The sequence below is a fragment of the Bacillus nitratireducens genome (assembly GCF_036320425.1).
Taxonomy (GTDB): domain Bacteria; phylum Bacillota; class Bacilli; order Bacillales; family Bacillaceae_G; genus Bacillus_A; species Bacillus_A nitratireducens.
Map to the genome: position 1 here is coordinate 1 of NZ_JAUMJO010000009.1, position 54,750 is coordinate 54,750.

At 33.3% G+C, this 54,750-nt stretch carries 46 protein-coding genes and 9 pseudogenes; 14 read left to right on the plus strand and 41 right to left on the minus strand.

Going from position 1 to position 54,750, the window contains the following annotated elements; translation table 11 throughout:
* The 3 genes and pseudogenes from Q3V31_RS25440 to Q3V31_RS25450 form a co-directional block, all read left to right on the plus strand.
* Positions 1–118, plus strand: a pseudogene (locus tag Q3V31_RS25440) (IS6 family transposase); the annotation flags it as partial.
* Between the two features lie 696 nt (positions 119–814).
* Positions 815–1,165, plus strand: a complete 351-nt coding sequence (locus tag Q3V31_RS25445; protein WP_371399362.1) for a BlaI/MecI/CopY family transcriptional regulator — start codon at positions 815–817, stop codon at positions 1,163–1,165.
* A gap of 2 nt (positions 1,166–1,167) precedes the next feature.
* Positions 1,168–2,706, plus strand: a complete 1,539-nt coding sequence (locus Q3V31_RS25450) for a M56 family metallopeptidase (protein WP_329767433.1) — start codon at positions 1,168–1,170, stop codon at positions 2,704–2,706.
* Positions 2,707–4,108: 1,402 nt separating this feature from the next.
* Here Q3V31_RS25450 and Q3V31_RS25455 read toward each other — a convergent pair.
* A pseudogene (locus Q3V31_RS25455) lies at positions 4,109–4,674 on the minus strand (IS6 family transposase).
* A 318-nt stretch (positions 4,675–4,992) separates the two neighbouring features.
* Between Q3V31_RS25455 and Q3V31_RS25460 the strand changes: the two are divergent.
* Together Q3V31_RS25460 and Q3V31_RS25465 are read left to right on the plus strand one after the other, a co-directional pair.
* The gene (locus Q3V31_RS25460) at positions 4,993–5,877 is read left to right on the plus strand and encodes an Rpn family recombination-promoting nuclease/putative transposase (RefSeq protein ID WP_329767434.1); all 885 of its coding nucleotides are present in this window, start codon (positions 4,993–4,995) and stop codon (positions 5,875–5,877) included.
* A 258-nt stretch (positions 5,878–6,135) separates the two neighbouring features.
* A complete protein-coding gene (locus Q3V31_RS25465) occupies positions 6,136–6,303 on the plus strand; it encodes a hypothetical protein (protein ID WP_170959315.1) in 168 nt (55 codons plus the stop codon).
* A gap of 88 nt (positions 6,304–6,391) precedes the next feature.
* On the opposite strand, the gene Q3V31_RS25470 is transcribed toward Q3V31_RS25465, so the two are convergent.
* Positions 6,392–7,552, minus strand: coding sequence for a tyrosine-type recombinase/integrase (locus Q3V31_RS25470; RefSeq protein WP_329767435.1), 1,161 nt, complete (start codon positions 7,550–7,552; stop codon positions 6,392–6,394).
* A 359-nt stretch (positions 7,553–7,911) separates the two neighbouring features.
* On the opposite strand from Q3V31_RS25470, the gene Q3V31_RS25475 reads away from it, so the two are divergent.
* A complete protein-coding gene (locus tag Q3V31_RS25475; protein ID WP_329767436.1) occupies positions 7,912–8,895 on the plus strand; it encodes a DNA-binding protein in 984 nt (327 codons plus the stop codon).
* Positions 8,896–9,910: 1,015 nt separating this feature from the next.
* Here the strand turns inward: Q3V31_RS25475 and Q3V31_RS25480 are convergent.
* Positions 9,911–10,583: pseudogene (locus tag Q3V31_RS25480) on the minus strand (IS6 family transposase).
* Positions 10,584–10,777: 194 nt separating this feature from the next.
* Here Q3V31_RS25480 and Q3V31_RS25485 point away from each other — a divergent pair.
* Positions 10,778–10,924 carry an aspartyl-phosphate phosphatase Spo0E family protein gene (locus Q3V31_RS25485; protein ID WP_000424156.1) on the plus strand — a complete coding sequence of 49 codons (147 nt, stop codon included), beginning with the start codon at positions 10,778–10,780 and terminating at the stop codon, positions 10,922–10,924.
* Between the two features lie 228 nt (positions 10,925–11,152).
* Here Q3V31_RS25485 and Q3V31_RS25490 read toward each other — a convergent pair whose 3' ends face one another.
* From Q3V31_RS25490 to Q3V31_RS25515, 6 genes are all read right to left on the minus strand, one after another.
* Entirely contained in the window at positions 11,153–12,586 is a 1,434-nt protein-coding gene (locus Q3V31_RS25490; RefSeq protein ID WP_329767437.1) for an IS4 family transposase, read from the minus strand.
* 271 nt (positions 12,587–12,857) lie between these two features.
* Positions 12,858–13,496, minus strand: coding sequence for an ABC transporter ATP-binding protein (locus Q3V31_RS25495; RefSeq protein ID WP_329767438.1), 639 nt, complete (start codon positions 13,494–13,496; stop codon positions 12,858–12,860).
* A gap of 9 nt (positions 13,497–13,505) precedes the next feature.
* Positions 13,506–15,710 carry a bacteriocin-associated integral membrane family protein gene (locus Q3V31_RS25500; protein ID WP_329767439.1) on the minus strand — a complete coding sequence of 735 codons (2,205 nt, stop codon included), beginning with the start codon at positions 15,708–15,710 and terminating at the stop codon, positions 13,506–13,508.
* 389 nt (positions 15,711–16,099) lie between these two features.
* Positions 16,100–16,261, minus strand: coding sequence for a hypothetical protein (locus Q3V31_RS25505; RefSeq protein WP_000583969.1), 162 nt, complete (start codon positions 16,259–16,261; stop codon positions 16,100–16,102).
* Positions 16,262–16,854: 593 nt separating this feature from the next.
* Complete coding sequence (locus Q3V31_RS25510; protein ID WP_097808840.1) at positions 16,855–17,499, minus strand: hypothetical protein; 645 nt, start codon at positions 17,497–17,499, stop codon at positions 16,855–16,857.
* A 372-nt stretch (positions 17,500–17,871) separates the two neighbouring features.
* Entirely contained in the window at positions 17,872–18,180 is a 309-nt protein-coding gene (locus tag Q3V31_RS25515; RefSeq protein WP_002094998.1) for a cupin domain-containing protein, read from the minus strand.
* 90 nt (positions 18,181–18,270) lie between these two features.
* Between Q3V31_RS25515 and Q3V31_RS25520 the strand changes: the two genes are divergently transcribed.
* Complete coding sequence (locus Q3V31_RS25520) at positions 18,271–19,143, plus strand: LysR family transcriptional regulator (RefSeq protein ID WP_097808838.1); 873 nt, start codon at positions 18,271–18,273, stop codon at positions 19,141–19,143.
* An 862-nt stretch (positions 19,144–20,005) separates the two neighbouring features.
* Here the strand turns inward: Q3V31_RS25520 and Q3V31_RS25525 are convergent.
* From Q3V31_RS25525 to Q3V31_RS25535, 3 genes are read right to left on the minus strand one after another with little or no spacing between them, the layout of a single operon-like run.
* Positions 20,006–20,806 carry an ABC transporter permease gene (locus tag Q3V31_RS25525; protein WP_090814569.1) on the minus strand — a complete coding sequence of 267 codons (801 nt, stop codon included), beginning with the start codon at positions 20,804–20,806 and terminating at the stop codon, positions 20,006–20,008.
* Positions 20,807–20,811: 5 nt separating this feature from the next.
* The gene (locus Q3V31_RS25530; RefSeq protein ID WP_000761064.1) at positions 20,812–21,600 is read right to left on the minus strand and encodes an ABC transporter permease; all 789 of its coding nucleotides are present in this window, start codon (positions 21,598–21,600) and stop codon (positions 20,812–20,814) included.
* Positions 21,575–22,603, minus strand: coding sequence for an ABC transporter ATP-binding protein (locus Q3V31_RS25535; protein WP_329767440.1), 1,029 nt, complete (start codon positions 22,601–22,603; stop codon positions 21,575–21,577). The genes Q3V31_RS25530 and Q3V31_RS25535 overlap by 26 nt, the downstream gene beginning before the upstream one ends.
* An 841-nt stretch (positions 22,604–23,444) precedes the next feature.
* On the opposite strand from Q3V31_RS25535, the gene Q3V31_RS25540 reads away from it, so the two are divergent.
* The 3 genes and pseudogenes from Q3V31_RS25540 to Q3V31_RS25550 all read left to right on the plus strand — a co-directional run.
* Positions 23,445–24,011: a plasmid pRiA4b ORF-3 family protein gene (locus Q3V31_RS25540; RefSeq protein ID WP_000650501.1), complete on the plus strand. Its 567-nt coding sequence runs from the start codon at positions 23,445–23,447 to the stop codon at positions 24,009–24,011.
* Positions 24,012–24,045: 34 nt separating this feature from the next.
* Positions 24,046–24,632, plus strand: a pseudogene (locus Q3V31_RS25545) (IS4 family transposase); the annotation flags it as partial.
* Between the two features lie 325 nt (positions 24,633–24,957).
* Positions 24,958–25,050, plus strand: a pseudogene (locus tag Q3V31_RS25550) (IS3 family transposase); the annotation flags it as partial.
* Positions 25,051–25,108: 58 nt separating this feature from the next.
* Here Q3V31_RS25550 and cdiI read toward each other — a convergent pair.
* Together cdiI and Q3V31_RS25560 are read right to left on the minus strand one after the other, a co-directional pair.
* Positions 25,109–25,495, minus strand: coding sequence for a ribonuclease toxin immunity protein CdiI (gene cdiI / locus Q3V31_RS25555; protein ID WP_097808833.1), 387 nt, complete (start codon positions 25,493–25,495; stop codon positions 25,109–25,111).
* Between the two features lies 1 nt (position 25,496).
* Complete coding sequence (locus tag Q3V31_RS25560; RefSeq protein ID WP_329767441.1) at positions 25,497–25,907, minus strand: CdiA family toxin C-terminal domain-containing protein; 411 nt, start codon at positions 25,905–25,907, stop codon at positions 25,497–25,499.
* Here Q3V31_RS25560 and Q3V31_RS25565 point away from each other — a divergent pair.
* Both Q3V31_RS25565 and Q3V31_RS25570 read left to right on the plus strand, forming a co-directional pair.
* Positions 25,887–26,111: pseudogene (locus tag Q3V31_RS25565) on the plus strand (DDE-type integrase/transposase/recombinase); the annotation flags it as partial. The gene Q3V31_RS25560 and the pseudogene Q3V31_RS25565 overlap by 21 nt on opposite strands.
* A gap of 169 nt (positions 26,112–26,280) precedes the next feature.
* The gene (locus tag Q3V31_RS25570; protein WP_000071777.1) at positions 26,281–27,177 is read left to right on the plus strand and encodes an Rpn family recombination-promoting nuclease/putative transposase; all 897 of its coding nucleotides are present in this window, start codon (positions 26,281–26,283) and stop codon (positions 27,175–27,177) included.
* A 203-nt stretch (positions 27,178–27,380) separates the two neighbouring features.
* Here Q3V31_RS25570 and Q3V31_RS25575 read toward each other — a convergent pair.
* Positions 27,381–27,743: pseudogene (locus Q3V31_RS25575) on the minus strand (IS6 family transposase); the annotation flags it as partial.
* A gap of 295 nt (positions 27,744–28,038) precedes the next feature.
* Positions 28,039–29,469: pseudogene (locus Q3V31_RS25580) on the minus strand (IS4 family transposase).
* Between the two features lie 326 nt (positions 29,470–29,795).
* Here Q3V31_RS25580 and Q3V31_RS25585 point away from each other — a divergent pair.
* A complete protein-coding gene (locus Q3V31_RS25585; RefSeq protein WP_329767442.1) occupies positions 29,796–30,254 on the plus strand; it encodes a hypothetical protein in 459 nt (152 codons plus the stop codon).
* Positions 30,255–30,621: 367 nt separating this feature from the next.
* On the opposite strand, the gene Q3V31_RS25590 is transcribed toward Q3V31_RS25585, so the two are convergent.
* The 25 genes and pseudogenes from Q3V31_RS25590 to Q3V31_RS25715 form a co-directional block, all read right to left on the minus strand.
* Positions 30,622–30,804, minus strand: coding sequence for a hypothetical protein (locus Q3V31_RS25590; protein ID WP_178941398.1), 183 nt, complete (start codon positions 30,802–30,804; stop codon positions 30,622–30,624).
* A gap of 416 nt (positions 30,805–31,220) precedes the next feature.
* Positions 31,221–31,496, minus strand: a complete 276-nt coding sequence (locus Q3V31_RS25595; protein ID WP_329767443.1) for a barstar family protein — start codon at positions 31,494–31,496, stop codon at positions 31,221–31,223.
* A 1,021-nt stretch (positions 31,497–32,517) separates the two neighbouring features.
* Positions 32,518–32,982, minus strand: a complete 465-nt coding sequence (locus tag Q3V31_RS25605) for a hypothetical protein (protein ID WP_097872148.1) — start codon at positions 32,980–32,982, stop codon at positions 32,518–32,520.
* Between the two features lie 467 nt (positions 32,983–33,449).
* Positions 33,450–33,692 (minus strand): helix-turn-helix domain-containing protein, encoded by a 243-nt coding sequence (locus tag Q3V31_RS25610; RefSeq protein ID WP_000658310.1) that lies wholly within the window; start codon positions 33,690–33,692, stop codon positions 33,450–33,452.
* Positions 33,693–33,989: 297 nt separating this feature from the next.
* Positions 33,990–34,178 (minus strand): hypothetical protein, encoded by a 189-nt coding sequence (locus tag Q3V31_RS25615; protein ID WP_329767444.1) that lies wholly within the window; start codon positions 34,176–34,178, stop codon positions 33,990–33,992.
* Positions 34,179–34,717: 539 nt separating this feature from the next.
* Entirely contained in the window at positions 34,718–35,431 is a 714-nt protein-coding gene (locus tag Q3V31_RS25620) for an ABC transporter permease (RefSeq protein WP_329767445.1), read from the minus strand.
* 15 nt (positions 35,432–35,446) lie between these two features.
* Complete coding sequence (locus Q3V31_RS25625; protein WP_329767446.1) at positions 35,447–36,172, minus strand: ABC transporter permease; 726 nt, start codon at positions 36,170–36,172, stop codon at positions 35,447–35,449.
* A gap of 2 nt (positions 36,173–36,174) precedes the next feature.
* Positions 36,175–37,080 (minus strand): ABC transporter ATP-binding protein, encoded by a 906-nt coding sequence (locus tag Q3V31_RS25630; protein WP_329767447.1) that lies wholly within the window; start codon positions 37,078–37,080, stop codon positions 36,175–36,177.
* A gap of 388 nt (positions 37,081–37,468) precedes the next feature.
* A complete protein-coding gene (locus tag Q3V31_RS25635; RefSeq protein WP_000479685.1) occupies positions 37,469–37,672 on the minus strand; it encodes a hypothetical protein in 204 nt (67 codons plus the stop codon).
* A gap of 207 nt (positions 37,673–37,879) precedes the next feature.
* The gene (locus Q3V31_RS25640; RefSeq protein ID WP_329767448.1) at positions 37,880–38,542 is read right to left on the minus strand and encodes a restriction endonuclease; all 663 of its coding nucleotides are present in this window, start codon (positions 38,540–38,542) and stop codon (positions 37,880–37,882) included.
* A complete protein-coding gene (locus Q3V31_RS25645) occupies positions 38,535–39,512 on the minus strand; it encodes a DUF3991 and TOPRIM domain-containing protein (protein ID WP_329767449.1) in 978 nt (325 codons plus the stop codon). Before Q3V31_RS25645 ends, Q3V31_RS25640 begins: the two co-directional genes overlap by 8 nt.
* A gap of 85 nt (positions 39,513–39,597) precedes the next feature.
* Positions 39,598–42,255 carry a type IA DNA topoisomerase gene (locus Q3V31_RS25650; protein ID WP_329767450.1) on the minus strand — a complete coding sequence of 886 codons (2,658 nt, stop codon included), beginning with the start codon at positions 42,253–42,255 and terminating at the stop codon, positions 39,598–39,600.
* Positions 42,256–42,270: 15 nt separating this feature from the next.
* Positions 42,271–42,405 (minus strand): hypothetical protein, encoded by a 135-nt coding sequence (locus Q3V31_RS25655; protein ID WP_329767451.1) that lies wholly within the window; start codon positions 42,403–42,405, stop codon positions 42,271–42,273.
* A gap of 146 nt (positions 42,406–42,551) precedes the next feature.
* The gene (locus Q3V31_RS25660) at positions 42,552–45,557 is read right to left on the minus strand and encodes an LPD25 domain-containing protein (RefSeq protein WP_329767452.1); all 3,006 of its coding nucleotides are present in this window, start codon (positions 45,555–45,557) and stop codon (positions 42,552–42,554) included.
* On the minus strand, positions 45,550–45,825 hold the full coding sequence (locus tag Q3V31_RS25665) for a hypothetical protein (RefSeq protein ID WP_329767453.1): 276 nt from the start codon (positions 45,823–45,825) through the stop codon (positions 45,550–45,552). The genes Q3V31_RS25660 and Q3V31_RS25665 overlap by 8 nt, the downstream gene beginning before the upstream one ends.
* Positions 45,826–45,867: 42 nt before the next feature.
* Positions 45,868–46,305 carry a hypothetical protein gene (locus Q3V31_RS25670; RefSeq protein ID WP_098773254.1) on the minus strand — a complete coding sequence of 146 codons (438 nt, stop codon included), beginning with the start codon at positions 46,303–46,305 and terminating at the stop codon, positions 45,868–45,870.
* The gene (mobP2, locus tag Q3V31_RS25675) at positions 46,306–47,499 is read right to left on the minus strand and encodes a MobP2 family relaxase (RefSeq protein WP_329767454.1); all 1,194 of its coding nucleotides are present in this window, start codon (positions 47,497–47,499) and stop codon (positions 46,306–46,308) included.
* The gene (locus Q3V31_RS25680) at positions 47,492–47,752 is read right to left on the minus strand and encodes a hypothetical protein (RefSeq protein WP_098417584.1); all 261 of its coding nucleotides are present in this window, start codon (positions 47,750–47,752) and stop codon (positions 47,492–47,494) included. Before Q3V31_RS25680 ends, mobP2 begins: the two co-directional genes overlap by 8 nt.
* A 259-nt stretch (positions 47,753–48,011) precedes the next feature.
* Positions 48,012–48,908: a hypothetical protein gene (locus Q3V31_RS25685; protein ID WP_329767455.1), complete on the minus strand. Its 897-nt coding sequence runs from the start codon at positions 48,906–48,908 to the stop codon at positions 48,012–48,014.
* Positions 48,909–48,929: 21 nt separating this feature from the next.
* Entirely contained in the window at positions 48,930–49,508 is a 579-nt protein-coding gene (locus tag Q3V31_RS25690) for a MerR family transcriptional regulator (protein ID WP_329767456.1), read from the minus strand.
* A 27-nt stretch (positions 49,509–49,535) separates the two neighbouring features.
* Entirely contained in the window at positions 49,536–50,669 is a 1,134-nt protein-coding gene (locus Q3V31_RS25695) for a bifunctional lytic transglycosylase/C40 family peptidase (protein WP_329767457.1), read from the minus strand.
* A gap of 4 nt (positions 50,670–50,673) precedes the next feature.
* Positions 50,674–52,611, minus strand: coding sequence for a VirB4 family type IV secretion system protein (locus tag Q3V31_RS25700; RefSeq protein WP_329767458.1), 1,938 nt, complete (start codon positions 52,609–52,611; stop codon positions 50,674–50,676).
* A gap of 15 nt (positions 52,612–52,626) precedes the next feature.
* A complete protein-coding gene (locus Q3V31_RS25705; protein ID WP_329767459.1) occupies positions 52,627–53,439 on the minus strand; it encodes a hypothetical protein in 813 nt (270 codons plus the stop codon).
* Between the two features lie 14 nt (positions 53,440–53,453).
* Complete coding sequence (locus Q3V31_RS25710) at positions 53,454–53,741, minus strand: DUF5592 family protein (RefSeq protein WP_097904827.1); 288 nt, start codon at positions 53,739–53,741, stop codon at positions 53,454–53,456.
* A 47-nt stretch (positions 53,742–53,788) separates the two neighbouring features.
* Positions 53,789–54,750, minus strand: a pseudogene (locus Q3V31_RS25715) (pLS20_p028 family conjugation system transmembrane protein); the annotation flags it as partial.

Below are 54,750 nucleotides of genomic sequence, written 5' to 3' on the forward strand. Positions count from 1 at the left end.
CATTCTTTCTGGAGTAGAAGCCATGCATATGATTAAAAAAGAACAGATTGCTTTACGGAACCAGTCTGTCCAAAATCAAAAAGAATTCATCCATCAATTGTTTGGACTTGCAACATAAGATACGATTCCGTTAAGAATATATATGCTTTATTCTCTTTTGTTTTATTTTTGCACCAGAGCCAATTGTTTTATATGTAGGAGTGAACCAAAAGATATATATTTTTTAAAATTTAATAATTTAGCTTTTTAGAAAAAGAAGAACGCTTTTTTTAAACTAAATTCCCCTAATTTCGGTTTGATTGATAATAATAGAAATTTCTCATTAATATGGGGAAGAAATATTTGTTTTCTTGTATGAAAAGAACTTTGGATTGATATATATAACTGGCTTACTCCCATTTTTTGATTTAGGGCTATCTAAGTTTTATTAGCTTGATGGCGAACGGGTGTCGCCATATTTTTATCCAACTAGCTAGAACAGGTTACCTTGCAAAGAAAAAGGGAAGAATATACATAACTAATTAAAGTATAATGATTTACTTAAAACATATGGAGATGTTGTATTAGGGGGGATTAAATGAGATTGACAAATCGAGACTACAAATGTAATCTAAATATAAGATTACATTTGTAGTCTTATATTTATTTAATGATATCCCTATTTTAAGTTATTTATTCCAATATTAAAATAGGGGTTGCAAATTTAAGATTACAAATGTAGTATCGACTTTAGGATTACATTTGTAATCATAGGGAGGAGGAAATTGGAAACGTGAAAAAAATACCTAAGATATCTGAAGCTGAGTTAGAAGTAATGAAAGTCCTTTGGTCAAAATCTCCACAAACGGCAAATGAAGTAATTCAAGCTCTTGAAGGACAAATGGATTGGAATCCAAAAACAGTTAGAACATTAATCAATAGGTTAGTTCAAAAACAAGTTGTTTTTTCTCAGCAGAAAATAGGAAGAACGTACATGTATGGTCCTTTAATCTCACAAGATGAATATTTACAAGTAGAAACTAAATCTTTTATTAAGCGTTTTTACGGTGCTGCTTTGAAACCGTTGCTTGTTAATTTTTTACAAGATGAAAAGCTATCTTCAAAAGAGATCGATGAGCTCAAACGTATTCTAGATGATAAAAGTAATCAAAAAGAGGGATCATAATTATGATAAATGTGTTAATACAGACGTATCTCTCTACTTTTTTTGAGTGGCTGTTAGAAACTACTATTATGGCCAGTATATTGGTAGGTTTTATCTTATGTATCAAAGTTCTACTAAGGAATCAATTAACGGCAAGATGGCATTATGCACTGTGGTTAATTCTAATTGTAAGATTACTTTTACCCTGGTCACCGGATAGTTCTTATAGCCTATACTCCATACTTTCACATGGATATGAAACTTCTACTTCTCTAATTCAGAAGGAAGCGAATGTTTCTGGTTTAAAAGTGATGAATGGACCTGCGAAGTATACTGTTAATTCAAGTGATTACAATAAATCACCAGTTGAATCGGGTTCCAAAGAAAAAGAACAGGGTGCCAAACACATATCAATGTATGAAATCTGTTTATATGTATGGATGCTAGGTGTTTTTTGTTTAGGGGCTTTAACACTAATTGCAAATAGACGTTTATATTTATACATACAAAAGCAACTAATTATAACAGATGAAAGAATTTTAAATATTTTCGAAGGTTGTAAAGAAACGATGTCTATAAAAGAGGATATTCCTTTGCAATTAGCCGGCAAGATTGCTAGTCCGACACTCCTTGGATTTATAAAACCTAGAATATTATTATGTGAACAGCATATACAACGATTAAATGATAATCAGCTACGGTTTATTTTCTATCATGAATTAGCTCATTTTAAACGTAAAGATGTTGGGGTTAATTGGCTTATGCATCATTTGCTTATACTAAATTGGTTTAATCCAATCCTTTGGTATGCCTATTATTCAATGCGCGAAGATCAAGAAATTGCATGTGATGCATTGGCTCTTACCTTTATTGATTCGGAAGAAAAAATCGAATATGGGCATACAATTATTACATTACTAGAACACTATTCAAATTATTATCAAATGCCTAGTTTAGCAAATCTAAGTAAAAATAAAAAAGCATTAAAAAGGAGAATTGTTATGATTAAAAAATTCAATAAAAAATCGTATCGTTGGTCAGCTTTAGGATTGACAGCTGTATTAGGTATATCTACTTTTTCTTTAATGAATGCAAGTGCTGAGGAGCTTAAGAGTGAATCAAAGGCTACAAAAAATAAAATTGAACAAGCTGCTAAACCAGAAGAAATGAATAATCTTGAAAAAAGTAAGGCAGAAGAAGTCGCAAAACAATTAGAAATGGACAAGATTGAAAAGAGTAAGGCAGAAGAAGTCGCAAAACAATCAGAGATGGACAAGCTTGAGCAAAGTAAAAAGAACACAGATATTTCAGAAGCAGCAGTACTTAAACTTACCGAGAAACAAAAGCAATATCTTAAATCTAAAGGTCTTCCGTTGAAGCAAACTTCTAAAGAATCTGAAGTTACGGGGCTTATGTTAGTTTCTCTAGTGAAACCTATTGATAATGGAGATGGAACAGGATTTCAGCCAGAACATGTTGGAGAAGTTGATATAATTCACGCAGATGAATATAAAAACAAATATGGTAAAGAAGATTATGTAGCATTTGCTGCATGGGAATAAGTCTAGTTATATTACCAACAATCTAAGATGAATTTATGCTCATAATTAATAGAAAGCGTCATTCTTTTTATAGAAATCTATAGAAAGAATGGCTTTTTTATTTAAAAATGAGTTTCATTTGTTTGCTAAAAAATTTCGGTGAGATATATTTATCCAACAAGAATTATTTGGCAAGCATATCAAAATAATAATTCTGTAGGCAAAAGTTCATAGAACACCAAAACTTGGCTTGATGGGCGTAGTAAGGCAGGTTCTATTTTCATTTGTTAGATACCTCATAGAATTTTATACTAAAAGGATGTTTTTCTGTACCCTATTATGTTTATTAATAATTGGAAGTGAAATGTTGTCATACATGCTTTTACAGTTATAATCTGTGGTGATGAGCTTAGCCTTTAATTGTGTTGTAAGCAGTTATTAAAACTTAATCAAATATTATTTTCAATTGAATACTAAGTAATGAAATATTATGGAAATTGGTTAAAGAGTGGATTTCAAATGCCTTTTCTATTGTTCCTTTTTGTTTTTTTGATGAAAAGAAGCGAGCTTGATATAATCAATAAAATTAACCGAGTGTGCTTGTAAATAAGAAAAGCATGATAGCAATTGATAAAAACAGGTATATTATATAAATTGTCAGCAACATATATCATCCCTTTCTATTGATATATGTATCATACAAACATAATCTGTAGTATATATGGAGTTTATGGGTAGTTATTGTAATGATTATTATTACAGTCTTTTAGTTGTGAGAAAGAATAGGAGAATCAACCATTACTTATTGATTTTACAGCGTTATTTCTGGAAAACAGAATGTGTTTTACTGTCAGTTTTTCTATGCTATAAGGATCATTAAGATACAATAGTTACTGCTCGTTGGTCATAAGTAGTTATTTGAAATCAAGAAAGAACGCCTATGCTATAAGTAAATTATATATACAGAAAGGTGATATGATTATGTACTGATATGAAAGTAACGGGGAACGAGATCAAGAAAGGTGACATGAATCAATTACCAAAATGGAATGAAAATTTAGTTATAGTACTTTTATTTTTAGGGCAGTCAGCGGTTTATTAATTTTTATTTCGACTATTTTTATAAAATAAAAGCATTTTTATTTTATTATTTTATAATCCTAAAGATATGTAACATAAAATTTTTTCAAGTTCGCTGGATTCTTTGTTGCCTTTAATATAGCATACTTGGAGAGATTGTTCTTTTGATACATAAGGTAATTGAACTGCTTAAGCTGACTGAGAGATAAAGTAACCTTTCAAAAAATTAATTGGTGATAGCATATATTTTTACTGTAAATTGCTGATTTGCACCATTTGGATTTGCGGTTCTGTTGCAAAGTTTGAAAAAAGCATAAACAGGTTGGTAAATGAGGAACAAGGTTTAGGAAGTAGCTAGTAATTGTTGAAGTTCATTGTACGTTGAAAAGGCGGAGTCTCTTTGCAGACTTCGCCTTTGTTTATATAGGGCATGAATGGTCTCGATACCTTTTATAGTACGTGAAGCATGACGAAGATTTGGGAATCCAGAAGATTTGACAAAGCGCCGCTTTACATGTCGATGATCCTGTTCAATCAGGTTATTGAGATGCTTGATGGTACAATGTTTGGTACGCGCATAAAAGCCGTTCTTTTTCAGTTTTTTGAACGCACAAAGCAAGGCTGGAGCCTTGTCTGTAGTAAGGAACCGTTGGTTCTCCAAAAGCTTTGACAAGTCGCTTCATGAACATATAAGCTGCTTGATGATCACGTGTTTTTCTCTTTCCAGACTTGATAGATCAGACTTCCATATTCATGAACCCAACGCATGATTGTCGTAGGATGAACGGAAATTCCTCGTTCTTGTAGAATCTCAGATACATCGCGATAGCTTAAAGAAAAACGACAGTAATAGCCAACGGCTACCAAAATAATATCTTTCCTGAACTGTTTCCCTTTAAAATATCGCACTTGTGATTCTCCTCATTCCTTTTTTCTAGAGTGTAGCTTCATTTAGAAAACTTTGCAACAGAACCCTAACAATAATATGTGTACTTTTTCTGTACTTGGATCTCTGTATTTTTATACTTTGTAAAGATTGAATGTTCGTAGTTACTCTCATATTTTTGTGTATATTTTGACAGCATTCGAGGTTTGCACCAGAACCACCAATTTTTTATGGATTCAGGCAAGCTCTTATGTGCGGTAGCGTAAGAGCCTGTTTGCATGTTCTACCTTTTTTTATGTACAATAAGAATAATAGATGATATAGACAGGGAGAGGAAATCCATGTCCACTAAATTAGTAAATTTACGCATAGATTTTGCTTTTAAACAGTTATTTGGGACGAAAGGAAATGAGGAAATTCTAACGGGTTTCTTAAATGCAATTCTAGAAGAATCTTTAGATGCACCTATTACAACGCTACAACTAGAAGATCCACACCTCCATAAATCTTATGAGGATGATAAGTTATCGATTTTAGACCTATTAGCAACACTAGATAATGGGACGCAAGTAAATATCGAAATTCAGCTTCGGAATACACATGATATGGTGAAGCGATCTTTATATTATTGGAGTAAACTTTATACATCCCAAATGCAAGAAGGGATGCCATATCGTTCACTTCGGAAAACAATCGCCATTAACTTATTAGACTTTATTTTGTTTTCTCAGGATGACGCATTTCATACCATCGGACAATTATGGAATACAAAAATGCAGCAACTATTAAGTGACGACATTGAAATTCATTTTGTAGAGATACCAAAATTAGTAAAACAATGGCGTGAGGAAAAAGTAAACCCGTGGGAAAATTCATTTGTTCGTTGGATGTTATTATTACCAGCACATGAAGACGAACATTTAACTCAAACATTGGAGGAGATTGCGATGAATCAAGATCCAATTTTACAAAAGGCAATAAATAAATGGGAAAATCTGAGCCATGATTCTTCTTTCCGAACAGCATATGAGGCTCGAGAGAAATTACTTCTAGATGAACAAGCTAAGCTAGCTCATGCGGAACAAGAGGGTATGGAAAAAGGCATTGAGCAAGGTAAGATGCAAATGATTCGAGGGATGCATGAAATTGGCGTACCGCTTGAAACTATTGCAAAAGCAAGTAAGTTAAGTGTGGAGGAAATAGAACGTATCTTGAAATTAAAGTAAATAATAAAAACATACAGAAACTCTGTTAAATACAAATTTGTATTCTATTCATGAGCAAACGTATAGAAGAAAGTAAACGCCCATTATCGTAGTACGTCTAATCGAAAAGCACTGCTGAAGACTTCGGCAGTGCTTTTTCTAAATCAACTTTTTGTTATTTTTCATTCTGCTCACAATATCATTTTATATTTTTTGAGAATATATCCACACCTATCGGCATATATCTAAAACACAATAGACATATGAAAGGGTGAGAGTATGATTTCATCATATTCAGTTAGATACATTTTAATAACAGGTAATACTCTTATAAAAAAAGTGATTACTGTATATGCATCTTCAGCGTTCTTTGCTATTGAAAAAATCAAAAAAGAATTAGAACGCCGTTTTTCTAATCCTACAAAAATTGAAGTCTATGCAGTGTAAATATTTAAAGCAATTCAAACCGACAAGGTGAAACTGGATATTTGTTTCACCTTGTCCTATTTCGAATTTATTATATATTAATTACATATTAAAATTCATCATCACCAATTAATTTCCCTACATCATTATCCTTAGTAAGTCTTTGCTTCAAGTAATTTTCTTTTGTAGTTCTATCATTTTTATGGCCAACTGCAGCCGCTATGACATGAGGTGCTAGCCCCTTGTAATCATATAAGTACTGTACATAAAAATGTCTAAAGAAGTGAGGGGTAATTCGTATATTCTCTGTAAAAGGTAACTTGGTATCCTTAATAATTTTAGAAATATATTGTGACAAGTAATTCTCTCTATAAGCAGTATGGTTCTTTGTTTGAAATATAGTCCCACCATTTTTATTCCCAATGTTTACAGGTAACCTTCTCCGGATTCGAAATGCAACAATACGATTAAAAATGTCCTTATTAATAGAAACAATCCGTTCATTATCTCCCTTTGTATCAACTGTTAAATAGTAACGTCCACGTATAGCGTCATACTCAAGATCTTTCCATTTGGCATGAGCGACTTCTGCAACACGTAATCCCGTAGTAGCCAGGAGCGATAATAAAGCGTAATTGATTTCATTGCCCTTATAGTAATGAAGCAGATGCTTCACTTCCTCATATGATAACTCGCGTTTTGGTTTATGTTGTTTATTAACGGTCGTACTTAGAATCTCTACATGAAGAGGTTCCTGGATATATTGAATTTCATACAACCATTTCAAGTAAGAGCGGATTACACCAAGTTTTCTACTAATCGTAGATGCTTTGTACTTTTCTTTTGATTGATAGGAGATTGCCTCCTGGGATAACCACTTTTGGTAGTTTCGGATATGTCGTTTTCTTAAATTCCTCCAAACTTGGCCAATTACATAATCTTTAACATCTTGCTGTAGAAATTCTGTGCTTTGTTTGATGAAAAAATAGAACTGGCTTAGATCACGTGCATATAGAGTCCTGGATGCATCCTTTATACGTTTTTCTTGGTCAAAATGTGTTTGCCGATTTAAGTAGTAGTACAATATTTCTTCATCTGAAAATCCCTCATATGTATATGAATCTTCTCTTTCGTTATTTTCCTTTTTAAATTCAGCTTCATTTATATAATCGCGATTCCATACTGCAATTATGTTTGCGAAATTTTGTTTTTGTTTCTCTATAATTTCTAAAGAAGTTTCACTATGAATTGTAATCAATTCAAATTTCATTGTCATTCAACTCCTTATTAATTTCTTTTGTATCTATTATTATAACTGAATTGCATTCAAAATTATTTACATAGCAAAATTAAATTTTATAAAAATGAAAGTATCATATGACTATAGAAAATCTCACATTTTCTATGATTATTATCTATTTGTTTTTATAAATTATCTTTTATACAATTTATAATTATATAAAAGATAATTTAATTAGAAATTGAATTTTAATTTCATATATATTTAGAAATAAATTAATTATTGATTGTGTTATAATTAATTTGAACTATATATTTTTAGAAATTTAACTTTACATAATAAAATTATTGATTTCAGATAACAGAAGTTTACACATAGGGGGAAAAGGTATGTTTGAAAGACAGGATATGAATATGAATACAAATGAAGTAAAAGCTTATTTAGGAATTAGTAGTTTCATTTTTAATACTCTTATGAAACAAGAACAATTAAATCCAATTAATCGAGAGACCTGGCGTTTAGATGGTAGCTTTTTATTTAAGCGAGAAGACATAGAAAAGTTGAAAGAAGATCGTGAGACAGAAGGAATTACCTTATATCAGGCAGCCAAAGATTATAATGTGAGCATGTATCAACTTGAAAAGTGGATAGAACAAGGGGATTTGACTTGTACTATACAGAAACATCGTAATCGTGAGACTAAATTTGTACATGAGGAAGAAATAAATAGATTGGTACAGCAATTGGATCAGACCAATACTCTATATACATTCTCACAAAAGTATAAAGTAGTATTGTTCCAAAAATTTATGGAAGGTAATAAATTAGCACGCATTATATCGATTCCGAAGCGTGGGGATATTGTGCTTATTGATGAGTTTGGAAACAATATGACACTAGAAGATGCAATTAAAGTGGGGTATAAGCCTGCATATGTTCTATCCGATAAACCAAGAAGTCATCATCAAAAGTTTGTAAAATTCCGTTTTCCTAAATCAGATCAATTGCGGAGTAACATTTTTCACTTAATTGACTTAGTACTACAGTATGTATCACCAAGAAATATTAAGGTTTCTGAGGAAGATGGTTTTTGGTACTTTGATGTTCGTCAATCGATTGTTCAATTACCAATGCAAATGCAGATAGAATGGATTGATTGTTTAACCCCATATATAATAGAAGGAAAATTAACAAGACGTGTTAATAATAGTGTGTATTTAGATAGCAGTAGTGTCACTAAGGCAGTAACCATAACAAGCAATGAATATCATGCAATCACAAAGATTGTCAATGAAACGAACAGTTCTATTGAAGAATTTATTGCAAGCGCAATCCGAGATAAAATTAATCAACATATGTTGTATAAAAGCTAAAATCTTTATCACATTAAGAAGATAACATTTCAAAGAGAACTACTGTACTTCTAGTGGTTCTCTTTTTGTTGCAATAATCTAGAAATGTTTTAAAAATAGAAGTACATTTTATTAATCAGATAAATCAGGCGGTTACATTCTAGCATAATTCCAATTATCTGAAATGTATGAGCAAAAATACATTTTCATACGAGATTTTTATTAAAATTACAAAATACTCATCAGAATTGATTGTAAGCAATGATAATTATCGTTGGTATAATTGTATTGTTATTATGCTTAAGAATGTTTAAAGGTGAATCTGCTAATTGATTTTTTGTGATGTACAGAAAAAATCAATTAGCAGATCCTTTTATTTTCACACTAGAACCTAAAAAGAGGTTCTATTACAAAGTTTCTTAATAGAAAAAGTTATGTTGCAAAAAGAATTGGGCCTATTAATTATATGAAGAGAGGCATGTATTGTGTTGCTAGACAAAAATACTTGATATACCAATGTTTACTGTAACTTACTTTGAATTAGTTAACATAAGTTATATTATAGGTAGTTAAGAATTTCATTAAATCTTTATCTCAAAGTGAAGAGTATTCTTATGTCATTGAGATGAAAAAGGGAACTTTCTTGTGTTATGGATAACGTCATGAATTAAACCGATCTTGGATGGGCACTGTATCTTTTACTAAAAAAGATTTATTTCTGTTATTTAAGATTTATATTACGGGATTAATATTTTGATAGATAGCAAGTTTTAATTCTAAGCTAAAAATGTTTCATATCTCAAAAGAAAGAGTATTCTTGATTTTTGAGATATGAGAGAAAAAAATGCCAGTTTATGCAACCTTCCTTTGTATTTAATTCAAAAAAACATCCAAATCCACTCTATATTTTTTGCTTTATAAAATATAAAAAACACATATGGTTCCTTTTTTAGCATGTATTTATTATATATTTGGTTCTGGTGCAAAGATAAAATGAAAACCAGTAAAACGCATATATTCCTAACAGAATTGTATTTTATGCTACAAGTCCAAACAATTGATGGATGAATTCTTTCTGACTTTGGACAGACTGATCCCATAAATCAATCTGTTCTTTTTTTATCATGTGCATAGCTTCTACTCCAGAAAGAATGGATGTAGCTGTGTCAAAACTTTTGAACCCTAGCATAGAACGGATTCGCTTCTTTATAAAGCGATGATCTTGTTCTACTATGTTATTCAAGTACTTTTGTTGTCTAAGTCGCATACCGTTAGGTATGCTTTTTTCTTTTTTTAACGGTTCAATTGCTATAGGATAAGCTGGATTCTTATCGACTGTTATCACACGTGGCTTTGAAACATGAAAAGACCGCAAAGCTTTCTTGAAAAAGCGCTTTGCAGCCTTATGATCTCTTGTTTTGCTTAGGCAAAAATCGATTGCGTTTCCGTTCGAATCAACAGCACGATACAGGTACATCCATTGACCTTTTAATTTGATATATGTTTCATCAACTCTCCAAGAGTCATTTGTTTGTTTGAGGTAACGTCGGATCCGTTTGTCTAATTCAGGACCATACTGATGAACCCCGTACCTCCATCATTTCCACCAAATCACGAAAACTGAGTTTGTACCGTAGGTACCATCTTACTGTTAACAAAATAATCTCAGGCTGATAATGCTTCCATTTAAACAAACTTTCCTTTTCCATACTGATCACACACCTTTTTTAGAGTAATAGTATCAGTATGTCCAAGATTTAGAGATTACTTGCAATTATCTTGAAGTTTTCGCACCAGAACCATTTTTTGTATATGTGTTGTTAAGACAAGACTGTCATTATCAGTCTTGTTTTTTATTTGAATATTTTTCTAATTAGTACGATAGGTATAAAGGAGATTTTAGATGGAATTAACAAGGCTACATAGTGTGATAGAAGATAAAAAGAAAGAATTAGTTCAACTCGCTATCAAATATGGTATCAAACATAAAAAAGTACTTACATTAAGCCAAGAATTAGATTGTTTAATTTTTAAGTTCATGAAAAAATAGCAAAGAATTAATTCTTTCAAGGGTAGTATCACATCGCCATCAACCTAACAGAACAGGTTACTTCAAAATCTTAGCTTGATGGGCATGGGGTATCGTCACATGCCCATCAAGCTAAGGTTGGGTATTCCATGAACTTCCGTTCTTGTTGCCTACATGCTTGATATTTTGTTTATTTGTTTTTAAAAATACGCATTCCAAATAAACCTTAATAAGGTGTATTTTTAAAAGTTATGCAATTTTTTTATTTAGATTGGATACAGTGCACTTATAAACAACGCCTAAAATATCAAAAACTGTCTTTTTCTCATATCGATGGGATTTCCGTCCGTTTTTCTGTAAGAGGTCAAACAGACGAAGAAAAATTTTTGATACTTCTTGAGTGTCTTGTTGTATAGCTTCATATACTAAGTACAGATGATCTTGAATCATATAAATTGCTTTATATTCACTTAATTCTTTTTGTTTTTTCTGTAGTAACAGCTGTCGCATTTTGAACATAGTGGAAGAACAAAGAAAAATAGCGATTAATTGTCCATAAAGATGACATTCTAGACGCTCTCGCTTAATATTGTGACAATGATTGATACCAAAAAGAGATTTCCATGTTTTAAATACAATCTCTATTTGCCAACGTAGAGAGTAAATCTCGTGAACATGTTCCATCGGAACAATTTCCCATGGGATGTTGGTAATATAAACATTGATTTCTGTTAAACGTTTACTTTTTTCAGAGTATGTAACCCCTTTTTTCTTTTCAACATAAGTTTGCTGTTTCCTACGTTTATGAACTTGAGTTGATGTGAGTCTGTATATTACAACTCGTGAGGGTAATTTTTGTTGTCCAACATAGGCATTTCGAATTTCATAAGTATCTCCTGGTTTTATCTGATGCATGATATGTTCAAGGTCAAGTAAAGCATATAAAGATTGCTTTTTTACTGTCCCATCCCGAAAGAATTCTGGAGATTCATTTTTCACATATACTCTATTATTTAATTTCAACCGTGAAACATAGAACACCCCTCGTTGATCCATCTGGTCTAAATCTTTTAGAGAAAAGTATCCTAAATCTCGAATACATAAATCTCCTGGGCGTAAGGTATCTAAACAATCTGTACCAAAGGTTTTATCATTATTTTTACCTGGCTCCATTTGAAAATTCAGGAATTTTCCACTATGTAAATCATACTCTAGCTGAATCTTAATACCGGCTGTTTGTGCACATCCTCCTGAACCAGGATAAATAGGAGCCAAATGATTGGGTACTTGAAAAATAGTAGCATCTAAAATACGTATACGTTGAAAATAAGAGGTGTATTGGTTTGAGATTCGAGACGAATCGTTTAGTTTGCTTTTGATTAAAAGGGAAAATACACGCTGTAGAAATAAAACAGCACATCGGTTAAAACGTTGATTAAGTCCTTCTGGACTCATAAGTGTAGCTGTATTTGCATAAAGCTGGCTACATAATCGAGTAAGAGAATCGCTTGCTACATGTTGACTGATCCAAATACATAAAGCAGCCAAATCTCGTGCGCCATACTTACTTTTACGTTTTACAAAACCTGTCTCTTGGCCAAGTTGTTGAAGAATATGTGGAGATAGATATCGCTGTAGTTCTTCAGCGAACAAATAAAACTCATCTTGAATCGATAGATTCATACAAAAACGCCATCCTTTCTGTATATTTCTACAAAAAGAATAACGTTTTCTATGAATTATTGGTATAAATTCATCTTAGATTGATAGTAATGTGGCGGTACCCCAAACGAAAGTTTTATCTCTTCATAGTTGTCCATGAAAATTCAGTTCATTTTTTTATTTAGGGGAATAATTAATTTCTTAAGTTGATGGACATAGGGTGGAACCCCTTGATTGAATTGTTGTATATGCATCTTTTCCTCTCCCCTTAATATTCTCATTTCCGCAAAAATTATATTTCAATGACTCTATTGCATACTTTTGCTACATATGGATCATGGGTGACAATAACAATTGTTTTCCCCTCTTTATTTAGATTTTTTAAAATTTGTATAATTTCATTTCTATTGTTATCGTCTAAAGAGCCTGTTGGTTCATCGGCTAATATTAACTCGCACGGCTTTAGGAGTATCCTTGCTATGGCGACTCTTTGTTGTTCACCACCTGAGAGCTCGTGTATTTTTTGCTGTAATGATACGCTGAGTCCAACTTTTTCTAAGGAGACTGTTTTTAATTCTTTCTTTTCCTTTTTTGTTTTTTTCGCATAAATCAAGGGAATTTCTAAATTTTTATTTACAGTATCATTGTCGATGAGTGCATAATTTTGAAAGAGATACGACATTTTCGTTCTCAGAAGCTTATTTGCCTTACTAGAATTCATTCTAGGACTCTCTTCACCAAACAATTTAACGACTCCGCTATCTGGATTTTCAAGCATTCCCATAATATTAAGAATCGTTGTTTTACCAGATCCACTTTTCCCTGTAATCGCAACCATTTCCCCTTCACAAATTTTCAAATTAAACTCATCTAAAACCGCATGATTGCCATAACTTTTACTAACATCTATCAGTTCACATATATATTGCATTCGTTTATATTAACCTCCCTTTACCACCGTTGTTTTATTTCTTCGTTCCATAGTGATTAATGCGATAATTGACGCGGTAAATTCAATTAATATAAGCATTGCCACTACTGCAAGAAATTTTATATCAAACTCTTGTTTTACGATGAAGCAAATTGATAGTTGTAAGACCCATGTCAATATAAATAACCACATGTATCCTCTATAGGTTCTAAAAAAACTTACGCCAAATAAGCGATGGACCACTATTTTCTGCTGATTTTTATTGAAATACACAATAATATTTTGCGTGACCAAAAATAGTATACCGACAATTAGCCCACCAGTAACCGTCAATAGCATTTTCACTGTTTTTTGCAAATCGTATATATCTTTTAAAATATTTTGATCAACTGTTACAAGATATTTTAAATTATCATCTAGTCCTAGCCTTTTAAGTTCTGGCTCCAAAGCCTTATAAGTTAATCCTGCATCTCTGTCAATTAACTTAATCTTTAAAGGATCGTTCGCTCCTCCTCCTAATATAAGGTCTCGTTCTCCAACAAAACTATTTTTCTCTGTCATAACCTCAATAATCTCATCTTTAATCTTATTATGATTAGATTTATATACATCTGGATTGAAACTAAAGATTTCCTGATTGTTCTTTATCCAAATAATATCTATTTTTCGATTTCGTAAATGATTTGGGAACTCTCTATGCATTTTTTTTTCTTCATATTCTATTGCTGGCTTTCTCCATTCTCCAAAATAACGAAGAATTTCTTTTTCTCTGTTCTGATATTTTTCAGGTACTAATAAAATCCAATTTTCCATATCTTCTGTAACTTGCACGCGGTGATTATGTATGTCATATAGCGGAAATTCGTGAAGATAATTATTATTCACTGTAACTGACCGAATTCCTTTATAATCCTTGTTTATAATAAACTCTAATTCTTCATAATCCTTAGAATCAATTAATACCGCTCCCAATTTATTTAAAATAGGATACAGATCACCATTTATACTTGACTCCGTTTTATGCATCCCTTGTTGACCTTCATCATTTCCAGTAAACAGTGGATTAAAGACACCATAATCTTTGTTTTTCTCCCAGTTTTTTAAATTCTCTTGTTTTTCTTTCACTGTAATATATTGTTCTAGAATAGGCGTCCCTAATAAAACAAATAAAATAGAACAGGTAACTTTTAATAGTGTATTGAATACAAATATGCCTTTCGTATCTTTTCTATTTTTAATAATTTGATTGACTTTAATTTTGGCGATATAAAAATATGAAACGAGAGACACTATTGTAATGATAAAATACGTTTTGCATTGATCGAGCACTATGGTGTATATAAACCCCGAAGTTACATTTTTTATGAAAGCAGCTGCAAGTACGGAAATGAATAGCGATAAAATAAACATACTAACAATGGTTCTACCTAAAACAATAAACCATAAACGTCCATTCGATACGCCATGCATTTTTATAACACCAATTCTTTTCGCTTCGTTAAATACATAATAAATGAGAAAACATAGGAGTACGATAAACACGATATATTGAACATACGATAAATAACTTATTGGTGAATCAAAAGTTTCTTCGTTATTACTAAGATTACGTTTGAAATCGTCAGCAACAATATACTGTTTTGGCTTAAAATGCTGATTTAGCTTTTTAGAGAAAAGCTTTAAAAATGCATTGTATAATTTATCATCTACTCCTTCTACAACATATCTTCCTGCCATAGGTAAATGTTCGTACGACGTTTGAAGCGGTTTAATTGTAATCTCATGATTATCTCCAAAATCTTTTATTACTCCCTTTTGTTTTGTATCTTTCGTATGTACTGTCGATAAAAAAGCATTGCCTTGGAATGTGTCTTTTGGCTCTAATACATTCTCCCCACTTAACTGAAACTGTTTAAAATATATCGTTTCAGTTGTTAGTAACACATACTTCAAAATTTCTGCCTGTTCATCTTCATGATACGTAACATTTGTACGAAAAATATTTGTATGTGACTCCTTCGCTGCCTCAAGCAATATAGGATAGATTTCACTAGGATTGCTAAAAAGCAGCACATCTGGGATAACGAACTCTTTCCCTATCTTCCGTTCTACCTTTTCCATTTTTTCAAACTCTTTATGATCGGTTTGTTGAAATGCAATAAATCCTGACAATATAGAAGCTACAATAAGAAAAAACACAACAACTTTTTTCATGACATCCCCCTCTATCACATTTTATTGTATTTTTGGAAAAATTTAAACATTATAGTTAATGTTGTCTATATGACTTTATTTTCAATTATTATTTTTCATTTCAAAATGGCGTACCGTCCCATTTCCATCAAGCTAAGATTTTATGATGTTCCCCAAAACGATAAAAAGTGAACTTTATAGTAATAAAGTTCACTTTTTATCGTTTTGGGGGTGACTTGTTTTCTTAGCTTGATGGGCATGGGGTATCGTCAGCATTTTAGAAAAAACCACGTTAAGAGTTTTTAACCATTTTCGTCATGTTTTAAATTGTGTTGCATTGAAATACTTTTAGCGTTGTTAAATATACTTTTCTACCTATCTTAATGTTGTTTGTTAAGTACTTGTTAAAGTTATATATACAAGGAAATTAGACCGGCTATAACAATCAATGGAAGGATTACTGCTAGTTTGGATTTTAGAGGGACACGTTTATCAGGGACACCTGGATGGACAACAAAAACGAGTAAAACAATTGCTCCAATAATACCTAAAAGTACGTTAATGATAATCATCCTCCTATGGAATATTGTTATCAAGAGCATAGCATAGTTAAATACCGTTTTAGGGTGTAAATACTAAATTTGATAAAATATACCACCTGAAGAAATATACCTATACTCTTGTCACAAGTGGATAAGTAAAAGTGAGAATACAGTAGTATCCCATTTACTTATATGAGTCGTATCGCCAACATTTTAACGAAAACATACGCTAAGCAAAAAATACAATAAGCTGCCCATATGGACAGCTTATTTAAATAATTTTCGTTATCAGAAGTTGTTTTTAGATGATCAGTTTTTATATTTTATAATAGTTCCATTTATATCTTTAAACTCTAAAGCAGTATTAATAAAGTCTAATGATTCTGGACCATCGTCTAATTTATTAGGAAGGATTATGTACCATAAACTCCATCCTTTATACTTTGATTCGTTAGGTAAATATTTATCTGAATTTATTATATGTCCCGAAGTGGATTCATAAGATACCTTGCTAATAGATGAATTTTTAAGATAACCATAAATAACTTTTTCATTTGAAAAGTCTCTAAAAGTACTCTTTAAGTTGGTGGATATGTGGCGATCCCCCACCAATCACTTTTGTATTAACAATTATGCGTAACTTCTAGCTCATTATTGGTATATATTGTTCCGTAAGTAGCACAAAGTAACATACCACCACAAACCTCGCTACTCACTTGAAAGTTTATGTTATTTTCATATGTATCTATGCTATTAGCTCTAATTGTATCTACAAGTTTTTTAAAATCAAGAACTGGTAAATATTTCGTTATAATTTCATAGCTTGATAAATTATCTTCATTATTATATGCATTATATTCCTGAATTTCTTTATAAATCGGACTTGGACTATACGGATCATGTTTCAATTGTCCATTTTCATCTTCGAATTTTTTTATTTCTTCTTTAACTATATAATCTGGATAATCTTCACTGCCTTCATCTTCATCACCAAATTCCCAAAATGGATATTCTATATCACATAAGTGCGTTATAATCCACATTAGAAATTGCTCATTTATAAAACCCACATTTGCTTCTAACTCCTTGAATCTATTACCATAATATTTTGTAGCTTTTTCTATCTTCTCTTCTTGGGACATATCATCCGTCGCCCCTGTTATATCGCATCCATCTAAATTTATAAAAATGCTATTGAACTTACCTAAAACACCTAAATCAATGGTTTCACTCCAGTAGGCTTCACCATCTCTATCGATTTTTATAATAATATCCTCCATTCTGCTGCTATCGCCTCAAACTCGCGTTTCAATTAGCTTTTTACGTTTTCCTATTGATTCATAATTCTTTCTTCCTAATTGTACCATTTGGAACAAACGATTTGTTATAAAATTTGGATGTATATTCAATGCATGTGAGGTTAACATAACGTCTCATTATCAGTAGTCAATGATGCATGAAATTTTCGTTCTGGGGGTAATTAAAAATCTTAGCTTGATAGCGATGTGGGCACACAACATAAAAAAACCGCTCCTTTTCGAGCGGTTTCCTCTTAGAATGAAGGTTATCCATTCTATGTGGCAATGTTTGCATGAAAGCAATAAAAATTAATAATTTCCTACATAAAAAACAGAAAAACACTATCCAGCATTACGTTCCATTACAAGAACCAAACAACCCTTTTCAGACCATGGTTCATGTTCTGTATTAGGTCCATAACAGAGATAAGAACCTGCTCCATACTCAACATCATTACTGATAAGAGCTCCATCTAATACGAATAATTCCTCGGTATCCTTATGCGTATGTTGAGGGAATTTTGCCCCCGGTGCAAATCGCACGACATAACGCAGTTCACCATTCTCATCTCGTAATGGAATTTGTTCTATACCATCCATAACAAATTTCCACTCACTGTTTGTGATATCAACGGAAAATAAATCTTTCATGTTATCATCTCCTTCTATACAAATAGTAATTTACGATGATATATTGGTCAATATGAACAAAAATGAACTATTCTTCAGGAGGAATGAATTATGGAAATTCGTTTGTTACAGACATTTCAAGCTGTTGTCCAATGTGGTAGTCAGATAAAAGCAGCAAATCTGCTGCAATACGCACAATCTACCATCACCCTACACATCAATCAATTAGAAGAAAAACTCGGCATCAAACTGTTTGAGCGTAAAGGAAAACAAATGGTGCTAACCGAAGCCGGAAGACTTGTGAAAGAACAGGCAGATATTTTATTAAATCAAGTGGATGTAATCACCGAAACCGCAAAAGAATTTTCGATCGGTCAGAAAGGACTTATTCGAATTGGAGCAATTGATTCCATTGGCAAAACAAATTTGATTTCCGTACTAACAACGTTTATGAAAGAACACCCACAAATTTGTCTTTCCATCGAAAGTGGCGTAACCCAACAATTTAGTCAACGGATTATCGCTAACGAACTTGATATTGCCGTATGTCCCCCTCCATCACCAGAATTAAATCTTGAATTTTATCCGCTATATGAAGAAAAGCTTTGTTTAATACTGCCAATCGACCATCCATTATCTACACAAGAAAAAATTTACATGTGCGATTTGGAAGATGAAAATTTCATTTTAACTGGACAATTGTGTGATTATCGGCGAAAAATAGAGCATGTTTTTCTTCATCATGGCTTTCATTTACACTCTAATTACGATGCAGCAAACATGGAGATGGTTTTAAATCTTGTATTACAAGGGTTTGGTATTGCTATGCTACCTAGCAATTTCGTTACCAATTCACATCAATACGCTATTCGTGACATCGATGATATTTCATTCGCTTTACCTGTTGGATTAATCCGCAAAAAAAATAAAGTCCTCAGCCCTGCTACAGAAAAATTGGTAGCTAACATATTTTCATCCTGCTAAACAAGCACAAAAACCAGCTAATGTTTGTCAAGCAAATCTGCCTTGGTACCTAAAAGATTTTTTGCTAAAATATTTATGGGATTTATTAGTTATGTGCAATAGAGCTCGCCATGCTTCCTGATTAAAACAGTCCGCTATCGCGAGAATTGAAGGCGCTAAAGTAATTCCGCGTATCGATACAATACAATTACTTACAAAAATTCTGGTATTGAAATTGGATATCGTTATCGATGAGCAAGCTTCAGCATTAGCTATGGTAAAATAATGTTAAAAAAGTAGCCATGTGGTTTATTAAAACCCTGTGGCTACTTTTCGTATCACGCAATATGAACTGTTTTTGTTGGCCAGCTCGAGCATCTGCAGCTCATGTTCCTGGTGTTTCTGAAAAAAGTGCAACTTTGCGATTATTGTTTACAAATAATAAAGTTATAGATGGGGTACCGCCATCAAGCTAAGGTTTTGAAGTAACCCCTAAACGAAAATTTTCATTCTCTACAGGTAGTTACTCTGAGGAATCAGCTCATTTTTTTCGTTTTGGGGGCGTTTATTTTTCTTAAGTTGTTGAGCATGGGGTACTGCTCCTTTTAATTTTTATAACATGTAATTGCTCCAGGCTGATTTCAACAATAATCTTCTAATATATGTTTCTCCATAACTAGGCTCCTTATGTGAAAATTTATCACTACTAGCCCAAACAACATTTATCTCAAATCATATGCCGACTTACAGTTTGATACGTAAATAATACAACTGGTTCTTTTCAGTTCCAATTGCTTACCTCCTTCTGAATTAACTCTCTATGTTAATTAGAAATAGAACGAATTGTTTTTCCAACCGACTTTCTTACATACAATCCTTAAGATTAACTTCCTGTACTAGTAAATGCACTTAATCCATATTTCCAGAAACGATAAGAAATGAAACATAGTATGATAGCAACGAGTGGTGTACACAAAGATACCCATTTATACCCCTTATCGAAGAAAAAGGCAGCTGGATAAAAGGATGTGAAACTGTAAGGAATAATAAACGTTAAGATAAATGCGATAACTTTATTATAAATTGTAATCGGATACCGCGAAAAATCACTTAAATTGAATACTGCTGATACAACAGGGAGACTATCTGTCATCCAAAAAGAAAATGTTATAAAAAATAAATTTAATGCAACAAAGATAAGACCACTTGAAATAATCATTATGATGAGTATTAGTACATTTCCCAATGAAATTGCAATATCTAGATTACTAATGGAATAATAAAGAACCATTCCCCCTATTATTAGTTGCCCTATTCCATCTTGTTGAACACGCTCCGCTATAATTTGGAACAGCGGGTTAATAGGACGGATTAGCAAACGATCTAAATTTCCTGTCCGAATGTATTGCCATCCAATCGTCCATAAATTATCAAAGAAAATGTGATGTATTGCCCTTCCTGCAAACGCAATACCGTAGATTAAGAGAATTTGATAAAAGTTCCACCCTTTCAAATTCTCAATATGATCAAATACCACTTTTAAAAAAAAGATAGCGGCAAATTGTTGAATGAAGACTGAAGAAATTCCTATTAAAAAGTCTACTTTATATTCCATCATAACTTTTAAGTGTTGCTTAAAATAGACAATGTATAAGAATGAGTATCGTTTAAGAGTTTGCAACAATTCAATCACCCCCCAAATATTGTGATTTTTCGGATTGCTAAAGTCCATAAAAATCTAACAAGTACTGTAATAAAGATTAACCATATGAATTGTGTCACAATTGCCGTATAAGCCTGGGTACCTGAAATAGAACCTGTATAAATAGAAACAGGTATATAGACCATAGACTGAAAAGGCAAAAACATACTAATTTCTTGAAACCATTGTGGATAAAGCGATAATGGGACAAGTGCTCCGGAACAAAATTGAAGAACAGACTCTCGTAGAAGTCGAAGTCCCCATATATTAACGGTCCAAAAAGCTAATATACCAATAATAAGATCTAGTTGAGTTCCAATTAAAATCCCTAAAACTACACTTACCGTAAATAATAGAAAAGACTCCATTGATTGTGGTAGTTGAATTCCTACAAACCAGACGGCAAACAGTAGCATAGGGAATGTTGTACGCATAGAATTAGAAATTTTTTGCCCTATATCCATCGCTACAAGTTTATCTAACAAATGATATGGCTTCATAAGTTCCAATGCTATATCACCTTGTTTAATCATTCTCGCTAAATTGGTTCCTACTCCAGATACGTATTGTTCCAATAACAAAGCTATAACCATATAAGTTAGCATATTAGATAGTGAAAGTGCTCCAACAGTCTCTTTATTCTCGTATACAGCAGTCCAAAAATAATACAACGTACATAATTTAACGATAATTGCAAATGTACCCGCCCAATACCACGCTGCATATGAGGTATCTAGCTTTATCTGCACTTTAAGCATTTCCCAATATTTCTTCAAGGGATTCCTCACCTCCATGCTGATAAAGATCTTTAATAATTGTCTCTAATTTGGGGTTTGAAATCGTCAAATCTGATATTTTATTGTGCCTTGCAAGTTCGGAAAGCACAAATTCCGATGAAACTGTCTTTGTGTGAAAACTTAACTCTACGCGAGATTCATTTTCTGCTTCATTCTTCTGTACCACTATGTAATTTTGTAATGATACAGGAATCTCAAACATTGTGTGCTCTTCTAATTCTAAAGATAGGATGCGGTTATAAGAAAAACGATCTTTTAGATCTTGTAAGTCCCCATCATAAATAATAGATCCTTTATCAATAATAATAATTCGCTGGCAAAGTTCTTCTATGTCCTGCATATCATGAGTAGTTAATACAACTGTTACGTCCAATTTCTTATTCATTTCCTTAATAAAACTACGTATTTTTTCCTTTACATCAATATCTAAACCAATTGTAGGTTCATCTAGGAATACAACAGAAGGTTGATGAAGAAAAGCAGCAGCCAACTCACAACGCATTTTTTGTCCGAGTGATAGCTGACGAACAGGTAATGGCATTAAAGTTCCGAGATCCAGTACATCTTCAAATAAATGCAACATTTCCTTATATTTTGTTTCTGGAATCTCATAAACATGTTTTAATAGTTCGAAAGACTCCCGCACCGGTATATCCCAAGCAAGTTGTGTCCGTTGTCCAAAAACAGCTCCAATATTTTTAGCATTTTCCTGCCTATTTTTGTATGGCATAATTCCATTTACCTTAATTTCACCAGTATCTGGAGTTAAAATTCCACACAGCATCTTAATAGTGGTTGACTTTCCAGCACCGTTGAATCCGATATACCCAACCATTTCTCCTTTTTTAATAGAAAAAGCAATCGGTTGCACTGCCTGCTTATCATAATATTTCCGTTTTATTAAAGCTTTTATTGCACCCATTAAACCTGGCTTTCGCTCTAAAATCTTATAGCTTTTCGTAACATTCTTTACTTCAATCATTTATAAATCCCCTACTTCCCCTTTTACAAATATTAGCCGTTATACAGCTAAAGTATGATAGCAATTAAATAAATACCTTCACCCTACTACACCTGCCTCCCATAAAATAAAGATTAATTGTAGATTATAAACTAACATTCCTTTTAACGAAAGCGTTTGCATTAATGGAAACTAGTATAATTTTACAGGAGCATTTAAATATAATCAACAGATTTAAGTGTGTGGAAACAAACCACACGCAAAGACCTTTTTTCCTTGACCTAATATCTTTTATGTAATTTTTCAAGCCTCTTCCATATCGACCTTTTTCCCATAATTAACTCTCTAGATGCTTTTCTTTCTCGAATAGAGTAAACATCAAGTAACTCTAAAATATACAATAAAAATAGTAGGTGGGGAATATTTGACGCTTACACGAAAAGCGTTTTCCCTATCGCCATCAAGTTAAAAAACTAATTATCACACAAAACAAAAAAACGATCTGAATTCACATAAATAACTGTAGAGAGATAAAAATTTCGTTCTGGGGGTGCTATAAAATTTTAGCTTGATGGGCATGTGGTGCTACCCCTTGTGCTGAAGATAAGATCGTATTCTCCGATCTTATCTTTTTTTATTTGTAGAAATTTAATGCAAAAAAAATAGAATCCTTATTAGGCCTCACCATAGCATTTCGGGAAAATTGTACGCTTAGACACAATTTGGGGACATTTCAACGAATTCTTTGTACACTAGCATGATTTTTTGTTCTTCCTATTGATTTATACTTTATATTTCTTACTATTTCAGCGAAAATGATAACTAGACATATACCATCCATTTAAAACAGGAGGAAACACCAATGAAATGTTATCAATTGCACTTGGAATTAGTGGGATGTCCTTTCCCCATTTGGAGAAGAGTTAGTTTACCGACAGATTTATCCTTTGATGATTTACATGACGTGATTCAATGCTTATTTCAGTGGCAACACCAACATTTATTTGAATTTACTGTGGGGAAATATGTAATTTCATCTCCTCCTGATCCAAGCATTTCCTTTCATACATTGGCAATGACTACGTCGTCCCCGATGCTACATGCTGATAAAACTATGCTACACCAACATATCGGAAAAACGGATCAGGCTTTTCAATATGTATATGATTTTGGAGATCATTGGCTGTTACAGATTCATGTTGAAAAGATATTTGATCAACCTTCTGATGAAATAAAATGTATAGGAGGAGAAAATGCAGCGCCATTAGAGGATATTGGGGGCATTCCAGGGTATATTGAATTTTTAGAAGCGATAAAGGATTCTTCACACCCACAACATAAAATCTACGCAGAATGGGATTTATTAAATTTTGACCCTTCTTTCTTTGACATACACGAAATTAATAAAGGATTAACTTATTGTGATTAAGTGCTAAATGAATGCTAGTTTATTTATGGGATATCGCCACATCGCTATCAACCTAACAAAACAACAGCAACAAAAACGATTACAAGATCAAGCTGTAAGAGAAAAAAAGAAAGGAATGAAGTATTCTCCTCCTAGTAAACGACTCAGTGGTATCAATGTATATATGACAAACATCCCTACAGATATTGTCCCGATGGGACAGGTACATGACTGGTATTCTTTACGTTGGCAAATCGAAATTTTATTTAAAACGTGGAAGTCATTCTTTCAAATCCATCATTGTAAAAAGATAAAACCAGACCGATTGGAATGCCATTTATATGGTCAATTGATTGCTATTCTACTCTGTTCTTCTATCATGTTTCAAATGCGCCAATTGCTCCTCATGAAGAAAAAGCGAGAGCTTAGTGAGTATAAAGCCATATATATGATTAAAGACTATTTTCTTCTTTTATTCCAAACTATACAAAAAAACACCCAAGAGCTATCAAAGGTGTTACTTCGCCTGTTCAATCTCCTACAGCAAAACGGGCGAAAATCTCATCGATATGAAAAAAAACAGTCTTTGATATATTAGGTGTCGTTTACAATTGTACCCTGTCTGATAATCAAGCAGCTTAATTTAAAAAAGGAAACCTGTTAGGGTTTATTTCGTATGCAAATCTTTAAAGCATCTACATATAGACTTTCAAAAAAAGAAACAATCTGCTTATCATCGACGTTACATGAGCTTAGCTTGATAGTGATGTGGCGGGACCCCTATATTAGCTACTTTATATTTACTTTATGTGAAATCGGAAAATTTCGTGGTAGTACAGTCAGAAAGAGGTATACAGGTAAATAAAAAAAGGAAAAAAGAAGAGAAAGAGTTAAGGTGAACAGTGATTTAATTGAAATTCATAACAGTTCTGAGTTCGAAAGTATGGGACACTTTAAATTCGAAAAATGTATTCACTACTATAAGCATGACCGAATTAAAACAAAATTAAAAGGAATGAGCCCTGTGCAATACAGAACGCATTCCTCATTAGTTGCTTAAAATATGTGTCTAGCTTTTTCGGTTCACTTCATTTATTCAGAAGTGCTTTTACTATTACTTATTTAATATTATATTTCTCTTTAATTTTCATCAACAACTCTTCAGCAATCGCTTTCTTTTCAGGATTTTTTCCTATATAAAATTCACATGCAGCACTTAAATACTGGTACAATTCATCATAATTCACAATATCGTAGTCATCATCACCATCGCCAGAGTAAAATAAAACTTTATTTTGTCCAAAATACTCCTCATCATCTTGTTCATATTCATCTGAATAAATTACTCCATTATATTCCCGACGCTCGCCATCTTTACTTTTAAAATCTTCTAGGTGTTGTAGAAAGTTACGTCCATTTACATATATATTCAAAACATCAATAACTGCCTCTTTATTCAAATTTCTCTGTTTCATTATTTCAATAAATTCCTCATATACGCTCATATTAATCCACCCAATCTAATACTGGATAAGCATTCTCTATCTCTCCAGTTTCTGAATTCATAATACCTTCAAATTTTAAGTTTTTTCCATTATAGTCTGCTTGTCCTTGTATTTTTATCTTTTTTTGTTTTAATAATGGAATCTCTCTTTTATTATTTAAACCTTCTTCCATAGCCTTTTTGCTTAAAGCTATTATTTCATCATTTGAAATAATTTTCGGATCATACACTGTCTTTTTATACACTTTATCTCCATTAGGTATTACTTTGTATTCACCTGTCCCATTTTTCCCTGTATAATCCATTTTCTCATATTTTACTTTATATTCTATATCAAAAATTCCATTTATATCTGGATGTTCCTTTTTAACAACAGGTCCCAACTCATATTTGTTAGAGCTACTATTAAACATTTAAACAATCTTATTGAACAGGATCATAGGCATGTAAAGAAGCATTTTGTCAAATCCGCAGAATTTCAAAATCTTCGTCATACTTCACGTACGATTAAAGGTATTGAGACCATTCATGCCCTATATAAACAAAGGCGAAGTCTTCGAAGAGACTCCGCCTTTTCAACGTACAATGAACTTCAACAATTACTAGCTACTTCCTAGACATTGTTCCTCATTTACCAACCTGTTTATGATTTTTTCAAACTTTGCAACAGAGCCTGTATATCTATATGCTTCGCTTATATAAATCATAAGGGATTGTTTGCATGTTGACTTTGGTTTTATGTACAATATAGGTAAAGATATAGTCTGAAACAGGAAGAGGAAAAACATGTCCAATTCATTAGTAAATTTACGTATCGATTTTGCATTTAAGCAGTTATTTGGCACAAATGGGAATGAAGATATTTTAGTTGCCTTTTTAAATGCAATATTAAAAGATTCTTTAGAGTCACCTATTGTTTCCCTACAATTAGAAGATCCACATTTGCATCGAGAATATGAAGAAGATAAATTATCGATTTTAGATATTTCGGCTACATTAAATACAGGAACAAAGGTAAATGTGGAAATACAATTGAATAACAATCACGATATGATCAAACGAAGCTTGTATTATTGGGGAAGGTTATACACCTCTCAATTGCAAAAAGGAATGCCTTATAGCTCACTTCATAAAACGATTACCATTAACTTGTTAAATTTTGTGATGTTTCCAGAATATGAAGCGTTTCATACAACAGGAATCCTTTGGAATCAGCAACAACAAAAGTTATTAAGTGACGATATAGAAGTTCATATTGTAGAGATTCCAAAGTTACTACAGCAATGGCGCGAAGAGAAAGTTAATCCGTGGGAAGATTCGTTTGTTCGTTGGTTATTATTATTACCAGCGAATGAAGATGAGTATCTCACACAAACATTGGAGGACATTGCCATGAACCAAGATCCGATTTTACAAAAAGCAATGAATAAGTGGGAACGTATGAGTCAAGATTCTTCTTTCCGTCAAGCATATGAAGCAAGAGAAAAGGCCTTAATGGATGAAGCTGCAAAGTTTGCTCATGCTCGTAATGAGGGGAAAAAAGAAGGAATTCAAGAAGGGGTTCAGCAAGGAAAAATACAGATGATTAAAGGGATGCATGAACTTGGTGTACCACTTGAAACGATTGCTAAAGCCAGTAAATTAGTCATAGCCGAGGTTGAACGTATTTTAGAACAAAAATAATCAGCATCAACAAAAGAACCTATTAATTGGGTTCTTTTGTTGAGCTATTTATCAACTAGTGGTAGCACCAATTAGATATTTACGGGTAGTGCTATAACCGTATAATATGACACTTAACTTTATTTTCTTATTAGGGTCACCATACATGCCCATCAATTCAAGAGATTTTAATACTCTCAAATACAAAAAAATGGGTTCTGGTGCAAAGCTTTCTTGAAAAAACGCTCTGCAGCCCTATGATCTCTTGTTTTGCTTACATGAAAATCAATTGTATTTCCTTTTGAATCAACAGCACTATATAGGTACATCCATTGACCTTTGACTTTCACATACGTCTCATCGACTCGCCAAGGATCATTGGTTGATTTAAGATGACGTCGTACTCGCTTATCTAATTCGGGACCAACCCATCGCTTGATAGTTGTATGAGCAATGGAGATCCCTCTTTCCTTCATCATTTCCACCAGATTACGGAAGCTCAAATTGTACCGTAGGTACCACCTTACTGTTAATAAGATTAGTTCAGGCTGATAATGCTTCCATTTGAATAAATTTTCCTTTTCCATACCGATCACACACCTTTTGTAGAGTAGTAATATCAATATGCCCAAGTTTAGGAGATTAATTGCAAGAATTTTGCACCAGAACCTATAGAACATTGCAACAAAAAGAGAACCACTAGAAGTACAGTAGTTCTCTTTGAAATGTTATCTTCTTAATGGGGTACCACCCCATCGCTATCAAGCTAAGCTCATACAACGTCAATTATAGTAGAGGTTGTGTTTTTTTTCTAAAGGGCATGTGTAGGTGATTGAAAGATTTGCATACGAAATAAACCCTAACGGGTTTCACTTTTTTGAATTAAGCGGCTTGATTATCAGTCAGGGTACAATTGTAAACGACACCTAATATATCAAAGACCGTTTTTTTCTCATATCGATGAGATTTCCGCCCGTTTTGCTGTAGGAGATTGAACAGGCGAAGTAACACCTTTGATAGCTCTTGGGTGTTTTTTTGTATAGTTTGGAATAGAAGAAGAAAATAGTCTTTAATCATATATATGGCTTTATACTCACTAAGCTCTCGTTTTTTCTTCATGAGGAGCAATTGGCGCATTTGAAACATGATAGAAGAACAGAGTAGAATGGCAATCAATTGACCATATAAATGGCACTCCAATCGTTCTGGTTTTATCTTTTTACAATGATGAATTTGAAAGAATGACTTCCACGTTTTAAATAAAATTTCGATTTGCCAACGCAAAGAATACCAGTCATGTACCTGTCCCATCGGGACAATATCTGTAGGGATGTTTGTCATATATACATTGATACCACTGAGTCGTTTACTACGAGGAGAATACTTCATTCCTTTCTTTTTTTCTCTTACAGCTTGATCTTATAATCATTTTTGTTGCTGTTGTTTTGTTAATCGATGAACAATTACACGAGCTGGCACTTTATCAATCATTCCTACATAAGCATCAGCTATTTCACTTGTTTGTCCTGGTTGAAGGGAGTTCATTAGCGTCTCCATATCTATCTGTATATACTCTGTACCTTTCTTAATTCTTCCATCTTGAAAATAATCAGGGTTAGGATTTTTTTGATACATACGTGTATTCGACTTGATACGAGAGATATAGTAGGCCTCTTTATCTTGTATATATTGAAGGTCTTTTAAATGAAAATAACCTAAATCTCGGATACATAAATCATTCGCTGTCACAGTTGGGGCACACAGAGAGCCGTAAGTGCGATCATGTTGTTTACCTGGACCTGTATGAATATGTAGGAACTGTCCACTTAACAAATCATACTCAAGTTGAATTTTTATCCCAGCTGTATGGCTGCATCCTCCTGCACCTGGATAAACCGATGAAAATACATCCGGGAGTTGAAATGCAGTTGAATCTAGGATACGAATACGTTTGAAAATAGAAGTGTATGGGGACGTGAATAGCTTAGTTGAAGATAACTTCTGGTTGAGAAGTTCGGCTAACACTTGTTGTAGAAATTGCACGGCTGTGGCATTAAATCGTTGATTCAGTCCCTCAGGACTGATGAGTACTTCTGTTGATGCTTCTAAACAGCTACATAACTGAGTTAAAGAGGTTTTAGCAATATTTTGACTAATCCATACACATAAAGCTACTAAATCTTTTGCTTGATACTTACTAGTTCGTTGTACAAAACCAACATCTTTAGCAAGATCCCGTAAGGTATTTGGAGATAAAAACTTTTGAATCTCTTGAGCGAATAGTTGTAATTCTTCAGATACAGAAATAGACATAAAGAGCGCCATCCTTTCCTATGATTCTATAAAAAGAATAGCGTATTTTTTCATTTTAGGGGGAATTTTGTTTTGTTAGCATGATAGCGATGGGGTGCTACCCCTTGTACTACTGGTGTAACTTGGTTATTAGGTGTGGGATGATTAAAGTTTAGTTAGATAAATTAGAATATTCATTTTTTGTATTGTAATTACTATCATAATTGTTTATTCTAGTAATTACCAAGTGGGATAATTTGGTATATATAAGTAGAAGATAGATACAGAACAAAAGAAAAAACTAGATATGAAGTGAATGGAGTTATGCAAGTTGGGGGGATATCATTATGTATATTTTTATATTATTTAAGGCTTTGGTGCAACTTATCTTAATCGGACTGATTTTGTTGCTCAGCATTATATGGGTTAAAATAGAAACATTTCTTAATAATACTTTATTTAAAGGGGTTTCTAAAAAAGTTAGAAATAGTATAACTATGATATTTGTTATATTAATAGAAAGTTTTATCATATTCGTTATTTCATTAAATTGGGGGCTTTCGTTTATTGATACATTATTTGTTGGAAGTTTTATTATATTATCCTATATTTGGTTAGTACCTTATTTCGTTAATCATCAACAAAATGTTGCTAAAATTGATGACAAGCATTTTAGTGGGAACGTAGATATAGGTGAAGTTGAAGTGTATCAGGCAAAATTTACTCCATTCAGCTTAGGGAGCACATTCTTTTCTATAATAGGAATTATCATTAATGTTTGTTATTACTATAAATACTTCTTATAGGTTTTTATAAAAAGAATATCAAAAGTATTACGGGCTTTTTTTGTTTATAAAGTTTACAATTCGTACTAGCATCGCCATCAACCTAAGAAATCAATCACCCCCAAAACGAAAAAACGAGTTGAATTCACATAAATAAATGTAGAAAAGTAAAAATTTCGTTTAGGGGGTACTTCAAGACCTTGGCTTGATGGGCATGGGGTACCGCCAGCATTTCGGAAAAAAACCACGCTAAGCCAAAAATACAATAAGCTGTCCATATGGACAGCTTATTTACATAATTATAGTTATAGGAAGCTAATTTTTAATATTAGAGAAAACTCCTCCCCGAACGGAGAGGAGTTTTCTTTTTTCAACAATGCAAAAACAATTAAAATGCTTGTTTCTTATACTCCCTAATGTATCTGAACAATAAGGTTGTTCCTGCTATATTAGACACAATGCTGACTCCTAACATTACAGCCCATGCAACATTCTGAACTTTCATTGTCAAAGTTAACATGAGAAAGCACATGCCAACCGCAACAAATAAGAAACCTAAAAGTTTATTCATGATTTTACACCTCCCTTTTTGTATTTTAACATTATAATGGAACGATATGTTGTGTAATTTTGGGTGTATTTGGTATTCATGTTAGGTTAACATAACGTCCTATTATCAGTAGCAAGGACAAGGAGGAATCTTACCCTTACAAGGGAACCTCCTTTCTTTGTTCTATCGACCTATGCATTTTTTTATACATTCCTTATCCTGGCACGGTTTTAGGGTTCTTGTTTGTTACTAGATTGGCCGAAAAACTGTATAAAATCTTGCATGCTCTTAGCGTGGCTTTTTCCGAAATGCTGGCGGTCCCCTTTAGGGGGACGGAAACGATTCGAGGTATGAGGGGCCACTATGAAAGAAAGTCAAATTGATACAATAAAAAACGTAGAAATTTATTATTTCTACGTTTTTTAAATACTCTTAAATTATTTTACTTTAATGAAAAATCTTCCTGGCATTTTTTCTTGAGCATCTTGAAATGTTTCTAAAATTATATCTGCCTCTTGACCCAAAATATTTTGACTTTCCTTAAAAAACTCCCACTCTATTGTTAAAGGAAGAATAACCCATGCCGTTAAGCAATCCCAAAGTGCATCAGCATTTTCTCCATAATAATCAGGGAGATCTAATTTTGCTTTTAATACTTTGTGTAAAACTTCTTCACTTGTAAACTGTCGACCATCTAAATTTAAAAATTCCATAATAACTCCTCCTACTTTAAATAATTAAAGAAAAGCAACGTGCGGGAATAAAGTTAGCGAAACAAAAAGGAGTGTATAGAGGAAGATTGAAGAAATACACGGATAAACACCCAGGTATGAATCAAGCGATTGAATTACGGGAGCACACCACTAAAATAGTGAAAGAAATATGCCAAATTACAGGTGGGAGTCAAGCCGCCCTGTATCGTAGATTAAAAGAACTTGAATAAAATTCTTTTAAAATTTGTAATTAAACCCCAGAGTGGCCCCTCATACCCAGAATCGTTTCCGTACCCTTATCTCGGCTGAACCCCCTATTCGCTCCGTTAAATCATGGAACGAAGAATATTAAACAAAGAACATAAAGAAAAGACACTCTAAGGTGCCTTCCTCCGACTTGAACCACTTTAATTTTAATAACATTGGACTCCCATCCAAGTATTATTTTATCATATATCCCATATGTCGAAAACGCATTCATTAACTTGATTAATTATTTTATCCATAACTTCTTTATATTTATTAAACTCTTCATCTTTCATATCGCCATTCGTCTGTAAAAGGAAATTCTCCTTAGTATATGTATGCGAAGAGAGCATCGGAGCTGAGTTTCCTAGCTATACAGGTGTTGAGTAAACAGGTAAATCATATATTTATTACAAGGACATTTAAGAGGGGATATATAGGGTGAACGCCTTTTGAGAAAGGTATTGATTATACGAAATGATAAGAAATATGGTAAGCAATGAAAACCGTTTCCGGTATAAGGGATTTCGGAATAAAATCCTTTCTTTCCTTGGTATATATCTACGTCAATCTCATCGTCTTCATCATCTTGAACAAAGACAAATAAAAATTAAAGTGTTTTTCTCATAGTATACTTTGTAACTAATAGAATATTAATATTCAATCTTTATATAAAAAAATAAGCTCCGAAGAGCTTATTTTAATAATAATATCACCGCAATTATCAATGATATTATCGAAAATACAATCATAAATAATGAAGCTCAGTCATGAGCTATCGCCCTGTTACCGTCATTCCAGCTGTGTAAATTGTATCAATAGAACCGTCAGCACTTACAATTTCAACTTTATAACGGTATGTGCCTGTGTCCCCAATGTAGTCGCCAGGTCCTGTGAAAGTAGAAATTTCATCATATCCTCCAGCTGGAACCCATTGATTTTTCCAATTGAAGGAAGAATCATAATAACCCCAATTATCTTCATATTTCTTTTCGATGCTGACATTGTAATGAATGTCTTCAGCTCGGTCATTTGTAATTCTTGCAATTGTGCTGTTACCAAAAGTAACTTGTGTAGAATGTATTTTAACTGTAACACCGTTCACTGTTTCGCCAGGACCACAGATATAATGACAGCCATCCCAATCATCAGCATGTGCCTTTGGTGTATCTAAATTCATAACCGTTAAACCGCCTAAAGCTAATGCTCCTGTTAATGCAATTGTAGCTAATTTTTTCATGATCATTCCTCCTATTAACCGTTATAAGTGAATGTTTTTATTTTTACGTATTCATTGCCAGCATAAAAAGATTTCTATGACTCATTTTTATCACCTTTCAGCTTATATAATTCGACAAATGGTGATAATTTCCTGCAAATAAAATAAAAAAGCACTCCCGCAGGAATGCGTATTCAAATTCAATTTCTGTTTTATTGTCTGATGTGAAGTATCTTATGGTTTTGGGTTTGTTTTTTATTAATAATTACGGTACGTGAAATTATTATAAGTTGTAATTTATAGCCCCCGTAGACCCTGAATCTACGAGAGCTGCCTAAGGGTATTTCACATTCGACTTGGTTCTATTGTAGCAAGCTTTCACCAAATAGCAAAAACATAACGATCCAAAACCAAATAATCAAACGAAATGCACTCTTGAATCCTCCCCAGAGAGAAAATGTTTCCTCTTGCATTATTATCCACCTTTCCTACTTGTCTTTTGGTTCTCCAAACCATTCATACATTGCCTGTCGGCTTATAATCCATTCCTTACGTTTCCCTTCAGGATGCAAAAAATACTTCACTAAACCCTCTTGTAACATGCGCTCTAAATCATTTATTTGCTTCTCGTTCATTAGAGAAGGGCTATATTTATTCTTAATTGTCTCACGAGGAATCCTCCAGTAAAAAGCTGCTTCAGATGGTGTCATGTATTTATCGATTTCTTTCATGAGAATTCTCCTTTGTTTGTGCTTTTCCTTTTATGTTACAATAAATAAAGAAGGAAATGGACGAGATTTCCTTCTACTTCAGTCACTCATTAACTAAGCCCTTTGTTTGCTGTTAAGCAAATGAAGGGTTTTTATTTTGCTTGTTTATATTTACTATCTATGACAGCCAAACGGATCAACTTCAGCTTAATATCCTTACTAAGAGAAAGCCATTCAGATGTACCAATTTTCATATCCTTTTCCTCCCCATTCCCTTTTTATACTTCAATAAAATTTACCCCTTAAAACATTTGTATTTTACACTAATTTAACAACTAGAGAATCCTCATCATATTCGTGAATGTGTAAATGATAGCGCATTTCTGTTGCATCCAGTACTTTACAAAACCTCTGATAGTAAGCCGGATTACTTACTTCCATGCCAATTTCTCCATTCCTGAACAGATACTCTAAATCATCAATGATTTCTTTTACTGTATTCTCCAATATTTTCACTCCTTACCTTTATAAAATAACCTTGTAAGGTTATTTTATAACAAAACAACCAACCCTACAAGGTTATTTGTTTGTTTTTCAGATATTTTATAAAAAATTCTTATTAACGTCCTTAACTCCCTTTAAACTGCTTATTTTTACTTACAACACATCCTTTGTTATTTAGGTCTTATGTCATTCACTTTTAAATAAACATTGGTTATATCGAAATCTGAGAAGCCGTTTTTTGATGAGAGTATGATTTTTTGAACTACCCCCACTTCATTTAGAAGTGGGGGATTTGTAAGTAAAGAGTTCTATCGAACTCTAATTTATTAGGCTATCTCCGCATTCCTTGCGGTTAGAAGCCTTATTGCTCCATTTTCTAAAAACAAAAAAAGGAACCCTTTACGGACTCCTTTTTACCTTGCACTCTTTTTAAAATAGTGCATTCTTGCACCTACTTTTAGTATACATTATAACTCCTATAAAATAGATATGATTAAATAAAGCTGTTACTTTAATTTATAAAAAAGATGCGCGCCTAAAAATCACTCCCATCTCATTGATTTTTTATTATATAAACTTGATAACATAAATATACAAATTATTAACGATAATAAATATACAATTAGAATAATATACAATTGTTTTGTTTCAATGCTATCAAAATAAAGACTCATAATTGGATATGACCAAGGGAATAGTATCCAATAGTTTGTATGAGAGATAAAAAAACTACCTAGTCCACCTATAACCCCTACTAATAATGAAAGTAACGGGATTTTATAAAATATTATATTTATTAAAAAATGTAGATTCACAATAATTAAAGAGCTAATTACCATAAAAAGTATAGAAAAACTTACTCTTTGATAAACAGTCCCGAGATTATCAACCGTTAATACTATAGGTATACTAGTTATGACTAAAGCACATATTAAATAACAAAAAGTAATTATTAAGCAAAACAAAAACTTATTAATTAATATAGTTTTTAAAGTGATCCCATGATAAATAGCAGACATATATCCTTTTCTTCTGAATTCGTTTACAAAAGAAAATGACACTAATAGACCTATCGCAATAGGTAAAAATAACCTACAAAAAAGGCTCAGAATCGCTATATGCATGAAAACGCCATCTTTTAATTGCGGCGATACAGTTAGAAAAACTTGAAAACTAATTGGTATCAACAGAAATACTAGTAACAGGATATACAATCCATTATGAAGACTTTTTTTATATTCACCTAAAATACCCACTTATTTCACCCTTTATTATTCATATGTATAATATTTAAAACTCACAGTCAATAACATAATTCCTAAAATATATATTGAAGAACTTGCAAGATATAATAAAATAGTTGTTTCTTTAAACATTACGTCACTTACTATATTCAATGCATAAAATATTGGAAATGTCTTTGTAAATATTAAAGGGAATAATCCATATGTTACGATAAAAAATATCCAAATAACTGACAAGGATGCCGCAAGAATTCCCTTTTTTATAATTAAGTGAAAAAGCAATTGAGAATATGGTATTGCTAAAGATAAAATGGTACAAAGTATCAACATTTTTAAAAAATAAAGTATTGATATTTCATATCCATTTATAAAAGTATAGATACCCATAACCGAAAAATTTAAAATATTAAAGATCAAATAGAGCAGTATAAACAATAAATTTTTAGCTACCAATAACTTGAATTTTGAAATGGGTTTTGTATAAATAATGGCCCAAGTACCATATTTATTTTCAGAAGAAATGATAAAATACCACATACAAGCAGAAAAAATGCTTAACGTTAGTGTATTAAAGTTTACTGTAATTGCTATAAGATTTGTAGATTGAAACATGTCAGGATTATTCTTGTTAAAAATAAAATAACTTATACACAAAAAGCTTGATAATAATGAAAAAAACAAAGAAATTAATAATAATTTTCTCCCACCAATTTTCCTCATCTCACTATTTACACTTTTAAAGATAAATTGCATTATTATAGTAACTCCTTTTGTTTAGTTAAAGATAAAAATACTTCCTCTAATGTTGGCTTTTTAGGGCTAACTTCAAAAATATCTATATCATTTTTAATTAATATTCTGGTTAAATTAGGAACACTATCTTGATCTATTATTATTTTGAATACCCCTTCTTTTTCTATGCTATAGGGTATACCCTCTGTATTTAAAATCCTTTCTGTGGGAGCAGTATCATTCACGTGAACAATATATTCTCCAGAAGTAATAATACTGTTTAAATTCCCTTCATAGAGTAAGCTACCCTTATGTAGTAATGCTATGTGATCTGCTATCATTTCAATTTCAGCTAAATTATGACTAGAAATAAATATAGTCTTCCCCTCATTTTTTACTAAATGAAGTAATAAACGCCTTATCTCGTGTACTCCTTCTGGGTCTAATCCATTTGTAGGCTCGTCAAGAATTAGTATTTTAGGATTATTAAGAATAGCAAAGGAAATACCTAGCCTTTGTTTCATTCCTAAAGAAAAATCTTTAACTTTTTTATCTTTTGCTTTATATATTCCTGTAGTTTTTAATACTCTATCTATTTCATCTAAAGGTTTATTAATCATTTTTTGTACATAGGCTAAATTTTCATATGCTGTTAAATTAGGATAATAGGTAGGTGAATCAATAAAACAACCCACATTTTCAAATAATTCTTCTTTCCATTCTTTGATATCTTTATTATTAAATAATATCGTTCCTTTATCTAATGGAATTAACCCTAATAACATTCTCATAGTTGTTGTTTTTCCTGCACCATTTGGACCAATAAAAGCATATAAACTTCCTTCAGGAACAGATAAGTTTAAATCCCTTACAATGGATTGATTTTCAAAAGATTTTGTTAAATTTTTAGTTTGAATTGCTAATTTCATTTTGTTCCTCTCTTTCTAACCCCTAAATATTTACAAACCATCCGGTAACACTTTATGTATTTCAAACAATTAAGATGGCTTCCTGCCATCCCTTGTCCGAGGCCAATTCATCTCCCACCAACTCACTGGGCTGTGCCCATACACGTTCCTTGAGGAAGGAGTCTTCTTGGCTAAAATGATAAAGTTTGATTAAAAGTACCTACTCCCACTCTTACTCCACGGAATATAAAAAGAATCTAATTTGAAAAGAGATTAATCAAAATAGATTCTTTTCCAGTAGATTTAAGATTGGTTTTTATAAAAATGGTTGATTAAAATTACACATGTTAACCTTACTATGCGATTCTCTGATTAATAAAACGCAAAAAAAATTTGGGAATAGTAACATCTATACATTACCATTATCCTTTTTTTTATAGAAATGGTTCGAATTCTCGACAATAATCCATCCTATAGTTATTAATGTTATAGAAAATAATCTAAGACCCAATCTATACATATAATCTAAATCTTTAAGATAAAAGAAAGATAATATCCCTATAACAGCACCAATTATCCCAATAATCAAACCTTTATATTTTTGTAAAAACATATAGTTACCCCTTCCATGTAAACAAAATATTCCATATTTAAACAATACTAAATTATGGAATATTTTTAAAGGATTAAAACGTTTTTATATTCAGTTTATATATCATGCTTCTTTTATTAATAAAAATATCCCTATAGATAAGTAAACCCAAAGGGATAAAACGGTGCATCTTTTTTATAAACAGTTAATCATTTTTCAAATCCACACTCACGTATTGATTGGTTCTGTATGTGTACATGTAGGATATTGAGAACATCTAAAAAACTTATTTCCCGTTTTATTCGAATTTCGAACGACTAAATGATTTTCACATGCTGGACATTTCCTTTCCGCAGGTTTTACCCCTTGATACACATCTTCAGCCGAATATTCGGGATTAATTTTATTAATCAATTTCTGAAGTTCTACACGATCTATTAGTTTTATATGGCATGCTTCCGCTAATTCTTTCGCTTTTCTTGTGTACACACTGTTTGTTACAACCCAGCCCTCATGTGCTTTGTAATACGCTTGCGCTGCATATATCTCTTGTACGGCACTGATGCCGACTCTATTTTTCATCCCGTAGCGTTTTGCCTGGATTACAATACGATTTTTCCCCTTCAATACAAGATCCGCTCCGAAATCATTTGACTGTTTTGTGACTGTTGGAGAATAACCCAACTCTCGAAAGAGAGCTTTTAGGTATACTTCGAATTGATGTCCGTCCATTTTGTCTATATAACGAATACCAGACTTAGCCATTCGCTTTAATATTCTTCGCTCCTGGATCTTCCGGTACATGAATTTACAAATACGAAAAAGAACATACAGGATAAAACCATACATCAAAATTTGTAATATGTTTGGCATTTCTGGTAGATTAGACACTTCGCTCCACCTCTTTAATTGGTTTCATTTTCTTTGGTTGGGCTGTTTCTTTTGCCTGTTGCTCACTCACTTGTTTCTTCCGGACATCGTTCCAATCTTTTTCATTCGTTGGAATATTCTCTTTAAGATCTACAAAGCATTTCATTGTCTGAATGAAGTCTTTCCCAGCCTTATCATTATCAACTGCCATTATGACCTCTTTAATATCGTGCCCTTCTTTTTTCGCATCCATTAAAGATTGAATCACTGTTTTTGACTTCAATCCATGCATAGAAACCAGGCGAGCGTTTTGGATATTATTTTGTTTAATGCTCCAATGAGATAACATGTCGATTGGATCTTCATAAAAATAAATCTTATCCGGTTTACCTACATCAACCGTAAAACCGGCATTGATTTTTTCATAATTCGGGACAATTTGCTTAAAGCTTCCCCTTTTATTCTCCATTTTGACTGTACCTTGACGGTTCATTCCAATGACTTGCCCTTTGCCTCCTTCTTCCCTCCATTTGAACACCACATTATTTTTCTTATCCTGGGCGATGAGATCCTTTTTAATCAGCCAGTTCACCAAGCGAGGATCTATTTTACGTTCATGAATTAGATATTCTTTAATCTCTGTTTGCTTATTTACTTCCAGGTGTTTGGGATAACTAAAAGGCTGCTGCCCTTTTTTGCGCTCCTCTTCAGCTTTTGAGCGATCAAACTCTTTGTAATCCCCCTTTTGAATATCCATCACGGCTTGAGGGAATGTCATGTCATAGTACATCATCGCAAAGCTAATCGCTCCATATCCTTTCTCCCCTCGACTATTCCAGGCGTATTGATTCCCTTTAATGATGAGACTGTCATGTTCCGTATGACGATAATAATTTCCTTCTTTCTTAAACGTTTCTCCTTTTGCTTCCAGATATGAAATCAAGTCAATTTTTCTTGCTTTCATCGCATCCTCCGTACTGACATTTGCCATTACGGAATCCCCCCTTTACTCTATAAAATGAAATAAAAAAGAGGACTATTCCGTTTCCTAGTCCTCTTTTACATGCATTTAATTTTTATTTGCCGAATAAGAATTTTAATCGCTTCTCCTGTACGCTGTATGATAAACGAGCGTCAAATTTCTTCCCGTTTTTGTTTGAGATAAACCCTTTGATTTGATCCGTCACATTCTTTTCTAATAACTTCTTCACATGATTACTACTTAGATTTTTTCCAGAGAATGTACCAAAAATAATGAAGTCACAGCCTTTTTTGTATTTCTCACATAAGTAGTTACTTTTCCCTACAAGAACTCTACTCTTACATAATGGGCATTTGCCAATTGTACGATCTTCAGTCGTTGGAAAACGGAATTTCAAACTTCCGTCCGCTTCCATATAGATAGCTGCCGTAAATTCTCCCTTTTCTCCTTGAAAGCCGTTTATAAAATCCGTTGTTTTATACTGAATTAGCTTTTTCATCTGATTACCAGGGATCGCTTTCCCTTTCATCTTTGCTGGTAACATAAAATCACATCCGTTTTGATGCTCCGTGCATCCATAAAATGTTTTACGATGAAGGATCTCACCTTTTTTACATTTTGGGCATTTACCAAATGATAGCTCCTCTTGTGTTGGGAACTGAAATTTGATATTTCCTTCATGTAACACTAGATAAGCGGAAAACTCTTTCTCATTGGACTTAAATCCTTTTAAAAGATCTGTTTTCTTATCCTCAAACAGCTTTTTCGCTTGCGCTTCCGGAATCGCTTTTTCTTTAATTTTTTTCGGTAATGAGATTTCACATTCTGGATAATTACTGCATCCATAAAAATTGCCTTTATGAAGGATTTTTCCTTTTCTACAAGGGCATTTACACACCTCAATTTGCTGATTCCAAGTATTAATAATGCTATCCGACACCTTATCATCCATTGCGCCTAATTGCTCTACCGTATCCTGTACAAACGTGTTTGTTTTCTCTACAAATTCCTCATATTTCATTTCTTTCTTTTCGATCATGTAGATCATCCCTTCCATTTCAGCCGTATAAGCTGGATTTTTGATTTCATCTACCGGAAAAGCATCTATAAACGCACGGCCAATATTAGTGGTTCGAATCTGATTGTTGGTAACATCAATATAGCTTCGCTCTAACAGTTTCGGAATAAATGTTTCTTCCGTTGCGACTGTCCCAATCCGTTTTCCTTTCATGAGTTCTTTCAAATGTTCATCATCCAATTTACGTCCTGCCGTTTCCATAAAGGTTAAAATGGAACTTTCCGTATGAAAGGCTGGTTTCTTTGTTCGGGACTCAATCAAGTCATACTGAGCGATTCTGAAAGAATCTCCTTCTCGTAAAATAGGTATCTGAAATGCTTCAACCGATCCCTCTTCTATATCCTCTTGAAACACACTTAGAAACCCTTTCTCTTGTAGGATCTTTTCTTTTGTACTGTATGTGTTGCCCTCTTGATCCATAAAATGCACTTCTCTTACCAGGTAGATTGCTGGTTTCATAAAATTCCCGATAAATCGTTTTACAATTAAGTCATATAACTGTTTTTCTAATGGATTTCGGTTGGTCCCGACATATAATTTTGTTGTTGGGATGATCGCAAAGTGACTACTGACTAACTCATCATTAAAAGTCGTATGTTTTTTCGTAATAGAGGATGGAACTACTTGTTGTACGAGACTTGCATAGGAGCTTTTTTCTAATGCTGCCATTACTTCCTTCACTCGTTCCACTTGTTCTGTAGGTAAATGCCTGGATGAAGAACGAGGATATGTGATAAAGCCTTCTTCATACAAACTCTGAATATGTTTTTTGGCTGTTTCCGCATTTATCTTCAGCTTGGCGTGAGCATCTTTGTAGATATCCGTTAAGTTATATAATAATTTTGGTTTCTTTTTTCTCGTACTTTCTTTAAATTCCGTTACGATTACATTCGTTTCTTTCAAGCTATCTCCAAGCTTTTGTAGTGGCGATGGATCTATCAGTTGATCTTCTGTTTTCATTACTGGTGATAAACCGTTTTCCGTTAGTAGCTTTAAATTGTAATAGGTTTGTTCTTTATAATTTTGGATAGCGATTTCCCTTTGACGGATTTCATTCAAGATACACATTTGAACACGACCAGAAGCCAATAAGAATTGGTTTTTTGCTAGTTTTGATGTACAGCCCCTTGTAACATTAATACCTAGAATATAATCTAGGTATTGCCTCGCTTTAGCCGATTGTGCAAGCCCGTCATAGTCTGTTCCTGGTTCTAATCGGTTCAACGCTCCCTCCAATTCTGCGGCCTCATAAGAAGAGATAAAAAGACGAGATTCTCGCTTGTTCACACCTGCATATTCAACTATTTCACGATAGATAAGCTCACCTTCTCGATCTGCATCACAGGAGTTGACCACATGATCTACATCAGGACGATTTAACAGCTTAACCAATATTTGAATTTGTTCTAGACAATCCGACTTCTCTTTATATGTTGGCTCTAAAATAATAGGCAAGTGATCAAATTTAAATTCTTTGTATCTCTCGTCCATCTCTTCTGGATGTTTTAACTCTAATAAATGCCCACGGCACCAGCTAATAATGTAATTTTCATTTTCATAGTATCCGTAATACGGCTTACTACCCGGATGTTTTTGTGAGTTTCTAAATCTAGGTGATTTTAATAATTCAACAGCTACCTTCGGCTTTTCTGCAATAAACAATGTTTTTCCCATAAGTAGTACCTCCTATTAATCTGCAATTTCAGTTTTACGCTTCCATTTCTTATTTCTGCGCTTGTTTATCATTCTGCGACCAAATAATAGCAACATGTTCAAAAAGACAGCTACAAGGAACATACAGCTCGCAAACAGCCATACATTCATGACATTCACTCCTTTCCGTTCTACAAACAAGAAAGAGGGCTTTTACATGTACCCTCTTTCATTTCTAGACATAAAAAAATCACTTTCCGTTTTCTCAAATGAGTAACAAAAAATGATTTAATCTGGTTTTCCTGTTATAAATTTTTTCATCGTTCCATTTCCATTGTTTCTTTTTTTCTACTTGATTTCTTTGTAGCCTTTGACTGGTCTACATTACCTGAAATAATAGGATCTGGCTCCTTGTCTATTTCTTTACCATTCGTTTGTTTTCCGTTTAATGGCTGAAATTTTTTATCTACATCTATTTCTTTTGAAGTTGTAGACTGATTCACCGTTATTCCTTCTTTCCCAAGCTTCTCATCCACCTGATTTTCTAATTTTACTACGTGTTCCTGGCTTACCAACTCATTATCAATCGAAACATATTTCGTTGTATAATACCGTTCTTCAGCTTTTACACGAGTGACAATACTATCAATATTATCTGGTGTTTCTTCATATTGTGAACGTCTGTATGCCTCGAATTTCCGGCTTAAATCCTTATCCAATGTAGTTGACTCTTTTTCTTTTGTAGGTTGAATTTGTTGATCTAGAGAGGCAATAGGTGCATATCCTTCCTTTTTCATTTCTTTATACAATTCCACTTCTTTTTCATTAAATGAGTGATCTTTTTGTTCCTCCGCTTTATCAACTAAGAGTCCATATCGTTCATCTTTTACGATTTCATCTAGACTCATATTTGCATCCTTTTCATGAATAATAAATGACAAATTTCCTCTTCCATCAAAGATAGAACTTTGAACCTTTTCATATAAATCTGGTTTCAAAATGTTATCTAAATAGATATTTTCTCGTTTCCCGTTCTTTTCCATGAGGGAAACGTATAAATCGTCCCGATTTGTTTTATCTTGATTCCATACAGACAAATAATTTATATCTTTCGTAACGGCATCCATCATGTGGATTCTTGCCAGTTCTTCATCTTGCATACCATTTGCTAATATTTCAATTGTAACTAAGTGGTTGGGTGTCTCTTTCGATTTTTCTACTGTATTTTGTTGTGCTTTTTCCATCGGTATTTCTTTGTTATTTCTATGATTCACTACCTCATCTCGTAACGCTTGTTTCACTTCATCCGATAGATACCTTTTCTCGTTTAATACTTGTTCATATGGTGTCTTGTAGTCACCATCTCCCATATCCAAACGATCCATACTCACAAGCTCCATTCTCCCAAAATCCCTATCTACTTCTTTTGGAATGGCGATATGATATCGAGTTTTATCATATGGTACGTATTCATCTCTTTCTCTTGCTTCCTCCTTTGCTTTTTCGATATTTGAAATGACTTCAGACATTTTTTCATTGGCCTCTCCAAATGGGATTAATTGATTACTTGCAAAATTTTCGTTTTCACTCCATTGAATTAACATAGTTGGACGAGTAATTTCATCCTGATTTAGAGCTGCATATCTTTCTTTATTTGCCACGTTAAATGCATCTATGAATTCCTTATCACTCAATTTTCCTGCGCCTTCCACGGGCTCAAACGCTCGGTTTCTATCCGCTTGCTCCCTTAACTCTGTAATAGAAACGAGTTCTTGTGTCGTCTTACTTAAACTCATATATTCGACCAATAAAATATTTTTCTCATCCTGTCTTTCATTTCTAGTTGTCATAATATCCTTATGTGATTCTGCAATAGAATGATTGATTTGATTCACCGTTTGATTTATTGCATTATCAAAATCAAATAGCTGATGCATATCTTTTATATATCCAGAAAGACACTCTACTTTCATATCCTCTTGTTGGTTAGACGTAACTTTCGCAATAGGTGTTCTTAGTATTTCTTCTCTTACCAGTCTTGGATTTTCATATTCATCTAGTTCATGAAAAGGTTCCAGTGTTTCTGTAATTTCTCTTATTTTTTGCTTCTCTGTTTCATTTCCATATTGATTAACAATTGCATGCATTTCCTCTACAGTTAATTGCATATTAGGATGAATTCCTTCAATTATCCGTCCATCTTCTGACAACTGGATTTCGTAGTTTTCCCAATGCCTTTCAAAATTTAATCCTAATTTTTCATTAATATTGCGCTGTGCATTTTGTTGAATACCTGTTAAAATTTCAAAATTGTCTCTTTCATGTTCAGATACTTGTTTTGACATATTATCTACTCCCTTTTCATTTGTTTTTTCTTTTTCCTTTTCTAACGTATTTTCAATTGTTTCAATAAATTCAATCGAAGTTTCATGTACTTCTTTCAATAACTTCGTTTTATCTTTCATTTCTTTTCCTTTTGTCCAGCTTGCTAAATAACCTAATGAATATTCGCTTGTATCAATTCCGAAATAAGAAGAAACGGCATAAGCGGTCATCTCTGCTTGAAACTCTTTTTCTGGTGCTGTGTAATTCATATGTGTTTCTGCTGTATGAAGTTTGGCATGCGCCAATTCATGAAGAAGGGTTTTTACATTTTGCAATTCACTGTTTCGTGGATTCAAGGCAACTTCTTTTGTTAGGGTATAACTCACACCTTTTGCGACACCCAGCTCTGCTTTTGGTTCAATAATTTTCACACCGTTCTTTTCCGCAACGGCTTCCATTCCTCTATACAAACTCTTGTAATCTTTCACGCTACCTTCTAACCAACGATTCGGAAAAATACGAGGGAGATCTTCCGCTTTTGCGTTCGTTTGCGACAAATCAAATACATGACCGACAGCAAAATATAAGCGACCAGGTATCACTTCTACGCTTTTAGATTCGATTTGTTTTTTCTCTTCCTCACTTGCTTTAGTTACTGTTTTCCAAGTGCCTTCTTTGTCTTTGAATTTTGCTACAGTTCGGTTTGGAACAAGGATCTGAATTCCTTTCTCGCCCTTCTTAACCGCAAACCCTTTTTCTTTCCAAAAAGAAAAGGAACCAACTGCACTGGCTCCCTCAAATTGACTCTGTATTAATGAAATATTAGATGGTGAATAGTGATAAAACTTTGCCATAAACGTTAGATACTCTTTTAAATCTCCCGGTGTACGAAAATAACCTTCTACGCTTTTTTCCATCTTTTTTGTTAAAGCTTGCACCGCTTCTTTCTTTTCTTCTGGTGATTTCGTTTGATACTTTTTCTTATAACTTTTACTCATGATCTTCTCCTACGCTTTCACTCGCTCTTTGCAATTCCTCCATGTCTTCTTCATTCCATCTTTCATTTGTATCGAAGAACAGTTCATGTGTTTTTACATTAACCGGAACCAACATGTTTTCTTGATTCATGACATGTACCGCAAGCTCTTTTTCTTCCTCTCTTGTAATCGGAATGGTTAACTCTTCATCCTTTACAAGTAAGATCAATTCCCCTTCTCCAACTGCTTTAATAACTCCTAACTCGATATCTTCACGAAATAATAGCATCCTACTAACCTCCTATTTTTTTATAAAAAGAAACAATGTAGCTTACGTTACATTGTTCTTTGATGCCTCATGATCTATACGTTTTTGTCTCGCATGACTAATCCGTTCCGCTACGACTTCCTTTGCCATTTTCACGCCACCAACTTCTATTTTATCCGTAGTAATAATACTCTCTAAATCTAAGTCATTAGCAAAAAAGTATCCATTCATTAATTCAATTAAAACTTGTGTATTTCTATCCGCACTATTTGCACCGAGACGAATTTTTGTTAGCTCACTTTTCAACACATCGTGTAGATTTTTTGATACAATTTCGGAAATATAATTCAATGACCATTCTGAACTTTTTGATGCTTGATGTTCTCTACAAATCCTAACAATTGCTTCACCGTTATATCTGATGTTGTGTTCTTCCATGTAGTCTTTAATATACGTATCTGTTTCCTCATCCAATGTAATTTGCATGCGAAAGTCTTTCATTTAATAACTCCTCTCATTTTGATATGCGTTTTCTTTTTGCATACGCTCATAATACTTTTGATTCTTCCAACTTTCATATTCACTTTTAAAAGCACGTTCCACTTTCTTCATAGAATACTGAATAGATACATTCTGTTGAAATTTTTGAAACGGCTTTGATTTTTTCATGTGATAGATTCTCTTTTGTTCTTTATCATATGCCTTCATTTCTTGTAAAAAGGCGTTACCCATTCTTTTATACAAGTCATTAATTTTATTCGTCTTGTAATTTTCATATTGCTTCTTATCATACTTTCCTTCCCCATACGCTTCTTTAAAAACTTGCACTTCTTTATCTAACTTTTGGAGAAACTGATCGTAATCTTTTTTATGATGGTGTTGAATATATCGACTGCTTAATTCATCAATTTCCGGCTTTAATGGTTGAATCGTATTGTAGCTATATTGCCACTGTCTTTTATCACTTGGTAACTGTTTATAGATTTTTAAAAACAAAGGTTTCAAATGTTGATTGCGCCAATCAAAAACGGAATCTTCTTTTTTACTTCCCACCATATTGTTTCGAATCAGGTCATTAATTTGTTTTTGTTCCTGCTTACGATCTAACAAATTGTTTACGACTTTTCCCCTCATTGCATCCAAGGTTTTTGGTTTTCTTTTGCCACGTTCTCTCGTTGGAAATGGTTCAACAGTTGCCACATGAATATGAATGTTATTCGTATTAAAATGAATAGCTGCCGACCAGGTAGAACTTTTTTCTAACCCCTCCCTTTTTTGCATTTCCTTCATCGCAAGCCGTGTCACATCCATTAACTTTTTTTCATCTAATGTTTTTGTTTTCTCATCATAAATGCCTTGTTCCTCTAGCCAAGGATTATGAAAAGAAATGACATCTTGCCACATAATACTTCCATTTTCGTGAGCGGTTTTAAACATTTCCTTTAAGGCTTTTTTCTCACTTTCTGATAAACGATTTGCGTGTTCCGTAAACAGCGCCGATGTCTTTTCTGGATTTCCCATATATTCTTGATACGTTTCAAACATTTTCGGATTCAGTTTCACTTCACTTTGTGCTTCTTCCCGGTCTACATACTCTATATAGTTCTGAAACGCATCCGAACTTGGTAACACAAACTTAGTTTTTAAAACAACACCAGGTGTGGCGGAAGATTGAACAGGAACGGCATTACTCATTTTCTTCATCCTGCATCATCATTTGAATAAACTCATTCATTTTTTTCATTTCGCTATAACAATCATTCATCATATGGATGTTCTTTTGGATGAGATTTTCTAATTCCATTTCTCTTTTATTTTGTTGCTGAAAAAATGCCAACATTTCAATTTGATCTTTCAAAAATTTCTGCCTGGATAATCCTTTCCTCTTTGCAATTTCATCTATTTTCTTTACGGCAATTGGATCTACTTCTCTAATTCTGATTTCCACTTTCCCCTCTCCTTTCTGCAATTGTGGGTAGAGATCAAAAAATAGTGAGAAGAGCATAAGGGGTTTTTGTTCCCACCTATGGTGTGAAGCTAGGCGGAGCCTAGCGAAACGATGGGAACAAGAAAACCTTCTAGGTGTAGACTCACTCACGACACAAAATCTTCTGATGTAGACTCACTCACGACTCATTTTTTCGTGATGTGGACTCACTCACGACACGAAATCCCTTGATGTAGACTCACTCACGACATGACTTTTTTCAGTTTTTATTAATTTCTTGTGCCTTTTGCTCTAATTTTAGGATCTTATCTCGTGCAATTTTTTGTTCCCCTTTAAATAATTCCACGTTCTTTTCTGATGATTTTATTTTAGATTCTAAGGATGCTATTTTCGATTGCGTTTCCGTTTTTTCCGCATCTGTTTGGTACTTCATTTCATCTTGTAGTTCTTTTACTTTTTCATAAACTGTCTTCGCATTTTCTTCTTCCAGTTTGATTGCTTTCCCATAATTTTTGATCTTTGTTTCAATATCTTTTTTGTCTCTCTCTATAAAATCTAGCTCATATGTTTTTTTGTCTTCAGCTAACAATTCACCATTTACTTTTGTTTTTCTTTGATCGGTAAAAATTGACTGAACAAGTTTATTCGGACTCTTTGTTGCTGCATTTTCTTCTTCATATTCGTTAACATCTTGCGTGAATTTACGAATATCCATCTGTTCTTTTTCACCGTTTTTATTGTAAATATCGAAAGCTAACGCTCCCCAATTCGGAGATAACTCTGTTACTTCTACCACATAATTTCCGTTCTCTTCATACAACACTTTGACAGGTAATTGAACACCAGACCTTGTTTTTTCTTGTGCTTTAAATGTAAATCCTGTTTCCTCATATCCTTCTATCCGAAAACGAATTTGTATAAAGTTTTTGTGTGGATTGTATTCCCTTTGTTCTACAATCAATTTTCCCATTCCCGATAATTTGACTACTTTATTTGTTTCCGTATGGAATAGTTTCTCATCGTTTGGCATGTAAATTTTAGACGTCAAAAAAGCGAAAAAACCTAAAAATAGAAAGCTGATAATTGCTAGGTAGATCCACGACTTATTTCTTCTCAAATTAATTCTTTCACTCTTCCTACTGATTGCACCTATCACACTCTCACCCCACTTTTTTTGTTATAATACTTTCATATTTAACTCTTCCACACTTGTCACTCGCCATGTTTCCTTTTCTTTTTTTATGATGATTCGCAACACATTGTTTACTTTTTCTTCTCGGTTTTGCGTTGAATCTGTCGTGACATTTATAAATTCAGCTAACACATTTACCTCCTCTTTATCTGGTTCATTTTCTTGTAAATAAAACTTCATTTCTATTGGTTTCGTTTTATAGGTATCTCCTAACTCGTATTTGTCAGTGGGATAGAATTGTTGTAAAAGTTCTTCACTCATAATGGATTTTGCTTTTTCTTTTCGCTCATTATAGCCTTCTTTTTCTCGATGAAAGGATAATTGAATAAACATTTCGGCCGTCGATAAATACGCTCTTCTCTGTTGTTCTTGTGCGGATGGAAGCACCTTATCCAGTCGTTTTTTTAAGTCTTCATTTTGTTTTGTTAGTAATTCATTTGAAAGTTTTAACTGTTTTTCTTTGCCATCACTCATTGATTTTTTGCTCAAGTAGATATTAAAAGCTGTCACACCTATAACTAAAATGACAAACACAATAAACAAAGATTTTCGTTTATCTTTCATTCATTCAGTCTCCTATTCTTTTGATTTTTAGAACCTTCTTACATGACCAGTAAATACTTTTTTCCAATACGGATTATTTAAATCTTCGATAGCTACTCCTTTATTTGTTTGGCAACCAATGAAATGATCCTTATCGATAACCAAACCAACATGCCCATCTTTTTTATAAGTATCAAAGAATATTACATCACCAGCCTTCATATCATTTGGCGATATCTTTTGACCAATTTTGTTCAATGATTCTGTATTAACATCCGTTACAGGTCCTAACTCTCTTCCTACTTGCTTAAATGCCCAATGTACAAAACTAGAACAATCAAATATATTCCTATCAATTTCACTTTGCTTTCGTCCTCCACCGAAAACATACGTACTTTTTCCTATCAATGGTCGCCCAACATCTACAACTTTTACACCGCTACTTCCACCACTTCCTGGATTTCCTCCACCACTAGAAACGACAGAACCTGGCTGATAATATTTCAAAACGGCATCAACGTACAAGAAATCCCCGTAACACGCTTGATACGGTACAGCCTCTGGTCTAAGGCAATGATACATACCAGTGTGAGCTACTTTTTTGTATTGCTCCTGTGAAAATTTTATAGCTAATTCCTTTGTATATTTACCGCCATTTGAAAAAATAAAATCAAAAAAACCAGTACCAAAATTATAGGCTTGTAAAGCTGTTTTTATATGATCCATATCACCAGGCCCAGTTACACCAGCTCGTTCTATCGCATGCTTAAACTCCTGTACACCGGCCCAAATGGAATAGTCGGGATCTGTAATACAATTTGGTTTTTTACAATATTTCGTATTAAATGCCCCTTCAGAACTCTGCATCGGATCACTGCCACGTCCTCCGCTCTCCTGCATCATTTGCGCAAGCATTAAAGCGACAAAAGGTTCCACGCCAAAGTCTTTCGCATGCTTCCGAATCGTAGGTTCCCATTTCAAAACATCAGGCGAAACATTCATTACTTGCCCTTCACCTGTATACGTAATGTCACCCGTGTCTGTTCCTGTTCCACTATCACTTCCCATTGCTGCAATGAAAATACTAACGATTCCAAGTAAAAGAAAAGAAAAAAGACCCATCACAAGTAACGCTAAAGTGATGAGCCATTTCTTTGGTATGATCTTTAAAACAAGATGCATGGTATTAAGCACCTCCCCCGAATAACATTAATTCTTCGTCTGTTACTTCTACATGAAAGTGAATGTTTTTTACAGCCCCGATACTTAAAATGACATCCCCTGTTGGCAAATGTGGAATCGCTGCAATTTCGCTTTCACTTAACTGTCCTGCAAATACTTTTCGTAACATATCTAAACTATTATTATCTTGCTGCATAATAAATTTGTACTGTGTAAGTTCAAAGAGTTTTTTAATTTCATCAATCATTTCCTGTGAAGATCCTTCCGGTACAAAATCTCGAATCGTATGACTTGCATATAAAAGCCCTGCAAAATATTTTCGGTCTTCTCGGCTAAATTTAATTAAAAATTGTAAAGCGTGAGCACTTTCTTTTCGTGTGTTAATTATATGATGTGCCTCATCGATAATAATGAAGTATCGTACAACATCTTCAAAAGCAATTTGCTTTTTGTTAAAGGCTTTTAATTGAGGAGCACCATTTGATATCATTTCATCCCATAGGAGATTTAACACATTAAAGATTTGTGCTTGAAACACTTCTGCTTTAGAACTGGATATATTCCGTAAGGAAAAAGATACAACTTGTTCTTTCTTGAAATCTTCAACTGTAGAATGCCCATCGAATAATTGTGCATACACTTCTACTAGATTCATAAGATTTAATTCAATTAATTCTAAACGATGGATTCTACTTTCTCCTAAATTTTCATGATGTTTTTTACTTACTACATCATGATATAACTCTTTACGAACAAACCTTAAAAAGTCAGAGAAAATAGGATATTCTTTTGGTTTTCTTGTTGTAATTTCATTTGTCGCTCCTTTTTTATCGTTCCATAATTCCATACGAATATATAATTTCCGAAGCAAATTTTCATATTCCTTAATTTCATCATCTTTTGCTTCTGGTGCAATAAAGCGATAAAAAGTTGTCATTTTAGATAAATGCTGAATAAAACTAACTTCCTCACTTTCTGCTGTCTTATATACTTGAAGTGGGTTAATTTGACCTTGTGATCCATCTAATGCAATTGTTTTTCCATTCAAGTCACGTACTGTTTCCTCAAATTCACCTACAATGTCAAAAATACGGATAAAATGTCCTTTACTTGCATAATCCACGGCTTTCTTTTTGAGTAAGGTTGATTTTCCAGCACCAGGCTTTCCAACCATTACACCGTTATAACTCTTTCTTTGTTTGTCTTTATGAAAAATATCAAAAATAACATTTCCTTTTGTTTTCGTTGTTCCATAATACGTACCGTATGGATCGTGCAAATAAGAATAGTGAAATGGACATCCACCAGCCAAACTGACTGCCGGAATTTCTTTTCCTTTTCTTCGGTTCACATAGCTTTTTTGTGTATCAAAGCTCGTTACAAGTGCATCCCATTCATACTCTTGTTCATTTAAAAAGACAGCTCCTCGAAAGTTATAAGACTCTAATGTTTCCATGATTTCTTTTACTTGTTTTTCTAGCTCATCTAATGTTCTAGCGGAAACATAGATACGGATATGAATACGTTTCATGACCTCACCTTGTTTCAAATCCGTATAGAGAGCTTCCAGCTCTAAAAATTCATTTTTTGCATCAATCCGATCTATATTATCCTTTGCTGTATCATGCCGAACACTTTGTTCACTCATGGATTTATTAATCGATTCAACAACTTCTTTTCGATCATCACTCATTACATCTAATGTTGTGATCACATTTGGCATATTCATAATTTGCTCTAGCCAAAAATCATTTACCTCTGTTGGATAGTCAAACACATGAATACAAGTACCAAATCCATCACCTGTTTGCACATAACTTTCTTTAAAACTTACACCCCCTTGTGGTTGGACTCTAGCTACTAAATAAGGATTGTAACCTTTTTTCTTTTTTAGTTCTTTTTGTTTTTCCTTTTTGGATTTTTTACTTTTGAACGCAAACATGTTGTTTCCCCCTCACTACCATATATTTTTTGTTCCCAATTTTGCATTTTGATTAAACAATTTAAACATAAGTTCTAACTTTTTCTCTTCATCTACCTCTAATAGTTCAGTAGAACGCTTAATATATCGTTTGGCTGCATCCACACGTTCTTTTACAATTAACTCACTTTCTCCGTAAATAAATAAGAAGGCTTCACGATTTGTTCTTCCCCATTCTAAGAATTGAAGTTCTTTTAACTTCTGGTTTAAAATTCGTTCATATAAAGGACTGGTACATTCTTTAATTTTTTTCTCTACATATCTTTGTTGTTCGGTAGTTTGACATGGGAAGTTTAAAAAAACAAGTTTAATGGACTGTTTGTAGGCTTGATAAAAATAAGCATGTGAGAAAATAACAAATGCTTGTTCTTCGCTATTCTTAGAGAACATATCGTCACCTTCGACTTGAAGGATTTCTAAAAACTCCTCATTTTTCAGTTCAAATATGCCATCCTCCGTCATGTCTACGATTTGCATAATTTCCGCAATACTTTTCTTTACCTTTGGTGGTGCTTCTTTCTTTTTTCTAGATAAAAAGCCTAAAAGTTTGGGATTTTTCTTTTTCAAAACATCTTTCTTTGGCTTTTCTTTCTTCTGTTTTTTTACTTTTCTTTCTACCTTTGTTTTTTCTTCCTCTTTCTTTTCGTCGGGTACCACCTTAACAATTTCTTTTGGTTCAGAAAGTGATTCCTTTACATTTTTTTCGTTAAAACGAAATGCCTTTTTCTTCGGTCTTTCTATTTGTTGTGGCTTTTCTTTTTTTACATCTTTTTCGCTGAATAACGCCATATGTGATCCCTCCCTTATTGATCGTTATCAATGGCACAATATGCACCTTTTCTTCTTAGCAATGTAATAATCAACACTTCATACATTCGTTTTTGAGGATTCGTACTTGGTCGCCAAATCATAATAATTGCAATAGCTGCCATGAAAATGACGAAGGGGAGTTGTAAAGAGCCATGCACAAAATTCCTTAGAATCATCGTTACAACTAATAAACCAATCAATAAGAAAAAATCTATTAGATATAGCACTTTATTAATCCGTAATTCTGTACTGATTTCCTTCGGAATCCGATAGCTTCTCATCGGTATTCCCTCCTTTTCGACAATAAAAAATAAGCGTACGGTTACGCTTATTTTTCATCTGTATTCTTTTTATTTTTGTTCACTATATCTCTCCAACTTTTACCTGTATTTTGACCCATTTGATAAAAACGCTTTGTATTTCGTACCGTTTCTGAATTATTGATTCGTTCTTGAACCCCTCTTACTGTTTGCTTAGCGGATGATGTAGTAGAGCTATAGCCCTTTTTAACTGTATCCGTTGCATATTGTCCTAATGTACGTGTTTCATGACTACTACTTGCTGCCACTTCTTTATCACTTTCATAAGGAACACTTGGGCTACTGTGTGTCACCGTTACGATATCGGCTGGTGCCGCACTACTTCCGCTTGCCACTGATCTTGGCGATTCCACAGGTGTTGGGTTACTTCCACTTGATACTGGTCTTGATGTTTCTACTGGTTCCGGGATATTTCCACTTGATACTGGTCTTGATGTTTCCACTGGTTCCGGGCTACTTCCACTTGATACTGGTCTTGATGTTCCCATTGGTGCCGGGCTACTTCCACTTGATACTGGTCTTGATGTTTCCATTGGTCCCGGGCTACTTCCGCTTGCTACTGGCCTTGATGCTTCCACTGGTGCCGGGCTACTTCCACTTGGTACTGATCTTGGTGTTTCCACTGGTGCCGGGCTATTTCCACTTGGTACTGGTCTTGATGTTTCCATTGGTGCCGGACTTGGTGTTTGACTTCCTTCATTTGCTCCTTGTCTTACTCCTCCTGGTGTTTGACCTCCTTCACTTGTTCCTTGTCTTACTGTTCCTGGTGTTTGACCTCCTTCACTTGCTCCTTGTCTTACTGTTCCTGGTGTTTGACTTCCTTCATTTGCTCCTTGTCTTACTCTTCCTGGTGTTTGACTTCCTTCATTTGCTCCTTGTCTTACTCCTCCTGGTGTTTGACCTCCTTCACTTGTTCCTTGTCTTACTGTTCCTGGTGTTTGACCTCCTTCACTTGCTCCTTGTCTTACTG

What these genes read in the sequence shown, in the direction of transcription:
- Q3V31_RS25445 (WP_371399362.1), top strand. Translation starts at nt 815, where the DNA reads ATGAAAGTCCTTTGGTCAAAATCTCCACAAACGGCAAATGAAGTAATT.
- Q3V31_RS25450 (WP_329767433.1), top strand. Translation starts at nt 1,168, where the DNA reads ATGATAAATGTGTTAATACAGACGTATCTCTCTACTTTTTTTGAGTGG.
- Q3V31_RS25460 (WP_329767434.1), top strand. Translation starts at nt 4,993, where the DNA reads ATGTCCACTAAATTAGTAAATTTACGCATAGATTTTGCTTTTAAACAG.
- Q3V31_RS25465 (WP_170959315.1), top strand. Translation starts at nt 6,136, where the DNA reads ATGATTTCATCATATTCAGTTAGATACATTTTAATAACAGGTAATACT.
- Q3V31_RS25470 (WP_329767435.1), bottom strand. Translation starts at nt 7,552, where the DNA reads ATGAAATTTGAATTGATTACAATTCATAGTGAAACTTCTTTAGAAATT.
- Q3V31_RS25475 (WP_329767436.1), top strand. Translation starts at nt 7,912, where the DNA reads ATGTTTGAAAGACAGGATATGAATATGAATACAAATGAAGTAAAAGCT.
- Q3V31_RS25485 (WP_000424156.1), top strand. Translation starts at nt 10,778, where the DNA reads ATGGAATTAACAAGGCTACATAGTGTGATAGAAGATAAAAAGAAAGAA.
- Q3V31_RS25490 (WP_329767437.1), bottom strand. Translation starts at nt 12,586, where the DNA reads ATGAATCTATCGATTCAAGATGAGTTTTATTTGTTCGCTGAAGAACTA.
- Q3V31_RS25495 (WP_329767438.1), bottom strand. Translation starts at nt 13,496, where the DNA reads ATGCAATATATATGTGAACTGATAGATGTTAGTAAAAGTTATGGCAAT.
- Q3V31_RS25500 (WP_329767439.1), bottom strand. Translation starts at nt 15,710, where the DNA reads ATGAAAAAAGTTGTTGTGTTTTTTCTTATTGTAGCTTCTATATTGTCA.
- Q3V31_RS25505 (WP_000583969.1), bottom strand. Translation starts at nt 16,261, where the DNA reads ATGATTATCATTAACGTACTTTTAGGTATTATTGGAGCAATTGTTTTA.
- Q3V31_RS25515 (WP_002094998.1), bottom strand. Translation starts at nt 18,180, where the DNA reads ATGAAAGATTTATTTTCCGTTGATATCACAAACAGTGAGTGGAAATTT.
- Q3V31_RS25520 (WP_097808838.1), top strand. Translation starts at nt 18,271, where the DNA reads ATGGAAATTCGTTTGTTACAGACATTTCAAGCTGTTGTCCAATGTGGT.
- Q3V31_RS25535 (WP_329767440.1), bottom strand. Translation starts at nt 22,603, where the DNA reads ATGATTGAAGTAAAGAATGTTACGAAAAGCTATAAGATTTTAGAGCGA.
- Q3V31_RS25540 (WP_000650501.1), top strand. Translation starts at nt 23,445, where the DNA reads ATGAAATGTTATCAATTGCACTTGGAATTAGTGGGATGTCCTTTCCCC.
- cdiI (WP_097808833.1), bottom strand. Translation starts at nt 25,495, where the DNA reads ATGAGCGTATATGAGGAATTTATTGAAATAATGAAACAGAGAAATTTG.
- Q3V31_RS25560 (WP_329767441.1), bottom strand. Translation starts at nt 25,907, where the DNA reads ATGTTTAATAGTAGCTCTAACAAATATGAGTTGGGACCTGTTGTTAAA.
- Q3V31_RS25570 (WP_000071777.1), top strand. Translation starts at nt 26,281, where the DNA reads ATGTCCAATTCATTAGTAAATTTACGTATCGATTTTGCATTTAAGCAG.
- Q3V31_RS25585 (WP_329767442.1), top strand. Translation starts at nt 29,796, where the DNA reads ATGTATATTTTTATATTATTTAAGGCTTTGGTGCAACTTATCTTAATC.
- Q3V31_RS25590 (WP_178941398.1), bottom strand. Translation starts at nt 30,804, where the DNA reads ATGAATAAACTTTTAGGTTTCTTATTTGTTGCGGTTGGCATGTGCTTT.
- Q3V31_RS25595 (WP_329767443.1), bottom strand. Translation starts at nt 31,496, where the DNA reads ATGGAATTTTTAAATTTAGATGGTCGACAGTTTACAAGTGAAGAAGTT.
- Q3V31_RS25605 (WP_097872148.1), bottom strand. Translation starts at nt 32,982, where the DNA reads ATGAAAAAATTAGCTACAATTGCATTAACAGGAGCATTAGCTTTAGGC.
- Q3V31_RS25610 (WP_000658310.1), bottom strand. Translation starts at nt 33,692, where the DNA reads ATGAAAGAAATCGATAAATACATGACACCATCTGAAGCAGCTTTTTAC.
- Q3V31_RS25625 (WP_329767446.1), bottom strand. Translation starts at nt 36,172, where the DNA reads ATGCAATTTATCTTTAAAAGTGTAAATAGTGAGATGAGGAAAATTGGT.
- Q3V31_RS25630 (WP_329767447.1), bottom strand. Translation starts at nt 37,080, where the DNA reads ATGAAATTAGCAATTCAAACTAAAAATTTAACAAAATCTTTTGAAAAT.
- Q3V31_RS25635 (WP_000479685.1), bottom strand. Translation starts at nt 37,672, where the DNA reads ATGTTTTTACAAAAATATAAAGGTTTGATTATTGGGATAATTGGTGCT.
- Q3V31_RS25645 (WP_329767449.1), bottom strand. Translation starts at nt 39,512, where the DNA reads ATGGCAAATGTCAGTACGGAGGATGCGATGAAAGCAAGAAAAATTGAC.
- Q3V31_RS25650 (WP_329767450.1), bottom strand. Translation starts at nt 42,255, where the DNA reads ATGGGAAAAACATTGTTTATTGCAGAAAAGCCGAAGGTAGCTGTTGAA.
- Q3V31_RS25655 (WP_329767451.1), bottom strand. Translation starts at nt 42,405, where the DNA reads ATGAATGTATGGCTGTTTGCGAGCTGTATGTTCCTTGTAGCTGTCTTT.
- Q3V31_RS25660 (WP_329767452.1), bottom strand. Translation starts at nt 45,557, where the DNA reads ATGAGTAAAAGTTATAAGAAAAAGTATCAAACGAAATCACCAGAAGAA.
- Q3V31_RS25665 (WP_329767453.1), bottom strand. Translation starts at nt 45,825, where the DNA reads ATGCTATTATTTCGTGAAGATATCGAGTTAGGAGTTATTAAAGCAGTT.
- Q3V31_RS25670 (WP_098773254.1), bottom strand. Translation starts at nt 46,305, where the DNA reads ATGAAAGACTTTCGCATGCAAATTACATTGGATGAGGAAACAGATACG.
- mobP2 (WP_329767454.1), bottom strand. Translation starts at nt 47,499, where the DNA reads ATGAGTAATGCCGTTCCTGTTCAATCTTCCGCCACACCTGGTGTTGTT.
- Q3V31_RS25690 (WP_329767456.1), bottom strand. Translation starts at nt 49,508, where the DNA reads ATGAAAGATAAACGAAAATCTTTGTTTATTGTGTTTGTCATTTTAGTT.
- Q3V31_RS25695 (WP_329767457.1), bottom strand. Translation starts at nt 50,669, where the DNA reads ATGCATCTTGTTTTAAAGATCATACCAAAGAAATGGCTCATCACTTTA.
- Q3V31_RS25700 (WP_329767458.1), bottom strand. Translation starts at nt 52,611, where the DNA reads ATGTTTGCGTTCAAAAGTAAAAAATCCAAAAAGGAAAAACAAAAAGAA.
- Q3V31_RS25705 (WP_329767459.1), bottom strand. Translation starts at nt 53,439, where the DNA reads ATGGCGTTATTCAGCGAAAAAGATGTAAAAAAAGAAAAGCCACAACAA.
- Q3V31_RS25710 (WP_097904827.1), bottom strand. Translation starts at nt 53,741, where the DNA reads ATGAGAAGCTATCGGATTCCGAAGGAAATCAGTACAGAATTACGGATT.